Source organism: Chryseobacterium sp. JK1, assembly GCF_050632815.1.
GTDB lineage: Bacteria > Bacteroidota > Bacteroidia > Flavobacteriales > Weeksellaceae > Chryseobacterium.
In genome coordinates this window covers 287,851-334,431 of the sequence record NZ_JBODRU010000004.1, presented here as the reverse complement: position 1 = coordinate 334,431, position 46,581 = coordinate 287,851, and the positions used below count along the sequence as shown (strand labels likewise).

At 33.7% G+C, this 46,581-nt stretch carries 55 protein-coding genes and 1 pseudogene (1 of these 56 only partly in view); 53 read left to right on the top strand and 3 right to left on the bottom strand.

Going from position 1 to position 46,581, the window contains the following annotated elements; translation table 11 throughout:
• From ACQ76T_RS20540 to ACQ76T_RS20515, 6 genes are all read left to right on the top strand, one after another.
• A partial coding sequence (locus ACQ76T_RS20540) for an RHS repeat-associated core domain-containing protein (RefSeq protein ID WP_431345098.1) occupies positions 1-1,339 on the top strand: 1,339 nt, incomplete at its 5' end.
• Between the two features lies 1 nt (position 1,340).
• The gene (locus ACQ76T_RS20535; protein ID WP_431345097.1) at positions 1,341-1,688 is read left to right on the top strand and encodes a hypothetical protein; all 348 of its coding nucleotides are present in this window, start codon (positions 1,341-1,343) and stop codon (positions 1,686-1,688) included.
• 436 nt (positions 1,689-2,124) lie between these two features.
• Entirely contained in the window at positions 2,125-2,703 is a 579-nt protein-coding gene (locus ACQ76T_RS20530; RefSeq protein ID WP_431345096.1) for a HupE/UreJ family protein, read from the top strand.
• Positions 2,704-2,771: 68 nt separating this feature from the next.
• Positions 2,772-5,159, top strand: coding sequence for a M1 family metallopeptidase (locus tag ACQ76T_RS20525; RefSeq protein ID WP_431345095.1), 2,388 nt, complete (start codon positions 2,772-2,774; stop codon positions 5,157-5,159).
• Positions 5,160-5,214: 55 nt separating this feature from the next.
• The gene (locus tag ACQ76T_RS20520; protein ID WP_431345094.1) at positions 5,215-5,937 is read left to right on the top strand and encodes a hypothetical protein; all 723 of its coding nucleotides are present in this window, start codon (positions 5,215-5,217) and stop codon (positions 5,935-5,937) included.
• Between the two features lie 170 nt (positions 5,938-6,107).
• Positions 6,108-6,242 carry a hypothetical protein gene (locus ACQ76T_RS20515; RefSeq protein WP_431345093.1) on the top strand — a complete coding sequence of 45 codons (135 nt, stop codon included), beginning with the start codon at positions 6,108-6,110 and terminating at the stop codon, positions 6,240-6,242.
• Between the two features lie 72 nt (positions 6,243-6,314).
• Here ACQ76T_RS20515 and ACQ76T_RS20510 read toward each other — a convergent pair whose 3' ends face one another.
• Together ACQ76T_RS20510 and ACQ76T_RS20505 are read right to left on the bottom strand one after the other, a co-directional pair.
• Positions 6,315-7,013 carry a LytR/AlgR family response regulator transcription factor gene (locus tag ACQ76T_RS20510; RefSeq protein WP_431345092.1) on the bottom strand — a complete coding sequence of 233 codons (699 nt, stop codon included), beginning with the start codon at positions 7,011-7,013 and terminating at the stop codon, positions 6,315-6,317.
• Positions 7,006-7,974 (bottom strand): sensor histidine kinase, encoded by a 969-nt coding sequence (locus ACQ76T_RS20505; protein ID WP_431345091.1) that lies wholly within the window; start codon positions 7,972-7,974, stop codon positions 7,006-7,008. Before ACQ76T_RS20505 ends, ACQ76T_RS20510 begins: the two co-directional genes overlap by 8 nt.
• A 295-nt stretch (positions 7,975-8,269) precedes the next feature.
• Between ACQ76T_RS20505 and ACQ76T_RS20500 the strand changes: the two genes are divergently transcribed.
• The 13 genes and pseudogenes from ACQ76T_RS20500 (at position 8,270) to ACQ76T_RS20440 (ending at position 19,821) form a co-directional block, all read left to right on the top strand.
• The gene (locus ACQ76T_RS20500; RefSeq protein WP_431345090.1) at positions 8,270-8,962 is read left to right on the top strand and encodes a DUF2490 domain-containing protein; all 693 of its coding nucleotides are present in this window, start codon (positions 8,270-8,272) and stop codon (positions 8,960-8,962) included.
• A complete protein-coding gene (locus tag ACQ76T_RS20495) occupies positions 8,941-10,275 on the top strand; it encodes a CitMHS family transporter (protein WP_431345102.1) in 1,335 nt (444 codons plus the stop codon). Before ACQ76T_RS20500 ends, ACQ76T_RS20495 begins: the two co-directional genes overlap by 22 nt.
• Before the next feature lie 43 nt (positions 10,276-10,318).
• Entirely contained in the window at positions 10,319-11,530 is a 1,212-nt protein-coding gene (locus tag ACQ76T_RS20490) for a cation:dicarboxylate symporter family transporter (RefSeq protein WP_431345089.1), read from the top strand.
• Positions 11,517-12,308, top strand: coding sequence for a TerC family protein (locus ACQ76T_RS20485; RefSeq protein ID WP_431345088.1), 792 nt, complete (start codon positions 11,517-11,519; stop codon positions 12,306-12,308). The genes ACQ76T_RS20490 and ACQ76T_RS20485 overlap by 14 nt, the downstream gene beginning before the upstream one ends.
• Positions 12,309-12,423: 115 nt before the next feature.
• Positions 12,424-12,702: a co-chaperone GroES gene (locus ACQ76T_RS20480; protein ID WP_034696138.1), complete on the top strand. Its 279-nt coding sequence runs from the start codon at positions 12,424-12,426 to the stop codon at positions 12,700-12,702.
• Between the two features lie 42 nt (positions 12,703-12,744).
• Positions 12,745-13,101 (top strand): four helix bundle protein, encoded by a 357-nt coding sequence (locus ACQ76T_RS20475; RefSeq protein ID WP_431345087.1) that lies wholly within the window; start codon positions 12,745-12,747, stop codon positions 13,099-13,101.
• A gap of 66 nt (positions 13,102-13,167) precedes the next feature.
• Entirely contained in the window at positions 13,168-14,793 is a 1,626-nt protein-coding gene (gene groL, locus ACQ76T_RS20470; RefSeq protein ID WP_431345086.1) for a chaperonin GroEL, read from the top strand.
• A 133-nt stretch (positions 14,794-14,926) separates the two neighbouring features.
• A complete protein-coding gene (locus ACQ76T_RS20465) occupies positions 14,927-15,415 on the top strand; it encodes a hypothetical protein (RefSeq protein WP_431345085.1) in 489 nt (162 codons plus the stop codon).
• Complete coding sequence (locus tag ACQ76T_RS20460) at positions 15,412-15,768, top strand: hypothetical protein (protein ID WP_431345084.1); 357 nt, start codon at positions 15,412-15,414, stop codon at positions 15,766-15,768. The genes ACQ76T_RS20465 and ACQ76T_RS20460 overlap by 4 nt, the downstream gene beginning before the upstream one ends.
• 65 nt (positions 15,769-15,833) lie before the next feature.
• Positions 15,834-16,070 (top strand): annotated as a pseudogene (locus tag ACQ76T_RS20455) (TCP-1/cpn60 chaperonin family protein); the annotation flags it as partial.
• Between the two features lie 716 nt (positions 16,071-16,786).
• On the top strand, positions 16,787-17,776 hold the full coding sequence (locus ACQ76T_RS20450; RefSeq protein WP_431345083.1) for a phosphotransferase: 990 nt from the start codon (positions 16,787-16,789) through the stop codon (positions 17,774-17,776).
• A 561-nt stretch (positions 17,777-18,337) separates the two neighbouring features.
• Entirely contained in the window at positions 18,338-19,015 is a 678-nt protein-coding gene (locus tag ACQ76T_RS20445) for a hypothetical protein (RefSeq protein ID WP_431345082.1), read from the top strand.
• Between the two features lie 248 nt (positions 19,016-19,263).
• Entirely contained in the window at positions 19,264-19,821 is a 558-nt protein-coding gene (locus tag ACQ76T_RS20440) for a hypothetical protein (RefSeq protein ID WP_431345081.1), read from the top strand.
• Positions 19,822-19,908: 87 nt separating this feature from the next.
• Here the strand turns inward: ACQ76T_RS20440 and ACQ76T_RS20435 are convergent, their stop codons facing one another.
• Positions 19,909-20,166 (bottom strand): helix-turn-helix domain-containing protein, encoded by a 258-nt coding sequence (locus tag ACQ76T_RS20435; RefSeq protein WP_431345080.1) that lies wholly within the window; start codon positions 20,164-20,166, stop codon positions 19,909-19,911.
• 514 nt (positions 20,167-20,680) lie between these two features.
• Between ACQ76T_RS20435 and ACQ76T_RS20430 the strand changes: the two genes are divergently transcribed.
• The 34 genes from ACQ76T_RS20430 to ACQ76T_RS20265 form a co-directional block, all read left to right on the top strand.
• Entirely contained in the window at positions 20,681-21,205 is a 525-nt protein-coding gene (locus tag ACQ76T_RS20430; protein WP_431345079.1) for a hypothetical protein, read from the top strand.
• 292 nt (positions 21,206-21,497) lie between these two features.
• Positions 21,498-22,049: a hypothetical protein gene (locus tag ACQ76T_RS20425; RefSeq protein WP_431345078.1), complete on the top strand. Its 552-nt coding sequence runs from the start codon at positions 21,498-21,500 to the stop codon at positions 22,047-22,049.
• 172 nt (positions 22,050-22,221) lie between these two features.
• On the top strand, positions 22,222-22,758 hold the full coding sequence (locus tag ACQ76T_RS20420) for an STM3941 family protein (RefSeq protein ID WP_431345077.1): 537 nt from the start codon (positions 22,222-22,224) through the stop codon (positions 22,756-22,758).
• A 143-nt stretch (positions 22,759-22,901) separates the two neighbouring features.
• Positions 22,902-23,063: a hypothetical protein gene (locus ACQ76T_RS20415; protein WP_431345076.1), complete on the top strand. Its 162-nt coding sequence runs from the start codon at positions 22,902-22,904 to the stop codon at positions 23,061-23,063.
• A 77-nt stretch (positions 23,064-23,140) separates the two neighbouring features.
• Positions 23,141-23,563, top strand: coding sequence for a hypothetical protein (locus tag ACQ76T_RS20410; RefSeq protein ID WP_431345075.1), 423 nt, complete (start codon positions 23,141-23,143; stop codon positions 23,561-23,563).
• Positions 23,564-23,895: 332 nt separating this feature from the next.
• Complete coding sequence (locus tag ACQ76T_RS20405; RefSeq protein WP_431345074.1) at positions 23,896-24,387, top strand: hypothetical protein; 492 nt, start codon at positions 23,896-23,898, stop codon at positions 24,385-24,387.
• A 323-nt stretch (positions 24,388-24,710) separates the two neighbouring features.
• Positions 24,711-25,199, top strand: coding sequence for a hypothetical protein (locus ACQ76T_RS20400; protein ID WP_431345073.1), 489 nt, complete (start codon positions 24,711-24,713; stop codon positions 25,197-25,199).
• 110 nt (positions 25,200-25,309) lie between these two features.
• Positions 25,310-26,044: a hypothetical protein gene (locus tag ACQ76T_RS20395; protein ID WP_431345072.1), complete on the top strand. Its 735-nt coding sequence runs from the start codon at positions 25,310-25,312 to the stop codon at positions 26,042-26,044.
• 197 nt (positions 26,045-26,241) lie between these two features.
• Positions 26,242-27,039: a tetratricopeptide repeat protein gene (locus ACQ76T_RS20390; RefSeq protein WP_431345071.1), complete on the top strand. Its 798-nt coding sequence runs from the start codon at positions 26,242-26,244 to the stop codon at positions 27,037-27,039.
• Between the two features lie 107 nt (positions 27,040-27,146).
• Complete coding sequence (locus ACQ76T_RS20385) at positions 27,147-27,656, top strand: hypothetical protein (RefSeq protein ID WP_431345070.1); 510 nt, start codon at positions 27,147-27,149, stop codon at positions 27,654-27,656.
• A gap of 114 nt (positions 27,657-27,770) precedes the next feature.
• Positions 27,771-28,703: a Kelch repeat-containing protein gene (locus tag ACQ76T_RS20380; protein WP_431345069.1), complete on the top strand. Its 933-nt coding sequence runs from the start codon at positions 27,771-27,773 to the stop codon at positions 28,701-28,703.
• Between the two features lie 340 nt (positions 28,704-29,043).
• The gene (locus ACQ76T_RS20375) at positions 29,044-30,216 is read left to right on the top strand and encodes a Kelch repeat-containing protein (RefSeq protein ID WP_431345068.1); all 1,173 of its coding nucleotides are present in this window, start codon (positions 29,044-29,046) and stop codon (positions 30,214-30,216) included.
• Between the two features lie 208 nt (positions 30,217-30,424).
• Positions 30,425-30,952 carry a hypothetical protein gene (locus tag ACQ76T_RS20370; RefSeq protein WP_431345067.1) on the top strand — a complete coding sequence of 176 codons (528 nt, stop codon included), beginning with the start codon at positions 30,425-30,427 and terminating at the stop codon, positions 30,950-30,952.
• 24 nt (positions 30,953-30,976) lie between these two features.
• A complete protein-coding gene (locus ACQ76T_RS20365) occupies positions 30,977-32,413 on the top strand; it encodes an MBOAT family O-acyltransferase (protein ID WP_431345066.1) in 1,437 nt (478 codons plus the stop codon).
• A gap of 3 nt (positions 32,414-32,416) precedes the next feature.
• Positions 32,417-33,505 (top strand): alginate O-acetyltransferase AlgX-related protein, encoded by a 1,089-nt coding sequence (locus ACQ76T_RS20360; RefSeq protein WP_431345065.1) that lies wholly within the window; start codon positions 32,417-32,419, stop codon positions 33,503-33,505.
• A gap of 166 nt (positions 33,506-33,671) precedes the next feature.
• Positions 33,672-34,019, top strand: a complete 348-nt coding sequence (locus ACQ76T_RS20355; protein WP_431345064.1) for a hypothetical protein — start codon at positions 33,672-33,674, stop codon at positions 34,017-34,019.
• Between the two features lies 1 nt (position 34,020).
• Positions 34,021-34,341, top strand: a complete 321-nt coding sequence (locus ACQ76T_RS20350) for a hypothetical protein (protein WP_431345063.1) — start codon at positions 34,021-34,023, stop codon at positions 34,339-34,341.
• A gap of 7 nt (positions 34,342-34,348) precedes the next feature.
• Positions 34,349-34,507, top strand: a complete 159-nt coding sequence (locus ACQ76T_RS20345) for a hypothetical protein (RefSeq protein ID WP_431345062.1) — start codon at positions 34,349-34,351, stop codon at positions 34,505-34,507.
• A gap of 100 nt (positions 34,508-34,607) precedes the next feature.
• On the top strand, positions 34,608-35,300 hold the full coding sequence (locus tag ACQ76T_RS20340) for a hypothetical protein (protein ID WP_431345061.1): 693 nt from the start codon (positions 34,608-34,610) through the stop codon (positions 35,298-35,300).
• Between the two features lie 46 nt (positions 35,301-35,346).
• Entirely contained in the window at positions 35,347-36,030 is a 684-nt protein-coding gene (locus tag ACQ76T_RS20335; protein ID WP_431345060.1) for a hypothetical protein, read from the top strand.
• A 28-nt stretch (positions 36,031-36,058) separates the two neighbouring features.
• Positions 36,059-36,610 carry a bifunctional (p)ppGpp synthetase/guanosine-3',5'-bis(diphosphate) 3'-pyrophosphohydrolase gene (locus tag ACQ76T_RS20330; RefSeq protein WP_431345059.1) on the top strand — a complete coding sequence of 184 codons (552 nt, stop codon included), beginning with the start codon at positions 36,059-36,061 and terminating at the stop codon, positions 36,608-36,610.
• A gap of 10 nt (positions 36,611-36,620) precedes the next feature.
• A complete protein-coding gene (locus ACQ76T_RS20325) occupies positions 36,621-37,322 on the top strand; it encodes a hypothetical protein (RefSeq protein WP_431345058.1) in 702 nt (233 codons plus the stop codon).
• 48 nt (positions 37,323-37,370) lie between these two features.
• On the top strand, positions 37,371-38,033 hold the full coding sequence (locus ACQ76T_RS20320; protein WP_431345057.1) for an immunity protein Imm33 domain-containing protein: 663 nt from the start codon (positions 37,371-37,373) through the stop codon (positions 38,031-38,033).
• A gap of 47 nt (positions 38,034-38,080) precedes the next feature.
• Positions 38,081-38,641, top strand: coding sequence for a hypothetical protein (locus ACQ76T_RS20315; RefSeq protein WP_431345056.1), 561 nt, complete (start codon positions 38,081-38,083; stop codon positions 38,639-38,641).
• Positions 38,642-38,649: 8 nt separating this feature from the next.
• Positions 38,650-39,660 (top strand): hypothetical protein, encoded by a 1,011-nt coding sequence (locus tag ACQ76T_RS20310; protein WP_431345055.1) that lies wholly within the window; start codon positions 38,650-38,652, stop codon positions 39,658-39,660.
• A gap of 54 nt (positions 39,661-39,714) precedes the next feature.
• Positions 39,715-40,563, top strand: a complete 849-nt coding sequence (locus ACQ76T_RS20305) for a metallophosphoesterase family protein (RefSeq protein ID WP_431345054.1) — start codon at positions 39,715-39,717, stop codon at positions 40,561-40,563.
• Between the two features lie 51 nt (positions 40,564-40,614).
• Positions 40,615-41,160, top strand: a complete 546-nt coding sequence (locus tag ACQ76T_RS20300; RefSeq protein WP_431345053.1) for a hypothetical protein — start codon at positions 40,615-40,617, stop codon at positions 41,158-41,160.
• Between the two features lie 215 nt (positions 41,161-41,375).
• Positions 41,376-42,338: a DUF2157 domain-containing protein gene (locus ACQ76T_RS20295; protein WP_431345052.1), complete on the top strand. Its 963-nt coding sequence runs from the start codon at positions 41,376-41,378 to the stop codon at positions 42,336-42,338.
• Positions 42,328-43,398 (top strand): DUF4401 domain-containing protein, encoded by a 1,071-nt coding sequence (locus ACQ76T_RS20290; RefSeq protein WP_431345051.1) that lies wholly within the window; start codon positions 42,328-42,330, stop codon positions 43,396-43,398. Before ACQ76T_RS20295 ends, ACQ76T_RS20290 begins: the two co-directional genes overlap by 11 nt.
• Positions 43,385-43,873 (top strand): GDYXXLXY domain-containing protein, encoded by a 489-nt coding sequence (locus ACQ76T_RS20285; protein WP_431345050.1) that lies wholly within the window; start codon positions 43,385-43,387, stop codon positions 43,871-43,873. Before ACQ76T_RS20290 ends, ACQ76T_RS20285 begins: the two co-directional genes overlap by 14 nt.
• A gap of 54 nt (positions 43,874-43,927) precedes the next feature.
• On the top strand, positions 43,928-44,587 hold the full coding sequence (locus ACQ76T_RS20280; RefSeq protein ID WP_431345049.1) for a DUF2461 domain-containing protein: 660 nt from the start codon (positions 43,928-43,930) through the stop codon (positions 44,585-44,587).
• A gap of 30 nt (positions 44,588-44,617) precedes the next feature.
• On the top strand, positions 44,618-45,304 hold the full coding sequence (locus tag ACQ76T_RS20275; protein ID WP_431345048.1) for a hypothetical protein: 687 nt from the start codon (positions 44,618-44,620) through the stop codon (positions 45,302-45,304).
• Positions 45,305-45,371: 67 nt separating this feature from the next.
• Entirely contained in the window at positions 45,372-45,791 is a 420-nt protein-coding gene (locus ACQ76T_RS20270) for a hypothetical protein (RefSeq protein WP_431345047.1), read from the top strand.
• A gap of 169 nt (positions 45,792-45,960) precedes the next feature.
• Positions 45,961-46,581 carry the 5' portion of a hypothetical protein gene (locus ACQ76T_RS20265; protein WP_431345046.1) on the top strand. Its footprint extends 21 nt past the window's final position, so only the first 621 of its 642 coding nucleotides appear in the window; it begins with the start codon at positions 45,961-45,963; its stop codon lies off the right edge, out of view.

The following is a 46,581-nucleotide window of genomic DNA, read 5'->3' as shown; positions in this document are numbered from 1 at the left end:
TTACCTTGATGGATTTCAATATTATCATAATGAATCCAGCAATAATGGCGGAGGTGGCGGTCTTGAAGAACTTCGTATGATCACAGAAAAGTTGAAATATGCTTATGAGCAACAGGCTTTCTCACTTGAAAATACTGCCAATCCTCCTTTAGAAACATTAAAAACTACTGCAAAAACACCTCAATTAATGTTCTTTCCCACAGCAGAAGGATTTTATGATTACGGAAAAGATCAGTATATTTACCAGTATAAGGATCATCTGGGAAATACAAGAATAAGTTTTGGAAGAAACAGCGTAGGCGCTCTTGAAATCACAGATTCCAATGATTATTATCCATTTGGAATGAACCATCTGAAGACAGGAAATGCTTTCTTTGGACAGGGTACTTATAAAAACTACAAGTACAATGGTAAGGAGTTACAGGAGACGGGAATGTATGATTACGGTGCTAGGTTTTATATGCCGGATTTAGGTAGATGGGGAGTGGTGGATCCGCTGGCGGAAACTTCAAGAAGATGGAGTCCTTACAATTATGCTGTCAATAATCCGATAAGGTTTATAGATCCCGATGGAAGATCAGAATCAGATTGGTTTAAAAACTCTTTAGGCCAAATGGAGTTTAGAGATGATATAAAAAGCCAGCAAGATTTAACAGATAAAGGAGTAAAAGGAACTTATGTAGGAGAAACAGCAAAAGAAGGCGATTTAAGCTATGCAGCAGACGGATATATTTATGACGAATCTTCTGGAGGAAAACCAATTGCTGACGGAAGAGTTTATGATGTTGGAGAAGTTGTACTTAATAAAACCAAATGGTGGAACAGTCCATTTGCTAGATTTTTAGTTCCAGATAGATTTGGGATTACCCAAGGCGGCTCAGTTGGCGGTGGTGCAGAAATTGGAACTAGTATGGGACTTGAAGTAATAACCAGAGGTAAAGATGCCGGGGTTTACTTTGATCCAGGAAACACTTTAAGTTTAGGTGTTGCTTTTGGGGCAGGAGGTGAAGGTAATCTTTCATTTTTTAGTAGTACCTTTACCGGAAAAGTGTCAGATATGAGTTTAAATTCTGTTGTAGGAACTGAAGCATATGTAAATGGATCACTTGTTTCTGTAGTAGGAGTCACTGGTAGTGTTGCTGTTTCTTTTGATCCCAATCCTAATAATGGTCCGGTAGCGGGAAGATGGGTTACACGTTCAGTTGGAATTGCAGCAGGAGCAAAAGGTTCTGCAGGAGTAGGTGTAACAATCTCTAATACGAGAGTGGGTGTTGGTTTTGATGGTAAAATTAGAGTTGCTGATTACACAGGAGCAGTAACAGGTAAAGGATCATATTAATATGGAATTAAATAAAAAAAATATTGCTATACTTATAATAATTATTGTCATAGGTATACTATTTGCATTTTTTTGGAATATAAATAAACAAAACAAATTTTATAATTCTGAATTAAAAGGAATCATTGAAGAAATAAAATCTAACAGGAAATTTGAGAACTCAAAAATAGCTAAATTTGTTGGAGATAAGGATTTTAATTACACTTTTTGGATTTATGCCCCCGGTAAGGATGATCTAAAAATGGGAGATTCAATTTATAAGGCAAAAGGCTCTGAGGATTATCTTATATATAGAAAAGATCGCTTTGGAGAGTATGCTTTTTATAAGACGTTAAAAAATAAACCATAATTTCTTGTTACAGTATCATTTTTTTATGTGCTGAAGTTATAATAGCAAAACCACTACTATTGAGTAGTGGTTTTTTGTTGTAAAAGGTTTCTATTTTGTATATGAAAAGCTATATATTTATTTAGAAAACAATAAGTATATTTACCCATATAAAAATCAGTTTTGGGAGAAATAATGCAGATGCTCTTGAAATCATAGATGCTAATGATTATTATCCATTGGGGAGACTTACAGAATCATCTAAGAATCGGATGAAGACTACCTCTTTTAATAGAAAAAGCCACGAGAATATAACTTCTATCTCTAATCCAAAAGTGTAAAAACATAATCCTAAAAAATTGTTATAGCATTTCAAAAAACTTTCCTCACATATGAAATGTTTACTTTTGTGACAAATTTTAACAAAATATTCAAAACCTAACAATCTACTATCAAAATGCAGGATTTTCTACTTTATTTAAACCTTGGATGGGAACACATTATCTCGCTAGATGCTTTAGACCATCAGCTGTTTGTTCTTGCCTTGATTGCAGTTTATTCTTATAATGACTGGAAAAAAATTCTGATCCTTGTTACTGCTTTTACAATTGGACATTCTATCACATTGGCTTTAAGCATTCTGGATGTATTCAGAGTGCCATCAGACTGGGTGGAGTTCCTGATTCCACTGACTATTGTGCTGACCTCTTTGGATAATATTATCATGAAAAACCAAAAACAGACTCTCATGCGGGCCAATTATTATCTTGCCCTAATTTTTGGTCTTGTACATGGGATGGGATTCGCCAATACGGCGAGAGTAATGATTGCCAAAAGCCAGAGTATTGCATTTCCACTTTTGGGATTTAATATTGGGTTGGAATTGGGACAAATAGCTATTGTTTTTGCAATTTTAGTCGTTTTATTTATTCTTCTTAACCTTTTTAAGGTCAACAGAAAAGACTGGATTCTCTTTGTATCTTCTGGTGTATTTGCTTTATCTCTAAAAATGACTTTGGAAAGAATTCCTTTTTAAGTGTGAAATATTTTCATGATTTCAACAGCTTATTATTATCTTTGATCATTAATAAATCATTTTCGGTTATGAAACTAAAAGTTGTTATACTTTCACTTTCTGTATTTGCATATACAGGTTTCACCGCACAAAATATTCAGAATAACCCAGGCAGCAACCATGGAAATAAGTTTGAGCAACTGGGAACTATTCTACCAACACCCAACATCTATAGAACAGCTTCGGGAGCACCCGGACACGGCTACTGGCAAAATAGGGCCGATTACAACATTACCGCTTATCTGGATGAAGACAAAAGAAATCTCAAAGGTTCGGAAACAGTTACTTATTACAACAATTCTCCTGATGATCTGGATTATATCTGGCTTCAGCTTGATGAAAACGAACATTCAAGTATTAGAAATGCAGGATATGACAAGTCATCTGTCCTTCAACCTTCAACCACGGATCAGCAGCTAAAAGTTACAGAGCTTCCTGCTAAAGACAATGGTTATGGAGTAAGCCTTGAAAAAGTAACGGATGCTTCAGGTAATACTCTGAAGTATACTGTTAATAAAACCATGATGCGTATTGATCTTCCAAAAGTTTTGAAGAAGGGAGAAAAGTTTGTTTTCAAAGTAGACTGGAATTATAATATTTCCAACAGGATAAAAATGGGCGGCCGCGGAGGTTATGAAAACTTCCCTGAGGATGGGAATGATCTCTACACAATGACCCAATGGTATCCGAGAATGTGCGTTTACAGCGACTTTCAGGGATGGCAGAATCATCAGTTCACCGGAAGAGGTGAATTTGCTTTAGTTTTCGGAGATTTTAAAGTTTCCATGAATGTTCCTGCCGATCATATTGTAGGGGGAACCGGAGAATGTAAAAACTATGATCAGGTATTAACTTCTGATCAGCTTTCAAGGTATAAAAAAGCAGAAAGTGCTTCTGAGCCTATTGAAATTGTAACATTGGACGAAGCTAAAAAAGCAGAGAAAAATCATTCAAAGCAAAGAAAAACATGGGTTTTTGAAGCGAAAGACGTACGTGATTTTGCATGGACTTCTTCCAGAAAATTTGTCTGGGACGGAATGCGTGTAACAATCCCTGAAAACAATAATAAAGTAATGGCAATGAGCTTCTATCCAAAAGAATCTTATGGTCTTTACAGAAAGTTTTCCACAAAAGCGGTGGCTCATACTATCAAAACCTATTCAGAATTCACAATTCCGTATCCTTATCCTGTTGCTCAGTCTGTAGAAGCGGCTAACGGAATGGAATATCCAATGATCTGTTTCAACTTCGGAAGAACTGAAAAAGACGGGACTTATTCTGAAGGAACTAAAAATGGAATGATTGGTGTGATCATTCACGAGGTTGGGCACAACTTCTTTCCAATGATCATTAATTCTGATGAAAGACAATGGGCATGGATGGATGAAGGACTCAATACCTTCACAGAATATCTTACAGAAGAAAAATGGGATAATAAATTTCCTTCCAAAAGAGGGCCGGCATGGACGATTGTAGATTATATGAAGCTTCCGAAAGATCAGCTGGAGCCTATCATGAGCAATTCTGAAAATATTGTTCAATATGGTCCGAACGCGTATTCAAAACCTGCTACAGGATTGAATATTCTTCGTGAAACAATCATGGGAAGAGAACTTTTCGATAAAGCATTTAAAACATATGCTAAAAGATGGGCCTTTAAACATCCTGAACCCGCAGATTTATTCCGTACTATGGAGGATGCAAGTGGTGAAGACCTGGACTGGTTCTGGAGAGGATGGTTCTACGGAACAGATCCCGTGGATATTGCCATTGATAAAGTAACGGTAGCCGTTCCAGACCTGAATACAAACCCTAAAGCTGCTGCTGAAGTAAAATATCAGGTAGAGAAACCTTTGGTGAACAGCTTTGAAGATCTTTCAAAAATCAGAAACAGAGAAGATAAGAATATTAAATTCTATGTAGACGGAGATAAAGAGCTTCAAGATTTCTATTATAAATATGACAGAGGACAGGAAAAGGTTGACAATTCAAAAGAGTATGTTACCAAAACTGAAGCTGGTCTTCCTTTAGATGCTAAGGAGAAAGAGAAATTTAAAAATATAACCGCTTATCAGATCGATTTTGCCAACAAAGGAGGTTTGGTAATGCCAATTATTCTTGAGTTCACTTTTGAAGATGGCTCAAAATTATATGATAAATCTTCTGCACAGATCTGGAGACTGAATGAGCAAAAAGTTTCCAAAACCTATTATTTTGATAAAAAACTGAAATCTATTCAGCTGGATCCGATGAGAGAAACTGCTGATATTGATACTAACAATAATTTCTGGAGCAGTACAGGATCAACAAGCGAGACTTCGAAATTCCAGCTCTTTAAGCAAAAACAGGAAGCTGGTTCTGTAAGAGGAGGTTCTAATGGAAAAGTAAATCCGATGCAGGCAGCAGGAAAAAGTTAATAATCAAAAGGTTGTAACTTTAACCAACAAGGCACTACTTATTAGTAAAAAGATCATGAGAACATTTTTTCTACTTTTACTACTAAGCAGTGCCCATTTTTTTTCACAGAATCTGCTGACTCCTAAAAATTCAGGGATGGATTCAAAATTCATTAAAGACGAAATTTCTGAGGCTGTATGGTATGCTGAAAATGCCGGAGCAAAAATAGAAATCGGAAGCATCATTACAGAATTCAAAAAACTGAACAAAACGGATCTTCTCATTAAGACTACTGTAAAAATGAAACAGGCTCCGGATGCCAAATGGACGGATTCTACACTTGTAAAAATCAAAAATTTTGATCCTATCTATCATTCTTCTTACAATACGATGAGAGATATGGCACTCCAATCTGAGAAAAACAAAGTCACCGGATATTATCTTGACAAGAAGTCTCAGAAAAAAGATATTATTGATATTCCTGCCACTCAATATTTCGACAGTAGCAGCTATGCAATGCTGATACGATTGCTTCCTTTAAAAGAAAACTATACAGGCGAGATTTCCATCTTTGATTATAACCCTAAATCTGAAAAAAAAGGAATGATGAAGGCTTATATTCTGGATACTCAAAAGTCAGAGTATAAAGGAAAACCAGTCTGGATAGTAAAAACAACTGATGACATCAGCAACAAAACCACCACCACAACCTACTATATTGATACTGCGACCCGAAAGATCGTTAAGCAGGACATGGACCTGAACGGTAGAAAAATGCTGTTAGAAATGATCAAATAAGAACAAAAATTAGCAATTGATAATCATAGGTTTATATCAAATAAAATAATTTAAAATATATCACAAACAAAGGAAAAATTATTATATTTGAAGTACAAATCAACACCAAATGTCAAAAACCCTGATTGACTTTAAATACTCAGGAATTGTACAAACAAAAATGATTAACTATGAAAAATGCTAAACTGCTAAGCAGAGATGCTCAGAAATCAATTAAAGGCGGAGCCCCAGGACGTTTCTGCTGTGAATACAATTACAAAGGCCAGTGCAGTCTTTGGATTGGACCGGGAGAATCTTGTCCATAATAGAACTCACTGAATAAAAATCTAAAAAGGCTGTCTTACAGGTCATATTGTTTGACTTTTGAGGCAGCTTTTTTAATTTAAATGGGCTTTTAAATTCTTTTTATATGTTCTCCCCAAAGGAAGCTCTTCTCCGTTTTTTAAGAAAACATGACCTGAATTATAGGAATTGATATGTTCTGATAATACAATATAAGACTTATGAATTCTGATAAACCCGAAATGCTGAAATTTCTCCTCAAAATTGGACATTCTTTCCAGGATCATATATTTTTTCAAAGGTGTCATCAGCACAATATATTCCCCGAATCCCTGTATCCAGAGGATATCTTTAAGAAAAACTTTGTTCATCACATAATTGGATTTAAACATAATATAGTCTTCCTGCTGCTGGCTGGCCGCAGAGTTTTTAAACTGAACAAAATCTCTTGCTTTATTGACTGCCTTTTTGAAAGTATCAAAATCTACAGGCTTTATAAGATAATGAACAACATCCAATTCAAATGCTTTCACCGCATATTTTGTTTCCAGCGTAAGAAAAATACACAGCGGCGGATCAGGAAGTTGCTGCAAAAGCTCTACTCCATTTATCCCAGGCATATTGATGTCGAAAACAACAAGATCTACTTTATTGGCTCTCAAAAATGCCAGCGCTTCTTCCGGCTTCTGAAATGAAGCCAGAAGTTCAACTTCTTCAAGCTGATCACAATATTGTTTTACAAGCTGTAATGCAGGATATTCATCATCTACATTTACGATAGTCAGATTAGCCATGGATAATAATTGTTAAAGCAATTTTATATTGATCATTTTCTTTCGGTCCGGAATAAAATTCATACTGATCAGGATAAAATTTTTCCAATATATGAATAATTGCTTCATTACCCAATCCGTGATAATTGGATTCTATCTGACCCATTTTACTTTTTCCTACAGAATTTATAATTTCAAAATACAATTCAGAACGCTCAATGTTACAGAATAATTTGATAAAACCGTGAGCATCTTCACCTATTGCAGAATGTTTTAAAGCATTTTCAAATAACGTAAGAAGTATTGCAGACGGGATTTCAGCAATGTCAAATTCTTCCTGATCCTCGATATCCATCACAATATCAAGCTGATTATTATATTTAAGCTGATACAAAGCTGCAAGGGCTTTCAGTGAAGAAAACTCCTGGGAAACCGTTACTTTTTCTTTTCCACTGTCATAAATAATATATTTCAGAAGCTTACTTAACTGTAGAATAGAATCAGAAGTTTTTTCAGAATGGGTAAAACTGTTGGCATATATATTATTAAGTGTATTCAGCAAAAAATGGGGATTCAGTTTAGATTTAAGCAAATCCAGATAAAGCTGATCTTTCTCCTCTCCAAGGCTGATTACATCTTGTTCTATTAAAAATTTGTCTTTTGTAATTCCCAAAAAAGAAGCCACCAGAATAATGACACCCTGCGAGATATATACATTATATAGGAAGCCAATATGATATCCTTTTTCACTGAAATCTATCTGAAAAACCGCCGGCTCCCATAAAATCCTGAAAAGGCTAGATACTAAAAAACAGATTAAAGCATAGAGAATAAACTCCGGATACTTGTTGGATAAATAGAAACGGGGAACCAAATAATAGTACACCAAATAATAAATTCCCACATTGAAAATTGTGTTCAAAATAATGCTCATTACCAACTGAGTGGAATCCAGGAAGTAGTTTTCGGTGAAATAAGTCATCAAAATGAAGATAAAAAGGAAAAATATATGTTGAAACCTCAACAGAAATTTCCAACGGTACTTCATAAGACTTCCCAGAATCCTACCATTAAATAAAACTCTGATAATCAATAATATAATTATAAAATTAATGATTAAAAACATACTCCACACCTAATTTTGACACACGTCAAATATAATATCTTTTTGTCGCAAAATGCAGTTCGTTGAGAAAAACTGTCATTGATTGAAAAAATCCGCCCCCCCTCTTTTGAATAAATATATTTGAGAAATCACAATATTAATCAAATATTACATGAAACTTAATATACAATTAACCCTTATTTTATCATTTTGCCTGCTAAGTAGTTTTTTTCACAGTCAGAGTAAAGACAATTACAATATGTGGTTTCAGTATCTCATGTCGGCAAAACTTACGGATAAAAGTACCTTAACAGCGCTTACCCAATACCGTTCTTTTGATCTGGCTTACGACACCAGGCTTTTCCTTGTGAATGCTTATGTAGACTATGAGGTGGCGGAAAATATAAGACCTGCAGCAGGAGCCATGTTTTTGATTCTCGAATCTTATAATACCGATGGTTCTAAAAAGATAAGATATGAAAAAAGGCCTTTCCAACAGGTAACCGCTGAATATTTTATTGGAAGAACTTCCATTTCCAACTGTCTTAGAGTGGAAGAACGCTTCCTCAGCAACCCTGATGAACTGGAGGTAAGAATCCGATATCTGATCTCTGTCAGAATTCCTTTCAGCAAAAAAGGAGAGAAAGAAAAACTCTATGGTATTCTTAAAAACGAAATAAGAATGAATATAGACAAAGAAGAACCTTTCGACAGCAACCGTATCACAGCGGGCCTTGGAATAAAAGTCGGGAAAAACTCCGCCCTGGAACTTGCCTTTATCAACCAGATGGAAACCAAAAAAACAAGTAATTACGGGTTTATAGGTTTCAGAAACAGTTTCGACTGGAGAAAAAAGAAACAATAATAACCTCATTAACATTATACTATACTATGCTTACATTTCTTGGTTTTTTAATGATTTTCATCTTCATGATCCTTATCATGAACAAAAAGATGACTCCTCTCACTGCTTTGGTTCTTGTCCCAGTTCTTATTGCTGTTGCAGCAGGATTTGGGCCCGATCTTGGAAAAATGATGAAAGATGGAGTAAAAGAAATAGCGCTTACGGGGGTTATGCTAATTTTTGCCATCCTGTATTTCAGTCTGATGATCGACACCGGGCTTTTTGAGCCACTTGTGAATGCCATATTAAAGGCTGTAGGAGATAATCCTGTAAAAACAACCATCGGAACCGCCCTTCTTACCACTTTGGTTTCCTTGGACGGTGATGGATCTTCCACTTATATTATTGTAGTAGCTGCATTACTCCCGCTTTATAAAAAACAAGGTATGAATCCTTTAGTTTTAACCTGTATCATTATGCTGGCGGGCGGTATTATGAATATTCTACCTTGGGGAGGGCCTACTGCAAGAGTGATGAGTTCTCTCAAATTGGGACATACAGAAATATTTGTTCCTATGATTCCGGTTATGCTGATCGGGTTGGTATGGGTATTTTTTGTTGCCTATATTTTGGGAGTACGAGAGAAAAAAAGAATTGCTAAACATGGGAAATACAGTAAATACAGCGGACAGGATATCGCAGGCGAAAACGACCCGGCATTAAGACGACCAAAACTTATTATTGTCAATCTGATCCTGACCATCGTTCTGCTTGTCGTTATGATTCTGGATATTATCCCTTTGGGAATTGCTTTTATGATTGCGTTCTGTATTGCTTCCCTAATCAATTATCCTAAATTGAAAGACCAGCAGAAAATTATTTCAAAACATGCAGGAAATGCTTTATCGGTAGCAGGAATGATCTTCGGAGCCGGAATTTTCACAGGAATACTGAATGGAACCGGAATTATGAATGCTATGGGAAACAGTATTATCAGTATTATTCCTAAAACATGGGGCGGCTATCTGAATGTAATCACGGCTATATTCAGTGTACCATTGACTTTTTTCCTGACCAATGATGCTTATTATTTCGGGATATTACCTGTCATCACAGCAACAGGCAGCCAGCTGAATATTCCTCCTGATATTTTGGGACGTGCCAGTCTTGTAGGACAGGCTTCTCACTTATTAAGTCCGTTGGTACCATCTACTTATTTATTGGTTTCACTGGCAGGAGTTGAATTCTCTGACCATTTGAAATTCACTTTAAAATGGGCTATCGGATCATCAATTGTAATGTTGCTGAGTGCCTTAGCTCTTGGTATTATATAAGATTATATCTTTGAATTTTGTAATCTTACCTTATAAAAAATGAATGATGAAACCTTCTAAGCAAAAAACGTTTACAGACTCTTATTTAAGAAACCTTACTCTGTATGTATTCACAGCGATTATCTGTGGAGCATTAACCGGTTATTATTTTCCGGAAGTCAGTAAACATCTGGAGACAGTAAGCAGTTACTTTTTCACGCTTCTTGAAGTTTTGATCATTCCTGTTATTTTTATTGCAGTAACTTATGGGGTAAGCTACATTTTCAGCACCAAAAATGCTTTTAAAATTGTAAGCCAGATGGTTGTTTATTTTTTAATCATCACTTCTGTAAGTATTTTTCTGGGAATCGGTTCCGGATTACTTTTAAAGCCAGGTGCCAATACGGGAATTATTATTTCTTCACATAAGGCGCTTCCTGAAAGATTTTTAGCCCAAACGTCTAATCCTTTACATATCAGCAATTATGTACTTTTTCTTTTAATATCAATAACTGCAGGTATCCTGATTGGTCTTTCAAAGAAAAAGAATAACATTCTTAAGGCTATAGACATGGGAAGAAATCTGTTTTTCAAACTGATCAAGTATGTTTACATCTTTCTTCCCATCGTCATTTTCTCTAATATCGCTTATGGAATTTCTGTATACGGAATTAATACTTTGCTGCCATTAAGTAAGATTGTTGCCACAGTATATCTCACCTGTGTATTTTTTATTTTCGGGATATTAGGTGTTATAACAGCTTACTTTAAGATTAACCTTTGGGATTTTCTGATCAGTATCAAAGAAGAAATCATTCTTGTGGTAGCAACTTCGTCGTCAAAGACGGCCTTTCCTATGATTTTCGACAAAATGGAATCACAGGGCTACGACCGGAAGATTCTTCGCCTTATCATTCCTCTTGGGTACAATTTTAATCTGGCCGGGGCTTGTATTTATCTTTCTATTTCATGTATTTTCCTGATCCAGTTTTATAATATTCCGCTTACGATAACAGATTATTTCTGGCTTTTCATCACCATTTCTATTGCTTCAAAAACTGCTTCGGGAGTTCCCGGATCGGGTTTCCTTGCATTGATGTTTACTTTAAGCAGGTTTGGAAAAATCCCGACTACAGATCTTGCCCTTTTATACAGCATAGACCGCTTTATGAATGAAGCCCGATCGGTCACCAATTTCATTGGCATTTCAGTTTCTGCCGCCATTATTTCAAAACTTAACCAAAATACTATTTCTTTAAAAAATGATGTTTCCTGATTTTACTCATCTCTTCAATGACCTATTAGAAAACCCGGCAAAATCTATCGCCATTATCGGTAATCTGATCCTAATCGAAAGCCTTCTCTCCGTAGACAATGCAGCCGTATTGGCAACCATCGTGATGGATCTGCCCGAACACCAAAGAAAAAAAGCCTTGAAATACGGAATTATCGGTGCGTATGTATTTCGTGGATTGGCTCTTATTTTTGCTTCCGTACTGATTTCCGTGTGGTGGCTAAAACCACTGGGAGGATTGTATCTGATCTATATCTCCTTCGATTGGTTCATCAAAAAAATAAAAAATACAAATGATGAAGAAAATCAGGAGGAAAATCCGGACAAAGAATCCAGTTGGCTGTATAAAAATTCAATTGGCTTGTTGGGACAGTTCTGGGCAACGGTTGCTATTGTAGAAGTCATGGATCTTGCTTTTTCCATAGATAATGTTTTTGCAGCAGTAGCTTTTTCGGATAATTTACTTTTGATTACCATTGGCGTTTTTATAGGAATTTTGGCGATGAGATTTATTGCGCAGTGGTTTGTTCGTCTGATGCAGGTATTTCCTTTCCTGGAAACTGCCGCTTTTATTGTAATTGCCATTTTAGGAATTAAACTAAGTTTATCATTATATGAACACTTCTACCCTGCTACAATATTTGCTCAATTTTTAGCCAGCCATACTATGGAAATTTTAGTTTCCGCCATTACCGTTCTTTTGTTTGTTGTTCCTGTAGCAACAAGCTATCTCTTTGGATTTCCAGCGCGCAAAAAATAATTTTTCTGCCAAAATTTCACATTCCTCAATAAAAGTCTGCCATTTCAGCCGTCCCCGTCTCATGGCATACATTTAGAGAATTATAACACAGAAATAATTAAAAAATAAATATATTATGTCAGTAAACTTTAAACCATTGGCAGACAGAGTTCTGGTAGAGCCAATCGCAGCAGAAACTAAAACAGCTTCAGGAATCATCATCCCGGACACTGCAAAGGAAAAGCCGCAAGAAGGTACTGTAGTAGCAGTAGGTCCTGGTAAAAAAGATGAGCCTACAACAGTTCAGGTAGGTGACAAAGTTCTTTATGGAAAATATTCAGGTGCTGAATTGAAGTTGGAAGGTAAAGATTATTTGATCGTAAGAGAAGCTGATTTATTAGGAATTATTGGATAAGCTTCTGGCTATTGGCTTCTGGCAAATGGCCTTTTTGCAATTATGAGAGACTTTAAGAAATTCGAAGTTTGGCAATTAAGCCACCAAATAACTTTAAAGATTTATACTTTAACCAAAAGCTTTCCGAAAGAAGAAATTTTTGGATTGTCCTCTCAAATCAGACGATCATTTGCATCCATCGGATATAATATTTCTGAAGGCAGCGGTAGAAATTCAGATAAAGAATTTGCCCACTTCATCAATATTGCTCTTGGGTCCTCCAATGAAGCCGAAAACCAATTAATTCTAGCCAAAGATCTGGGATATATCAATGAAAGTGATTATCAGAATACTCTGGAAGAATTAACTATACTAAAAAAGAAGCTTGTCACACTGTGGAATAAGCTAAAAGTAAACTAAAATTAAAATCAAACCGCGATCTAGTAAAGCCAAAAGCTAACCGCTAGTCGCCAAAAGCTAAACAACATGGCAAAAGAAATAAAATTCGATATTGAATCAAGAGACGCTCTAAAGAGAGGAGTTGATGCATTGGCTAATGCAGTAAAAGTAACTTTAGGTCCTAAAGGAAGAAATGTAGTAATCGAAAAATCTTTCGGTGCTCCACACGTAACTAAGGATGGTGTTTCTGTTGCAAAAGAAATCGAACTTGAAGATAGAGTAGAAAATATGGGAGCGCAAATGGTAAAAGAAGTTGCGTCCAAAACTAATGATATCGCAGGAGACGGTACTACTACCGCTACTGTATTGGCACAGGCTATCGTAAGAGAAGGTCTTAAGAACGTAGCTGCCGGTGCTAACCCAATGGATCTTAAAAGAGGTATTGACAAAGCGGTAACTGCTGTTGTTGAAAACCTTAAAACTCAGTCTCAGGCTGTTGGAGATTCTACAGATAAAGTAAAGCAAGTTGCTTCTGTATCTGCTAACAATGACGAAACTATCGGTGCTTTAATAGCTGAAGCTTTCGGAAAAGTTGGAAAAGAAGGTGTAATTACTGTAGAAGAAGCTAAAGGTATCGATACAACGGTAGATGTTGTAGAAGGTATGCAGTTTGACAGAGGGTACCAGTCACCTTACTTCGTGACTAACCCTGAGAAAATGTTAGCTGAACTAGAAAACCCATATATCCTTTTAGTAGAGAAGAAAATTTCTTCAATGAAAGAATTACTTCCAGTTCTTGAGCCAATTGCACAAGGTGGTAAGTCTCTATTAATTATCTCTGAAGAAGTTGAAGGTGAAGCTTTAGCTACTTTGGTTGTAAACAAATTAAGAGGTTCTCTTAAAATTGCTGCTGTAAAAGCTCCAGGATTCGGAGACAGAAGAAAAGCAATGTTAGAAGATATCGCGATCCTTACAGGTGGACAGGTGATCTCTGAAGAGCAAGGTTTCACTATGGAAAACATCTCTTTAGATATGCTTGGAACTGCTGAGAAAGTAACGATCGACAAAGACAACACAACGGTTGTAAACGGTGGTGGTGACGAAGCGAAAATCAAAGGAAGAGTAGCTCAGATCAAAGCTCAGATGGAAACTACAACTTCTGACTACGACAGAGAGAAACTTCAGGAAAGATTAGCTAAGTTAGCTGGTGGTGTTGCTGTACTGTATGTAGGTGCTGCTTCTGAAGTAGAAATGAAAGAGAAAAAAGACAGAGTTGATGATGCACTTCACGCTACAAGAGCAGCTGTTGAAGAAGGTATTGTTGCAGGTGGTGGTGTTGCTTTAGTAAGAGCAATCAAATCATTAGACAGCATCTCAGGAATCAACGCTGATGAAAATACTGGTATCAAAATCGTTAAGAGAGCGATCGAGGAGCCATTAAGACAAATCGTTGCTAACGCAGGTGGTGAAGGTTCTGTAATCGTTGCTAAAGTAGCAGAAGGAACAGGTGACTTCGGATACAACGCGAAAACTGACGAGTATGTTCAAATGCTTGAAGCAGGAATCATTGACCCAACTAAAGTAACAAGAGTTGCCCTTGAAAATGCAGCTTCTGTTTCTGGAATGCTTCTTACTACTGAATGTGTTATCACTGAAGTGAAGAGCGCTGAACCAGCTATGCCAATGGGTGGTGGAATGCCAGGAATGATGTAACAACGTGTCGTTGAGACAAATTTAATATATAAACCGTTCTACTTTTGTGGGGCGGTTTTTTTGTTCGCACTCAACAAACATAATTATGTAAATTTGTATGGTATAATTATTAAATTAGTTTAAATTTTAACGAATGGCTGAATTGGCAGATATTTTAACTATTATTGGTTTTTTAATAACTATATTAACCTTCCTTAAGGTCATAAATAATAGTAAAGAAATTAAAGAATTGAATAAAAAAAATTTCTTTATTAATCGATTACCTGAAAATTTACATGACCTAAAAAAGTCAAGCTCCAAATTATCTGTTTTAATATCTCAAACAGATAATAATAAAAAAGAAATATTAATTGAAATTTCAGGGCTTTCACCGATTCTTAAATCAATAAAACGATCACTTAAAAAGGAAGATTTAGAACATTATAATTTATTAAAAGAAGAAGTAGATAAACATAAAAAAACTTACATTTCAATTGATGATGTAGCTTGGATAAGAAAACTTACTAAGAATTTTAATTTATTAGAAGAAGCTTATATTGATAAGACATACAGATATTTATCAACATTAATTACTGATATTGAAAATATGAATAAAGATTATAAAAAAGATTTGCTAAAATGAGAAATAAAAATTTAGAATTTATACTTGCTTTAATAAAAAAAACGAACAATAAAGAAATTATTTGGCAAATAGTGAATCACCAAATTTCTTTACCATACGAAGAAAAAATAACTAGTAAAATTTATAAAACTACAATTCAAGGTAAACATTTCCGATTGTTTGAATACCAATATAAGCATTACACTGATGAAGATGAATGGCTTTGGGTTCAAAGAAAAAAGATAGAATTAATTGATAATGAAAACGAAAAACTATATGAATTTAATTATGAGTATTCTATAAATGATTTATTTGATGCTGTTACAAGACAAACATCTGGAATAGAAGATTTTTTAAATGACTTTTTAGAATAGTCTTTTTTATATAACATCTATAAAACTACAATCTGTAAAGTATCCGAACTTTATCAGTAAATAAAGTAATCCCTTTAAAACATACTCAAAAGCCTTTTAACTTCGGATACAACGCTAAAACTGACGAGTATGTTCACATGCTTGAAGCAGGTATCATTGACCCAACTAAAGTAACAAGAGCTACCCTTGAAAACGCAGCTTCTGTATCTGGAATGCTTTTAACAACTGAATGTGTAATCACTGAAGTGAAGAGCGCTGAACCAGCTATGCCAATGGGTGGTGGAATGCCGGGAATGATGTAGTAGCGTGTCGCTAAGACAATTTAATATATAAACCGTTCTGCTTTTGTAGGGCGGTTTTTTCATTTGTAAGTTTTAAGCAAAGATGCCTGGATTGGTACCCTTGTCAAGGTTTAAAACCTTGACAAGGGTTTGTTGAAACATATTTGAAAAAGTAACCTCTGTATCTGGAATGCTTTTAACAACTGAATGTGTTATCACTGAAGTAAAGAGCGCTGAACCAGCTATGCCAATGGATGGTGGAATGCCAGAACGGTCAGCAACCGAGGCAAATTAACATACTAGTCGTTCTACTTTTGTAGGGCGTTTTTTTATATTCGTAAAAAATAATATTAATAATATAGATAAATTGCAAAATATCTAAATTTGTTTATTGTCAAGTAGATATATGTATAACACTAGAGAATTTAAGTTTCGCAACATTTTTAAGTGTTGAATCAGGCTTTTTCCAATCACCACAAATTTATTTTGTATTCACAAATGATAATGAGACACAAAACCAATACGAAGAACAAATAAAAATAAAACCTGAACATAATTGGAAACTAGAGAAAAATTGGTATCGGATAATGGAACGAGAGTAAACAGACTGCCGATAACAAAGCTTTTGCAACAATAGGATGAAACCGAAAAATTAATGTTTCCCTTTTCAATTTCCCGCCCGTCACAAAACCAAAAAATACTAAAAACAACTGTAACCATAGACAAACGAAGAATTAATGACAACGAAATTCCCTACCATAAACAGCACACTTTCACCCAACGCACTTGCCCAACTTATTCAACAGCAATATAACCTAAGTGGCAAAACCAAATGCAGTATATTTCGGCTTGCCATGAACCATTTATACATCGTTAATGATAACGACAACCAATATGTTTTTAGAGTGTATACCCACGATTGGCGGACAAAATCAGAAATAAAAGAAGAGCTAAGGCTTTTGCTTCACTTAAAAGAAAACGACAAACAGGCTGCCTATCCAATTGCTGACAAATCGGGCGAATATGTACAGGAAATTGAAGCATCGGAAGGAAAAAGATTTGGAGTTTTGTTCTCCTATGCCAAAGGAACAAAGACTGCAAAGTTTTCATCTCAAACAAGTTTTCTCATCGGAAAGGCACTAGCCAAAGTTCATCAATCGACGGAAGGTTTTGAACTCAACAGAATATCTTACAATAGCGAGAACCTGCTTACAAAACCTGTTTTAAGAATAAAAGAATTCTTTCCTAAAAATATAAATGAAGTTGAATTTCTAGAAAAACTATCTGCTTTTCTAACGCTGAAAATCCAAAATACTGGCTCGAAAATGAGATATGGAAGTGTTCATCTTGACGTTTGGTTTGATAATCTGCACATTGATGATGAAAAGGAAATCACATTTTTTGACTTTGACTTTTGTGGCAACGGTTATTTATGTTTTGACATTTCTTATTTCCTGTTTCAGTTACTCGCTACCAATTTAAACGAAGAAGATTACCAGATAAAAGCAGAAAGCTTTTTGAAAGGTTATGAAACGATAACTGAAATCAGTAACGAAGAAAAACAGTTTTTACCTTTTGCCTGCTTAGCTATTATGACCTATTATATCAGTGTACAGTGTGACAGATTTGAATACTGGACCAATATCTTCCTGAATGAAGACCATCTAAAAAGAATGGTTGGAAATTTGAAACGTTGGATAGCATACAACAAAATTGAAATAGAATAACAACCGGCGACCGTGGCAAATTAATATACTAACCGCTCTGCTTTTGTAGGGCGGTTTTTTATATAATTTGCAAAAATTAATTTTAAATGTACATAGCCCTTTTTCAAGTAGATCCATGCGAACAACTTAAAGTAGAGATTACAATACTGGCTTAGTAAATGTTAAATTTAAGTTAAAATCAGTAATAAATTTGGTACAACCAAAAAAAAACCTTTAATTTGTATTAATATGTATTTCACCACTTCATTGAATTTTAATCAATGAAGTAATAAATATTTTAAATATATGAAGAAGCTAATTTGCTTCTGGTCCTTCAAACATTGGAGGTCTGGAAAAATTGTGAAGCTAAGTAAGCCTTTTTGCATCCAATGTAAAGGGTAATTAAAATTACTAAGCAAAGTGCTAAACTGCATATCCGAAGGTGCTGACAAAGTTTAGTATTCCATTTGCAGAAGTGATATCATTGCCCCGATTCACTTTTGCAAATGTACAAAATAAAACGTTAAAAAAAAGTTAAATTATGTTAAAATTTAATTTGAAATTTAATTTAAAATGTATAAAATGCAAAAAATAACAATTAAAGAAATCATTGACTTCAGAAGAAAGTCACAAAAAAGTAGACAAACTTTTATCAAAAATTTAAGTAAAGAAAAGGAAAAGGTAACAACTGAACCAGGAGGAGATTACTGGATTTCAGCAATAAGTTCAATCAGTAGAGCCTTCAAAAATAAAAACAGAATGGAAATCACTGATAAAATAGATGGTTTGTTACAAGATATAGAAAATACAGAGTATAAAAGAACAAAATTGATGTATCAAAGAAATGCAGATATACTTTACAATTTTGAAGATTATGATTTTAGTAGTCTAAGAACAGGACATGAAATTTCTTTCTTAAAGAAACCAGAAATGTTATCAATTATAGATATTTTAAAACTTCCAGTTAAAATAAATCCTCATCATGTTTACACATTTGAGCAAGAAGGAGTAAAATACATTGGAGGTTTATGGATTACCTGTAAGCTTGGTGGGTATACCTATCAGGAGTTAGCTTCATTTACAGAAGGGCTTTACAAATATTTAAGCAAACATTATTCTCAAGAATACAAAATAAGCACTGAATATTGTATAGCTTTGGATGCATCAAGTGGTAACAAAGTAAGTTATTCTGAAATTGAGCAAGGTGCTTATGTTCCGATTTTAGCAAGCACAATTGAATTAATAAAAGAAGTAATTTAAAATTTATTGAAAACCGCTCTTCCCCGGAGCGGTTTTATTTTTCAACACATTCAAATAAAATACCACCACTCTCCTATCTTTATCTCTAAACTTTGATTCATTAAATAAAGTCTCTCTAGACTTTGAGTCAATAAAAAACATAGTTTTAAAGTATAGACTTTTGAAAAGAGCTTTGGATATCTTGCAATTACAACTTTAGAATTATCTAAAGTAGAAATATATTATAATAAATGATAATTCAATTAAAAATGAAAATAGGAACAATTAAAAAAGGGCTTGAACTACTTTTAGAAGATGGTGCTGAAAGCGAAAAAATATTATCAGAAAATAGAGATTCACAATTTTTTAGAAGAATTTATATAAGAAGTGTTTTTACTACCATTGAGGGAAGTATTTGGGTTTTAAAGCAAGTTTGCTTGAAAGCAAAATCCATTGATGGAACTAAAAGAAAAATAAATATCTCAGAGTATATGATTCTGGCAGAAGAATCATATGATTTAAAAGGTAATGGTGATATAAAAATAACTTCAAAAACTATTAACCTATTAGACAATATTAAATTTACTTTTAGAACAATAAATAGACTTTTTAAGGGAGAAATAAATATAGGTGTGGGAACTAAATCTTGGGAAAGCTTAATTATAGCGAAGAATATAAGAAATCGAATTACACATCCTAAAAGCGAAACAGATATGATTATTTCCGATAACGAAATAACTGTTTGTGAAGAAGTTAGCAGTTGGTTTATAAATTTAGTTTTTGAATGCTTTAAACTTTTTTTAAATTCTGGAAAAGCTAGCAGTTAAATTTATATCTGCAAATTATCATAACTTTGGATAATAAAAGTGACCTTTTAAACCAAGCTTCGAAGTCTTCAGACTTCGGAGCTTGGTTTATTTATCTAATTCAGAATAATATTCTTCAAAATCAAAAACAATATCAAATAATTCTTTGGGATGTATTCTTAGCCCGGTTGCAATTTCAATAAAAGTGCTGAGTTGACAGTCAATTTTGTTATTCGCTACATCACTAATTCTTGCAGCGGTAACATTACATCTTTCAGAAACCTTAGAATAAGGAGTTTCTCCTTTTATTTCTTTTATTTTTTCTGAGACCATTCTTTTGATTTTATCAGTCTTAAACTCGTTCATAATCGCACTGTTTAGTGCAAATTGTAATTATTAGTATAAATTATCATTACCGAATTCGGTAATATGTAAATAATTTTATTATATTTGGAAAAGATTACTCATTAGAGTAATTTTGCGATACTTCAAAGAAATATAGAAGCTATTGCTTAGAATCTTGTAATAGAAAACTGGTAATTTTTAAAGCAACAAGATGATAAGTATGAAGCTCACGACCTAGGCGTGGGCTCTCTTATCTGTTGCAAGGTATACCAGTGCCCCTATTACAGATATTGTAGAGTCTCATGCCGTTTTTATTTTCATGCTGTTCTGCTTTTCTACAATTATCTTTTTCTAAGCCTGCTTTACAATATAAGTATCATGATACGGTACAATGGGGTGTACAATCCATTGCGGCTTTCGGGCTTTTAGAAAAACACAAATTCTATCATATTCATTAGGCTTGTATAGGCAGGAAGTTCAGGCGGGCTTCCTCCTTTACGGCCAGTAAAATCGTACAGTAAAAAAATACACACTCATGAAAAAAATCAGAACAGATCTTCATCTCCGGCTTGGTAAAGACCGGAAGAAATATTGCGGCTTACAGCTAATGGAAACCTACTTTAAGCTCAATGACCTTGCAGCATCCAAAGAACTGCTAAACGATATTATAAGTTATGCGGTAAAAAGAAAAAGCTGGATAAAAGAGCATCCGTCCGTTATCCTTCATTTTCAGCAGGCAATGCGGTCATTCATCCGTGCAGGTTATTTCATAACGTTGCAGGAAAAGAAAACAGCTACAGCTCACAAGTTGGAAGATGTCTCTCCATTGGTTCTTGGCTTGCTTTCGGAGAAAGAATACCACAATCCCCTCTTGGTCTTTAAAAAAGCATTCAAAGAATACAGCATCAAGGAATTTGATTATTTTATTTCCGGAATGGTCTATTTCTCATTGGGAATCCATGACAATCTACCGGAAAGGAATATAATAAGCCCATACATTCACCTTACCAAAATGCTGGATGCAGCGTATCTTCTTCTGCAAAGGAGAGTGAAGGAATAAAAACTCTCTGCTACCGCACGATTATAGCATTAGAATGTTTAATTTATAATATTAATCACACAAAAGGATTCGTGTGGCAACGGAAGGGAATGAGGTAGTCTTAGCTGCTATATATAAATTAAAACCGTTCTACTTTTGTGGGGCGATTTTTATTTGCATTATGTTTTCTCGTAAGGAAATAATATTTATATTTTATATTTAATGGCTAAAAATAGATGGCTAAGACCAGAACAATATTAGCGGAATGCGTAAATTTGGGTGTTAGCTGAAATTTTATAAAAACTAAAAATAAATGAAAACCCGAGTAATAATTTTTTCCATTTTTATCACGTCTGTTTTAAATGCTCAAAGTCTAAAAATTAAAAATCTAAAAATTGTTGATTATGAAATTCAAAAAAATGGGAATGTTGAAATTTCAACTCATACAATAGTTGATCAAAAAGGAAACTTAATTGTTTATTCAGATAGTTGGGACGGAAAAAATTTCTTCCAATATAAATTAACTCAAGAAGAGGTTGAAAAATTAAATTTATTTGCGGAAAAGGATTTAGAATCTTTTGTGAAACAAAAAAAATTAAACAAAAATCAAGCTTTTGCAGGCAAAAGAAAGTTTATAACCTTTAATTACAAGGGGAAAAAGAAAAGTCTTTGCTTCATCGAACCTTTTATGAATAATGAATTTATGAATGTTTTAGAACCATTGAGTAATAAAATTTATCAACATGATCCTAGTGCAAAAATCGCATTGCTTTCAACTGATTTCGGAAAAACTGAGAAAGAAATAATTGAAAGGGAAAAAATCGACAATTATTTACCCGAAACAGCATCAATAATAGTATATTAAAACAACTTCGACGACCTCGCTACCGCACGATTAAATCGTGTGGCTTGGCTTTTACATTATATTATTAGAATATTTAATTTATAATACCAAAAACAACGTTAGCGTAACTTTATATATTATACGCAATGCACAAATTTGGACTTTATGTATCATTTTAAAAAGACAGATAAAAATGGATAGAATTGAGATATATTCAAGTAAAAAGAAATCATTGAGGTTATTAATTGGGTCAATTGTATTTGTTGTTTTAGGTTTTTGGTTACTTTTAGATGCAGAAAGCTTTATAAGTTGGAGGGCCAGAAATCCAATTTTTATCCAAGGAGTTGGAATTGTTTCCATTCTTTTTTTCGGACTTGGTCTCTTTATAGGAATAAAAAGACTGATTAAATCAGAACTTATTTTAATTATTGATCCTAAAGGACTCAATATAAATCCAAGGAAATCAGCAACCGAATTCGTAAAATGGAGTGAGATCAATGGTTTTGAAGAAATCAAAATACAGCGCACAAGAATTGTCATTGTAGGAGTGAAAAATCCCAAGTATTGGCTCAACAAAGAGACAAACGGATTTAAACGAAAACTAATGCAGTTTAATATTAATAGTTACAATTCACCTTTCAATATTGCGGCTTCTGGACTTGACATTACTTCAGACAAACTAATTGAAACGTTGAATAACTATTATGACAGATATAAAAACGAAGCATAATACGTTTCTTTTTGTTAAAGACTAACTTATTTTTCTTACCCACACCGCTCAAAGTCTGCCGACTTTCCAGCTCACTACAGCACGAACCCGTAACTCTTATAAAAGAATTTTATTTGCATTAAACTACAATTAAAAAACAAACCATGAAGATAGAACTCATCCTCGTCATTGAAATTACATACTATGATGAGGATTTAAATGTACCAGAAAATGGTCCTATTGGGAATATCAGGATGACTGGGAACTTTATAGGCAGCTTTCGATTAAAAAGGCAGGCTTTAAAGAAGATCTTACTCCCTACCTGAAAGGTTCCTCATTATACAAAATCTCTGACATTTCTCATGAAGACTTACTCAAACTTGTACTGGATAAAACACAGGAAATGAGAGAGCATAATGATAGAGAGTTTTGTTCTGCATTTTCCGGTGGCTATGTATTAAGAATAGATAACGAAGACAAAATATTTCCTCAATGTTGCAGCGATCTGGGCTGTATAGAAAGCTGGCAGGACCTGGTAACAGACCAAGTACAGAATTATTATCAGGGACATCCTACGCCAGTGGTCTCATTGATGGATAATTTTATAATTTTCGACTTAACAATAAAGGAAACAGATGATGAAAAGTTCGTCCCTACTCCTCTTCAAACAATAGTAAAAGTAAACAGAGAAGAGTTAGCAACCGCCGTTGAAGAAGTACAGAAAGAACTGCAAAATTTTTCAGTTAAACTCAACAAAATAAATACAGACAACCAACTTGGTATTGACCATATTGAAAAGTTATTAATATTTGGACAGTATGACTAAGTTGCCCTTGAAAACGCAGCTCCGGTATCTGGAATGCTTTTAACAACTGAATGTATAATCACTGAAATGAAGAGCCTTGAACCAGCTATGCTAATGGGGAATGGAATATCAGGAACGGTCAGCGGCCGAGGCAATTTAATATCCTAACCGTTCTACTTTTTGTAGAGCATTTTTACTTAAATTATGATTTTATAACATTCAATATTAATTTAAAAATTTGTGTATTTTGTAAAACACAAGAAAAAAATATGTTATTCCCAATCTACAAAGCTCCCTATATTTGAGAATTGTACAACATTTCATCCAAACCCTTATATCAATAAATCATTATAATGAAACTAAAAATAAAAAATTATTTCATCATTTTTTTTAGACTCGCACTTACTTTTGCTGTAGTCCCCCTACCATTTATTTTCGCTAAAGGAGCATATCAAAATATGATTTCAAAAGGTCATTATTTATTGTTTATTTATCTTATTTTACTATTTCTATTTACAATCTATTTAACACTGAAAAGGAATTATTATGAATTGATACTTGCCAATATTCAAAACGAAAATCTAGTTTATAATAACTTCTTATTAATTAAAAAGATTATCCCCCTAAAAGACATTCTTGGATATAAGAATGGAATTGATGAGCATGGAAATGAACTTGTAAGTCTGTTCAATAATAAAAACAAAAAAATAGCAACGCTAAAAGTTAATATATATTCCAATTTACCTACATTCATAGAAGCTCTACATTGTAAGCACATTGGGTATGAATTAACTCCTTTCCAAAAAGCTATTGAAAAGATTAGAGAGCTTTTTACTAATACATAAAAACATAATATACTATTATTCTGTATCAGGAATGCTTCTTACAACTGAATGTGTAATCACTGAAGTAAAGGGCAGCTATGCCAATAGGTGGTGGAATGCCAGGACGCTCAGCGACCGAGGCAATTTAATATATTAACCATTCGGCTCTTTTTAGAAAGGTTTTTTCGTTTAGAATATCTTCTCAAATTTATCACTCTTATACGTTTACCCAAAAATGATTTACTAAGTAATGTTCAATATTAAGACACTACTGGTTTAAGAAAATATAATTTCTATTAGTCTAATGTGTAAATTTGAACATTAGGAAACTTTGTAATAAGCATATGGGATTTCAATCAATTGTACACGGAAGAATAGTTATAGAAAGTAATCTTGACAAAGTAAGAGAAATTATTCAAAATCTAGGAAATGATGAATGGATGTTTAGAACTGAAATGTTTGGAACTGGTATATCAGATCAGACTTATTACGAAAATCCTGTAATTTCATTTGGAGCAACATACAAGCAAATTGAATATTATTGGGTAGAGTTCATTCAAGAATTTGAAAACATCTTACGGCAAATTGACTTCGATACGGCAAAAATTCAATTGGAAACTGAAATATTGGGGACTTATAATTTTTTTTGGAAGTCAAAAAAACAAGATAAAACAAGTTACGAAAAAGAGGCTAGAATGATTGAGACTGAAAAATGGTTTTTTGGATTTGGAAACCGGGATAGATGGGGACTTCTGGAAACAGATTTACTTGAGGAAGAAATTTTCGCAATAGATGGTTTTAAATACCCAATCATAGATGCTCGTTCCCAATAAGTATCCCTTACAATAAATCAACAGTGAAAGTATTCGGAGATAAAAGATGATAAATATATTTATTGAACATTTTACCGCTGCACAACATACCATTTTAAAACCTACCGCAAGTGAACAAAATATATAAAGATAAACTTGAAATATTACAAAAACGAATTCCAATTGGACTTCGCCACGGGTTGACATTGCTTGAAAAAACAAATGGCAATGTTGAGAAAGCAGAAGAATATTTTCGTAACGAAATGGTTACCCTTACAGCTAATAAAACAAATGTCACAAATGATATAGCTTTAAAGCATCTTGTAAAAAACAACTTCGACATTGGCTTGACTATTAAAAGCATTGACGAAGAACGCTATACCTTGACAGAATTAATCCTTAGAAAATATGGAAACAGAAAAGAAGAAGCCCTAGATAAAATAATGTACGCCATTGAGGAAACACATTCGATTGAGCGTCAATTCTGGTTGAAATTCCATGATTTAAAAGAACTGTCAAGTGAAACATTTTGCTTATTAACTCTCATGGAATGGATAAATTATGAGGATTACGAAAGTTTTGAAATCGCTTTATCATTTGAACTGGAAACAGTAACGCAGCAACTGGAAAATAAATTGGCACTTGCAGAATTAGCTAATTCCTTACGACGAGCAAACGAGATTCAGAAATTACTCTATGAAAAAAATAACACTGATAAGGGTATAGAAAATTATATACTAGCAACAAATCAATTGCGTGAAAACAAGGAATACCAAAAATATGAGACGAACTATAAGGAACAACGATCGTTACTAATAGAACGTCTTTATGAATTTGTATCTGCAAATATTGATAAGTTTCCGTAAGAATAAACAGCATACAGCATTGTATTGAAGTTATTCTTTTCACCTGCATTATTTTAAAATTATTTCCCCTTTTTTTTCTTAGTTTCGTACTCGAGAAATAGCGTCATAGTTTGGTAAAAAACCGAAGTAAAGTGTATTCTTTGCAATCATTTGATCCAATACTTTTCGTTATATGATAGCGTATAAAAACTTAATCCATGAAACAATTTCTATTGCTGTTATCGGTGCTGTTATGCCTGATCAATATTTCAGCACAACAAAATCAGACAGACTATTTTTTAGGAAACAGAACGTATTGTCAAAAGCCGGATAATGAAAGAGTGAACAAAATATATCCTCTGGGAATAAGGGCTGTTCAGCAGAATAAATATCTCGGAGCCGCTTTTAAAATCTTTGCTGAGGTAATAGAAGCAGACAATTCTTTTTGTGATGCCTATTTCTGGGCCGCATATACTTTAAGACTAAGCAATACTAATTTGGAGGACGCTGTAATTTTCTATCACGCCGCCGACAGTCTTGCCCAAAACAGATCCATAGAATTTAAGCAAAACCTTGCCACTCTAGCCATGAAAACAGGAAGAATAAGTTTCTCACGAAATAAATTCAAAGAAATGACTCAATATTTTCCTGCAAGTCCTGAAGGATATTATGGAATAGCGCTTACCTCTTTATTTTTAGAAGACTATAAAAACGGACTTGAAAACATAGATATTGCAGAAAAAAAATATAATACTCCAAGCAAAGACTGCCAATCCATTAAAGCGATATTATTAACGCTCAATGAAAAATATGAAGAAGCTATTCCATATTTTGAAAAGGCAGAATCAAACTTTAAAAAGGATGATATTTTTAATGGATGCTATGCATTAAGTCTGAAGCAGGTCGGTATTAAAAACTCTGATGAAAAGCTGATGAAAAAGTATAAAAAATATTACGAAAAGGTACAAAACAAGACAGCATTACCCGAGGCAATAAAAAATTCTTTCAAAGAATAATAAAAAGATATTTATTCCTTAGCTTTACAAAGTCTTCAGGCTTTAGCCAGTAAAATAATCTCACTTTAATATTTTAACTTAGTAGAATTCAAATAAGTAAAAATAACATGATAAAATCGAGAATAAATTTTGAATCATTTTTAATTATCTATTTCTTAACTTTTATATTATCTCTGGTTTTTCCACTAATTATTTACTCCAATTTGCAAGAACTAGCAAGTAAATTTAGCATAATAACCATATTAAAAGTTGCTTTTCGATTAGGTATTTTATTTTTTATATGGACTTTCTTTTATAAAATTCATACGAAGATTATAATCACAAAAGAACATATTACATTTCAAAAAATATTTAACTCTAAAAAATACAATTTCAACGATCTAGAATATTTCTTTGAAAGGCAAGAACTTGCAAAGCATAAAAAATATACCGCATTGTTTCTTGTGAAAGAAAATAAAATTATTGAAAGAATTTCAAGCTTTGACTATTCAAATTATGAAGAATTAAAAAGCAAAATTAAAATATCTGAATCCAAAAATACAGAAGTATATTTTTATGATTTAATAAAAGTATTGATAGGATTGAGTCCCAAAATTAAAGTAAGAGATCATAATTAGTAGATCAGCAGACTTCAGTAGCCCATCAGTTTTCTGAAAACAATATAATTCTCCTACTACAAATAACGGACTTTGTTTCAATAATAAAGAAAATAAACACTAATCATAATATCATTGAAAACAAAATTATTATTTCTTTCATTTTTAGGAGCGATACTAGCTCATGCACAAACCCTTCAATTTAAAAGTCTCACCAATATGTCTGCGGGCAGAGGGGGCACAAGCAGTGTGATTGTGAATGATAAAATCTATGTGAGCAATGGCTACCAGGAAAACGGAGGTAACGCCAATTATATTGAAAAATATAGTATTACGGATAATAAATGGAGTGTTCTCAATTCTACCTTAAGTCCTAAAAAATTTGCCAATTCAGAGACTTATGATAATAAGATTTACATTTTTAATGGCTGGGGAAATAGTCATCTTGAAATTGTAGACCTCGAAACCCTTAAAGTAACAAAAGGTGTTGTTAATCGTTCCTACACAGGAAATGCAGGTTCTGCCATCTATAATGGCAAAATATATGTCTTCGGTGGCAGCGGTCTCAATGGAGCGGCAACCACTGTATTTTCCAATAGATTCCAATATTATGATATTGCTTCCAATACATGGAATCCATTACCCAATATGCCAACAGCTAGAGAAGCAAAGGGCAAAATTGTGAATGATAAACTGTATGTCATTGGTGGTTTTAACGGTACTCCATCCCGTCTAATCAATGTTTACGACCTCAACACGAATCTTTGGATCAAGCAATATACAATGCCTGCCGGAATAGCCGGGCACTCGTTAGCTGTATCCGATAATAAGATTTTTATTGTGGGTGGTGTTAATAATCAATCTTTTCTGGCCTATTTTGATACAACAACCAATACATTTCATCAGTTATCCTCCAATATGATTCCCAGAAGGCATGCTACAGCGGAAGTATATCACAATAAACTATACATCATAGGTGGAAGTACCACTTCCTCAACAAAATCATCGATTAAAAGCATACAGGTGGCTGATATCAGCTATAATGTAATTGGTGCACAAGTAAAATAAACCATACAAAACCTCATCATCTTCAGCTTTTTACTTAATTTTATCCGCAAACTAATACCTTACCTGAAAACTCCAATAAAAAATCTGCGTCAATACTTTTTCCCATTATCCATAAGCAAATATATAAACGATAACCCCATTGAAAATATCAGAATTAAAAGTTCATAGAATAATTCACAGACCATCAAAAAATTTTGATCATGATGGCAATAGAATTTTTGAAGAATATGAATATGGTTTATAATTTCTTAGATTTGTAGTTTCTAGTGAAGTTCCTTATGAAAAACGGGTGCTCCTCATTAGAAAATCAATTACCAACCAACATAAAAACTTAATACCATTGAAAACAAAATTATTATTCCTCTCAGTTATAGGCTCCTTCTTAGCCCATGCACAAGCACTCGATTTTCAAAAGCTTAAAGATATGCCAACAGGCAGAGGAGGAATCACGAGTGTATTGGTGAATAACAATATTTACGTAACCAACGGCTATACAGCAAATGGAGTCACCAATTATATTGAAAAATATAATATTAATGACAACAAGTGGAGTGTTCTTAATTCTACTCTGGTTCCCAAAAAATTTGCTAATTCGGTAGCTTTCAATAATAAAATTTACATTTTTAATGGGTTGAACAATAAGCACCTTGAAATTTTAGATCTTGCCAGCAATACGGTCACCCGTGGTGCAGATAATCCTTTTTATGCAGGAAGTTCAGGATCGGACATTTATGATGCTAAAATATATGTGTTTGGTGGCAGCGGATTAAAAGGAGCAGCAAACACGGTGTATTCTAATAAATTTCAGTATTATGACATTGCTTCAGATACCTGGCATTCTTTACCGGATATGCCTACAGCCAAAGAAACAAAAGGAAAGATTGTTAATGATAAATTGTATGTAATTGGCGGTTTTAATGGTTCTTCGTCTAATCTGATAGATGTGTACGACCTTACCTCTAATCGTTGGACCAATCAATATACCATGCCTGATGGAGTATCCGGACATTCCTTAACGGTAGAGGGTAATAAGATCTTCATTATAGGCAGCTATAATAATCAGACTTTCTTAGCTTATTTTGATACGACCACCAATGAATTGCATGAATTATCATCTAATATGATCCCCAGAAGACACTCCGCAGCAGAGATCTATGACCATAAATTATACATTATCGGTGGAAGCAGCACTTCTGTGATCACTTCAGCTATAGGAAGTACTCAGGTTGCAGATATTAACGACAGCATACTCGCTGCCAATGTCCCTCCTGAAAACAAAGTACAGAAAGCAAAGGTTTATACCAATGCAAACAAAGATGGTTTTGTAATCAGTAACAAAAATAGCAGTAATCAGTTTGAATATACCGTTCTTTCATTAGATGGAACGGTACTCAAAAAAGGGGTTGCCTATTATAATAATAATATAGATTTATCAAGAGTGCAAAAGGGAACTTATATTTTTACTTATAAAGATGAGAAAGGAATTTTACAAAAGGTTAAAGTAATGAGATAATAAATTCCCTTCAAAAATTAGGAACAGAAGCATAAAATATAACGCTAAAGCTCTCAAATATTCTCAAATAAATAGTTAGCCTATTATTTGAGAATATTTTGGTTTAAAACATCAACCCTACAAAGCCATACTTCAACCGAATCTGAAAAGAATAGATAACATTTATGTAAATTAGCACACCCTAAATAAAAACTAATTTCTTTAATTTATGAAATACTTATTTTTCACATTTTTCTATTTCTCAATGAGCTTCGGCCAGGCTTCTGAAGATCCTTTGGATAAACTTGGAAAAAATCCTGTAACTTTTATTGATAGTGTTAAAGCCAGCAGAACTGAAGTACTAGCCCTGGATTCAAAATTCGTCACTTTAATGACCATTTACGATCCGAGCGAAGCGAAGGATTTAATTGGAGAAGATGGGAAAGATGGAGTTATCTACGCAGAAACAAGAAACTTTGCTAGAAAAAGATTTTTAAGATATTTCAAATCTAAATCAAAAGAATTTTCAGAACTGTTAGACTCTAAAGGAGATGATAGTACTTTTCAGTACATCCATAACGGGAAAGTTCTCACCAATAATTTTCAAGGAGGATTGGCACTTGTTGATGATGAAGCTTTTAAAGCAATCCATATTATAGGGAAAAAAGAATTATCAGAACACTATAATATTCCGGATAAAGAGTATGGGATTATCATTACATCCACTCCCCGGGAAGATTCGTCTAAGAAAGAGTAAAGCTAAACAATACACCCTAATCAGATGCTTTTTAACTCCATAGAGTTTGTCTTTTTCTTACCAATAGTATTTCTGCTTTATTGGTTTATAACAAACAAAAGTATCAAACTTCAAAACATCCTGCTCCTCATCGCCAGCTACTTTTTTTATGCTTGCTGGGATTGGCGTTTTTTGTTCTTGCTTATGTTTTCTACGCTTTTAGACTATTACACAGGATTGAAAATGCAGCATGCAGAGAATAAGAAAGGAAAATATTTTTGGTTTTGGCTAAGCATCACAATAAATCTTGGATTTCTTGGGGTATTCAAATATTACAACTTCTTTGCAGAATCTTTTGCTGAAGCCATTTCATATATGGGTTTTCAGATCAGCCCCTGGACCCTCCAGATAATTCTTCCTGTAGGCATTTCATTTTATACATTTCACGGACTTTCCTATGTGATTGATATTTACAAAGACAGAATTAAAGCCGAAAAGAACTTTGTAGATTATGCCGTTTTTGTAAGTTTCTTTCCTTTACTTGTGGCCGGCCCTATTGAAAGAGCAACCCATCTATTACCCCAAATAAAAAAAAGACGAACTTTCGATTATACAAAAGCTGTTGATGGCTTACGGCAAATACTTTGGGGACTATTCAAAAAAATAGTTATTGCTGATAATTGTGCCGAATTTGTTAATCAGATTTTTAATAATTCCGGAGATCAATCCGGCAGTACTTTAGCTTTGGGAGCTGTATTTTTTGCGTTTCAGATTTATGGAGATTTTTCGGGATATTCTGATATTGCGATAGGAACGGCAAGACTTTTCGGGATCGATTTATTAAGAAATTTTGCATTTCCTTATTTTTCAAGAGACATTGCGGAATTTTGGAGACGTTGGCACATTTCGCTTTCTTCCTGGTTCAAAGATTATTTATACATTCCTTTAGGAGGCAGCAAAGGAGGAAACCTGATGCGTATCCGCAATACTTTTATTATTTTTATCGTAAGTGGTTTCTGGCATGGAGCCAACTGGACTTTTATTGTTTGGGGAGCGTTACATGCTTTGTTCATAATGCCATCTATCATCATGAAAACCAATCGTAATAATTTGGAAACAGTGGCAAAGGACCGTTTATTGCCTAGTGTGAAAGAATTTTTCCAAATGGCACTCACTTTTACTTTAGCCGTGTTTGCGTGGATATTCTTCAGAGCAGAAAATATAACGCACGCATTTTCATACATTTCAGGTATATTTTCCAGGTCTCTTTTTTCCATCCCAACCATTAAACCGCTTTTTCTGGTTCTCCTGATTATTATTTTTATGATCGTTGAATGGCTGGGAAGAGAAGAGCAATACGCTATTGCAAAGTTGGGAATGAGGTGGAAAAGTCCAATAAGGTATGCCCTATATTATGCAATCATTATTGCCCTATTTTGGTTCGCAGGTCAAGATCAGCAGTTTATTTATTTTCAGTTTTAACTTATGAAAAGATTTATTTTAAAAACCGCATTCTTTGTTGCTCCGTTTCTGATTTTATACGTCATTACGTATTCGTTTTCCACATCGGATGCAGGCGATTTAATGCGTTTAGGATATCTTCCTTCTACAGATAAGAACTACCGACAGAAATTCACTTCGTTCAATCATGCCATCAGGTTTACTGAATTATCAAAATTGAAAGAAAAAGGGAAAGTGAAGAACTATAAAATACTAACCATAGGAGATTCATTCTCAGAGCAAGGACAAGCTGGCTATCAGAATATTTTAGCTAACGATTTCAGTGTTTTGCATGTAGACCGTTTTATTTCAAATAATCAAATCCAGAAACTGATTGAATTGTGCAACGGTAATTTTTTTGATACGTATAAAGTTCAATATGTGATTTTACAATGTGTAGAACGCAACTTACCGAATAACCTACAAAATATAGACAACAAGACCAGAATAACCACTCAGCAAATTGACTCGATTATTATCAATCACAAACCTCAAAAAGAGCAGAACGAATATGATTTCTTTTCGCGTACAACGCTGAGATTTCCTTATTCAGCTTTGAAATACTTCGCAGACAAAAATTATCTGGCCAACGGGCAGGTTTACAATTATAATTTGAATACAACCACATTATTCAGCAATCACTCCAATAAGTTGCTTTTTTATTATGACGATTTGATGTATACTCCGAAAAATAATTTACCTGAAAGCACCGTAAAGCTTAACAAGATTTTAAACAATCTTTCAGAGAAACTTAAAGAAAAGAATATTACCCTGATATTTTTGCCTTCTCCAGACAAATATGATTTGTACTATAATGATATCGTTGACAAGCAAAACCTGACGCAACCTAAATTTTTTGATCACTTTAAAAAGCTTCATAAAGAATTTATCTACATCAACTCCAAAGAAATACTTACCCAAGCATTGAGCCGTAAAAAAGATATTTACTATTTTGATGACACTCACTGGTCACCAATAGCAGCATCACTCATCGCACAGCATATAAAGGAAGCGATAGCATCCCATGAACTAAGTATGAATGTTCAACAGCATCCACATCTCTCTACAAAATAAATCAATACTCTACTCCAGAGCCTTTCATTTTTACACGTATTTTTCTTCTCCATAAAGCAATATGCATGATGTAACCGTTTTCTGGTTGAAATCTCAGTTCAATTATAGGTACCGTATTATTCTAATTTGTAGATTTGGTTTCTATAAAAACTAACAACCTCTTACCATGAAATATTCAGTATTCCTCATCGCTCTACTGTTCTCAGTATTTTTGAGTGCACAAAATCAATCTGATAAAGCCGACAAAATAATTGATGAAATGTGTGCAGATTTTAAACAAAACGAGAAATTGGGCGATTCTTTAAGAATTGAAAGACTAAACGAAAAATTTATTCTTCCCTATGTCAATCAGTTTTCCGGTTCAGAGCGTCAAAGTAAAATTGATTATTTAAATGTCAGATTTCAAAATCGATGTGAGTATTTTAGAGAATTCCTGCAAAAAACAGATCCTCCACAGAGTGATAATTGGGTAAGGTTAAATACCCGTCCCAACATTACCGTTTCTGAAAAATGAAGTGAGCCAGTTTAAAAAAATCACTGAATTCCATTATTTTGAATATTTTGGAGAAAAAACAACCGTAAAAACAGATAAAAGCTTTTGGGTGGAAACGTTTGCCAACAAAACCCATTCAAAATTATATTATAAATGGCTGGATAAAAATAAATTTGAGTTAGAATTTATTGAAAGTGATAATGTTGGAAGAAAGAATTTCAGTAAAAAAGGTGACCGGTATCTATATGAAATCATAAGTAAAGAAAATAACTTTTATTGGATTCTTGTTCAAATTCCCAACCAGTCGGAGCTTCTTAAATTTAAATTATTTATAGGAAAATAATCTCGGATTGACAAAAGCTATTGTTCTGGATTCCTCTAAATGGAAATTCGGCTTCAGTCTGGCCAATAAAAATGTTGATTATACATGGGTTGCCTCCACAAATGATATTGATCTCTTTATTCCCATCATTGAACTGATAAGAAAACAGTATCTGGATAAAATTTGAATGGAAGACAAAATCCATTTACAGAAGATAAAAAGCAATGATACAAAATTAAAAACAGGTTGGAACAGCCATTCTATAGATAAACTTTACTATTCAAAAAATGGGGAATATATATCATGTATATCAGCTTAAACCTAAAGTCGTTTATACAGGGACCTTCTTACGTGTTCGCAAAGACAAGGAAAGTATTTTTTCAGAAAAATATCCTCTTATCAATCAGGTTCATCAGAAGACCAGTGTTTTAGGTATTTTTGAAAACACTTTTATCATGAACTCTCATGACGGAAAAGTCAGAAAAGATGAATATGTTGGCAAAGACACGATAATAGATTTTGAAAAACCCGGCATTTATGTTTCTATTCACAGTGGTAGTAAATATGGCTTTGGCAAGGATTTCAATGAATTTCTCAGTGTAATGTCTCTTTATTTAGAAAACGCTTTATTTTATGTAACTCAAGATGCCACTATTAGTCGGTATGAAATTATTAATGGAGAATTACATTATAACAGCAATAATGATTTTGGGCGCTGGAACTATTTTATTGAAGAATATGTAGCAGATACCTACTCTTCCTCCAAACAGCTCATTGCGGAGTTGTATGTTGAAGAAACATATGAAATGATAAGGAGATATAACAGACACATTGAAGATGGAGAAGATCCCGAAAACTTCTTTTACGAAGCAGAAGACTATGAAGAACTACTCAGCAAGATTACTAATTATAAAAGCCACATTGAAACTGAGGAATTTAAAAAATTGGAAGACTGGTTGAAAATTCAGATTAATAAATAATTAGCTCTCAATAAAAATATAATAACTATTAATTCACAATTAAAGAATGGGAACACTCCATGAAGTATATCAGCTTACCCCAAAAGTCACTAGACATGGAGCCATTTTGAGGGTTCGTACAGACAGAGAAAATCTCTTTTCAGAAAAATATAGTCCCCATCAAAAAACTTATAATAAAGGTCAGGAAATTTTCTGTAATATATTTGTAACACATACTAATAATGGGAAAGTTAGAAGATATGCACTGTATGCCGCGGAAAGAGTAATTGATTTTAAGAAGCCGGGGACGTATCTATCTATACAGGGAGGCACCAAGTATGGATTTGAAAGTGATTTTGATGAAATTCTTAATGAAATGTCGTTCTATCTTGAAGACGCTTTATTTTATGTTACCGGAGAGCTCAGAATCAGTAGGTATGAAATTAAAAATGGAACATTAGATTTCAGCACTACATGGGATTTTGATTGCTGGAATTATAATTTTGAAGAATATCTGCTCGCAAATGACTTATCCTCTCCACAGCTCATTGCTGATTTATATACTGAAGAAACCAATGAATTGTTTTTATTCCATAATGAATTAATTGAAGTTGGAGACAGTTCAAAATATTATTACGAAGCAGAAGACTATGAAGAACTACTCAGCAAGATTTCTAATTATAAAAGCCACATTGAAACTGAGAAATTTAAAAAGTTGGAAGACTGGCTGAAAACTCAAATTAATGAGTAACACCCAACAAACAAAAAATAAAACAAATATGAACGATACTTTCACGATCGATGATCTGCAGAATATATGGCAGAAAGTCAGCATCCTCCATAGCGGACAAACATATGGAGGACAACATAAAGACGAAAAAATTGAATACATTAACCATATTGGAAGTGTTGTATTTGAAATCATGAACGCTTCCAGAAATACTCCTGATTTTAACACAGAACTTGCGGTAAAATGTGCATTTCTACATGATACTATAGAAGACACCAACTTGAGTATAGAAGATCTGGAAAAGGAATATGGCACACAGGTAAAAGAAGGTGTTCTTGCATTGACGAAAAATACAACGCTTGAAAAAGAACATCAGATGACCGACAGTTTAAACCGCATAAAAGCACAGCCAAAAGAAGTTTGGGCCGTTAAAATGGCCGACAGAATCTGTAATTTATATACCCCACCCTATTACTGGAAACAGATGAAGAAAGAAAAATATCTTGAAGAAGCTAAAATAATTTATGAACATTTAAAAGATGGCAACGGCTATTTGGCTAAAAGATTAGCAGAAAAAATTGAGCTGTATCAATACAAATAATTCAAAAAATATGACAGAAATAGAAAACGGCCTTTTTGAAAATTCGGAAGAAATAATAAACTGGACGTATCCCGGAGCGACATTATACTATAAAGATTGTGATATACATCCTTCTGTAGTAGAAAAATTCACAAAAGACAGACTCATTAGAAACGGCTTTTTTCTTGATGTAAGCTCTAGAGGCGGAGGAATGAAATTTGATACAAGATTTCTGATTGCATCTGCAAAAGCAGCAAAATTATATAAAGTAAATCCCGACAATGAAAGATTTGCTCATTGCTGCTTAAACCTTGACAGTTATTTCAAAGTTCTTGACATTTATAAGCTTGAAGGTAAAACTCAGATCTTTTTACTGCATATCCCGGCAAAAAGCTTGAGATATTTTGAAAGAGTCACCTCAAATTGGGATGATGATTTCATAAAAAAAGCAAGAAAAAGTTTGGATGATAAAATACACATGGAACCCATAAGTGATTTGCTGGAACCCTTTTGGCTGAAAAGAACTAACTTTCCGGTCGGAATGAATGCCCGCAACAATTTCTTTCCTCTGAGCTCTGTATCCACCATTACAAAAGAAGAACAACCTTTGTATAACGCCATCAAAAACCTGTCTAATGACAAAAGTCAAATTAATATTCCAACACCGTTTTTCAGTGAGCAGGATAATCAGTCTAAAGGAGGTGGTTTTTGGAGCAAAATATTTGGAAGATAAAGCTATATCTGCCTATTCATTATCTTAAAAAACAAAAACATAATATCCATGGGATTCTTCAGTAGAAACAAAACATTTAAAATCAGAGATATAGAATTCTATTCAGAAGGAAATTATCACTATTCAAAAGGATTACAATCATCCATTACAAAAGAAATAAAAATTGCAAAAAATAACCTTTCATTAGAGCAATTACAACCCATTCTACAATACCTCGTCGAGTTTATTCAGGATGAGAAACCGGACATTAAAAGCGGAGAAAAAACGACCTGTTTTTCCTGGTGTATTTTATTCCATGAAGAACCTGACGCTTTCGAAATTCTTGAAGTCATACCGGAACAAGGAGGCTTTGGAGAAGGCCTTAGCCGTACCCTTCATCTATTACATCAGCAGCTTTCCGTTTGTAACCAGCTAAAAGTAGAACCGGATTTTCCTGATTTTGATCATATTGTTGCTATAGATCCTCTGATACAAAAAGGATTACAACCCAATTTGTTCCGTTGGAAAGCAGAAGATCCGGATTCAGGATGGGTAGTTATGAGCAATAGCTTTAATGAAGAAACCATGTCCTTTGAAGAAATGACTGTCGGGCAGCTGATGACGATGAGACCGGAAATCGCTCAATTTATGGCTCTTCCCGCTGGATTTAAAGTAATTTCGCAAGGCAATAATGTGCATATAGCATTTGACAAACATCTGACGGAAAATTAAACAGCAGATATTAAGAACGCTATTCCAACAATAGACAACAGCCAGAAATGACGCAACAAATTCGAGATTCGTTATTATATGAAGGGAAAGAGTATCATTTGAATAATGAAATTTTAGAATATTATTTTAAAGAATTCCCAGAGCATAAACCCAAAGATATAGGAGCATTAAGTGCTTGTTGGAGAGGATATGTCGCGCTTTTCGAAATAAAAAATAAAGAATTGCTCATCAAAAACATAAACTGTTTATCGAGTGCAGAAAATGAAAAATATCATGATATACTGACCCATTTTTTTCCTCATAAAAAATATGCATGGTTTTCAGGATTAATTCGAATTGATGATTTTCGCGGCGAATATGATGACGAAAATAATGAACATGCCATTTATGAACTGCTTGAAATAAGAGAGGGAAATTTTATCAATCATTGGAAGCTCAATTTTGAAGAGTTTAATGAGTTCAAAAAAATGCTATTCATCGATTTTAAAACGACAACCGAGTATGAAAAACTATTTCTCACATGGAAAAATAATAATCCGGGAATTACAGAAATAGAAATTAATGAGTATATTTTCCAATACCTCATCAATAAGGTTCGTACAATATAACACAAGAAATGCTAAAAACAACTTATGAACTCATTGAATATTTAAAATCGGATACTCTGGAAAGAGAATCTGCCATTATATGTTCATTGGTCAATTCTATTATAAAATGTGGTGACAAAAGTGACGCTGATGAAATTCTAAATCAGTATTTAGTTCATCCGTTTGATTTTGATAACAGGTATTTATTCCCCATTTTTAAAGCATTTGGAGACCGCTCCATTGCTGAACAGATCTTCAATATATCGATCCACAACAATAAACTGGTTGAAGATGCAGACCCGGAAATTCTGGAAGTTGTAAGCTATTTACAATATGGACCGATGAAACCCATCTTAGCTGACTATATTTTTGGAAACAGTGAAAATTCTGATTATTATTTATCAAAGTGTGCAGCTCTTGGACTTTTGCATTTCGACTGTAGCGAATACCAAAAAGATATTGAAACGGAAATTGAAAAATGTTATGGGAAAAATATATTTCCCGAATTTGTACCTGCACTGGTTGCCAAACTGAAGAATCCCCGCACAATTCTTGAAAAGCTCTTTGAACTAGGAAATCAATTGGCATCAACTGACTGTAATGCAGGCATTGTACTTGGCTTTTCTCTTTGCGGAGAACAGGGAGAAACTTATTTCCGGAAAGTTCTTTTTGACAGGAGTTGGGATGTGAATTCCACGGCTACAGGAACCATTTATTTCGCTTATGAAGGGTTAAAAAATCTGGGAATCACTTTTAGAGAACTTTACAACGAAATCAAAAAGATTTCTGATAAAGAAAATCTTGAATACTGCTTAGACGTTTTTTTTGCTTTATTGGAAAGAAAATTTGACGATATTAAAACAGATCCGGAAGAATCGTTTACAGAGATTTACAAAGTCTTATTTCAATGGAAAAACGAAAGTGACAATATAATTCATTTGGCGCAGGCTGTCAACAAAGAGCAGGAAGTATATCACTTAAAAAAACTCATTGAGATAAAAATGAATGAGGAATACCTTCTCAAAAATTACGTCTGTTAATTAAAAAAATAAATCAAGAAACTTAAGAACAATTCAGAACAACAAATTTACATCATGAATATAGCCATTTTTTCAGACATCCATGGTAAAATACTATTGCCGTTCAAATTGGTTGATCTCTACCAGAAAGAGACCGGTAATACCATTGACTTTATTTTGCAATGTGGAGATATGGGTGCTTACCCAACCATTGAAAATCTGGATAAAGCCACCATAAAACATGCCCAATACGATAGAGATGAATTGGGATTTCATGACAATTTCACGAAAAAAGATCCAAGTATACAGTCATTTTTAGATCAGCTCAATATCAATATGATTTGCGTTCGTGGAAATCATGAAGATCACGACTTTCTGGATCAGCTGGAAAATGAAAATCCACAAAGCAGTATGTTTCCCATTGATGTTTATGGAAAAGTATTCGTCTGCAAATCCGGATTCAAACAAAAATTAGAAACAGAAAATGAAACGTTAACGTTTGTGGGCATTGGCAGAATTGGAGACAGAAAAGGAAGATCGGAAAAAAGATTCATTCAGGACTATGAAAGAAAGACGGTCAAAAAACTGCTTACAACAAAGGATATTTTTGATGTTTTAATCACTCACGATAAAGATGACAGCAGCCAAAGAGGATATGGAATGTCTGAAATAAGGGATGTTCTGGACAATATTATCTTTCATTATCACTTTTATGGCCATACAGGAGAACCTTTCAAGCAGGAAACAGATGTTAATGGTATAACGCAATCCATAAAAGTAAAGGAACTGGAATTCAATGATACCGGAATTCTGGAAAAAGGCTGTATGATTATATTAACAAAAGAAAACGGAGAAATAGGTATTGAAATTGTTGATCAGAAACTGACCAATAGAATGACAAAATACAATTGGAAAATTCAATAAAAACAGTCACGAACAACGATACATGTTGATGACATAAAACCAAAACAAAATATGGCAACACAAGAAGAATTCTGGGAAAGGAAAAAGCAGTTAAATGACGATTTTTTCGTGATGGGTTCCGTAGCAAATCCGGCTGCCGAAAAACAAATTACGGACTATGAAGAGAGTAAAGGGTTTACTTTTAGTGAAGATATGAAAGATTTTTTGACCACATTTGGATCTTTAGTTTTTGAGGTGAAAGAAGAAGTATGGAAAAGACCGAATGAATTTGATGTTCTTCCGAGCTGGAAATTTGGATACGGCTTTTTTGTGTACGGTCTATCCCAGGACGAAGAAATGCCTTCATGGATGAATTTTGAAGAAAAATATCATGAATCTCTGGAATATAAAGAAACTCCTTTGGGACAAATGTTTTTCAAACGCAGCGGAAATCTCTATAGAGCCTATACCGACAACGGCGTTATAAAAATTGAGTATGATAAATATGATGATGAAGATTACGAAATTTTTGAGGGGAATTTGTACGACTTTTTAATTCAGGAGATTAATAATTTAGAGGAAGATTATAAAGAATATATCAATGAAGGTAAATCGTGATGTAAAAATACACGGACTTCAATAATGAATCTTTCATCAAACTTTTACCTATATTTGTTTTATACCCAACACCTATATGAAAAAAAATGAGTAGAATTCTACAGCCTTCTTGTGAGACAGCAAGTGCATAAAATACATTTTAGACTTCCACAAGATTACCGATAAAAATCAAACCATTAGGTTTCCAGATAAAATATAAAAACAAAACACGATCCATGAAAAACCTCCAGCGGGAAGATCTCCACATCGTCAGCCGCCATTCTAACCTCACAGAACAGAGCATAGAAAGAATCCTTGAAGAAAATATTTACCCTGATAAAGAAATGTGGAAGAAGTTTCTCCGCCTGTTTCTTCTTACTTTGGGTATCGGTTTTACCACCGCAGGAATTATTTTCTTTTTCGCTTATAACTGGGCTGATCTTAATAAATTTGTAAAGCTTGGGCTAACCGAAGTTCTTGTTATTGCCACCACTATTATTGCTTTGCTGCCCAAAATAAACAATACGACCAGAAATATCATTCTTACTGGTTGCTCTTTTTTGGTTGGAGTTTTATTTTCTGTCTTTGGGCAGATTTATCAGACAGGGGCCAATGCCTATGATTTTTTCCTGGCCTGGACACTATTTATCACCTTATGGGTAGCCGTTTCCAACTTTGCACCATTATGGTTACTGTATATTGTCTTACTCAATACTACGTTCTTTTTATATACCGAACAGGTTGCAAAAGACTGGCCATGGTTATTGATTGTTAGCTTACTTTTTCTGTTCAACACGATCATACTTCTTACTTTTATCTTCCTGGAAAAGGATAAGAAAATTGAAAAGATCCCGCAATGGTTTATTTATATTTTAGCTTTAGGTTCTGCAGCATTTGCAACTTTAGGAATGGTTTCAGGAATTTTTGAGAGATACGATCCCAATCCTGTATTCCCTGTTTTAATACCAATCGTTATTGTGGTTTTTGCCTTTGGAATCTGGCATGGTATTCAGTCGAAAAGTGGTTTTTATCTTTCGGTGATTCCGTTAAGTATCATTATCATCATTTCAGCATTACTTCTCAAAATATCAGAAGACATGGGTATGCTGCTATTAGTAAGCATGTTTATCGTTGTAAGTGTTACACTGGTAATCATGAATCTGATCAACCTTCAAAAAAAATGGAATCATGAGAAGTAAAGAAGAAGTACAAGAATTACTGGAGCATTTCAGAACTTCAGAAAATAAAAATTTCACATGTAATGAAGAAGCCATCTTTTCTGCTTATGACAATAACCATGGGCATCAATCTTTAGCCATTAAAATCCTTTCTATTTTTGGAGGTGTTTTAGCAAGTTTTTCCTTTTTAGGCTTCCTTCTTCTTGCGGGGCTATACAATTCTCCGGTAGGTATTTTGGTATTGGGAATAATAGGTATTGCAGCAGGAATATTCATCAATAAAGCCTATGATAAAATAATTATTGACACAATAAGTGTTTCATCATTCCTCATTGGTTTTGCCCTTTTAACTTTTGGATTATCTACCATGGAAGTGGATGAGAACATCAATTATCTCATCTGTATTTTGGCAGCCGCCGCTTCCCTAATAATTACCCGTAGTTATATCCTCGTATTTATTTCGGTACTCATTATCAGTGGAGGAATCTTGATGATCATTCCATCCAATAAAGAGTTTGACTTTATTCATCTTTATACTTCTCTTCTCGCCATTATTGTTACCGCTTTTTATCTGAAAGAGGCCAAAATAATTGCTCAGCATACCGCTCTTTCGAGATTGTACAACCCGATCCGTATTGCCCTTCTTCTTTCATTTCTTGCCGGATTAGCCAGTATAGGAGATGATTTCATTACAGTTTCTGATGATTATATTTGGGTTTCATCTGTGGTTATTATACCCGCCATCCTGTATGTCCTTTCAAGAATTTTTGAAGTACTGAATATTTCTCAGACGCCACAAAAGGCAGGAATTTATATTATAACCGTAGCATTACTTCTACCAACAGTATTGTCTCCGGCAATCTCTGGAGCTATTCTTATTATTCTTTTAAGCTTTTTGGTGAACTACAAAACCAGTCTGGCGATTGGTATCCTTGCCTTTGTCTATTTTGTTTCACGATATTATTACGATCTTCATTTTACTTTGCTTACAAAGTCGATACTTTTATTTTCGTCGGGTATTTTATTCCTGGGACTTTATCTATTAACTCATAAAAAACTGACCTCCCATGAAGAAATATAAATGGTTCATTATTCTGGCAAACCTTGTTATTTTACTGGTTTATTTCAATTACTCCATTTCTCAGAAAGAAGAGCTTCTACAAGACGGAAAACTGGTTCTTCTGCCACTGGCTCCTGTTGATCCCCGCTCACTAATGCAGGGTGATTATATGAGTTTAAGATACAGCATTTCTCAGGACGTCGATTATGAAAAACTTGCTAAAAGAGGATATTGTGTAGTACGTTTGGACAGTGGCGATATTGCAGAAAAAGTAAGGTTCCAGCAGAATACAACTCCGTTAAACAAAGGTGAATATCTGATCAAATACTCTTCTTCCGACCCATGGAATATCAATATTGGAGCAGAATCTTTCTTTTTTCAGGAGGGACATTCCAAAAAATATGAAGCAGCAAAATATGGCGGCATAAAAATCGACAAAAACGGAAATAGCTTGTTGGTTGGACTTTATGACGAAAATCTGAAGAATATAAAATAAACACATTATTTTTGATATACGCAGAAAAATTATTTCTAACATTCATGCAGAACTATGAAAAAGACATTTGAATTCCTTACTCATTTACAACACAATAACAACCGGGAATGGTTTGCCCAGCACAAAACCGAATATGATCTGGTCGTAAAGCAAAATAAAATTTTGTTCAATCAAATCTATGCAGAACTTCAGGAACATGACAATCTAAAAGGCAATCATATTTTCAGAATTTACAGAGATGTACGCTTTTCGAAGGATCAAACACCGTACAAAACCAATTTTGGAGTTGGGTATTCACGTTCCAAACCAATGTTAAGAGGCGGGTATTATATTCAGTTGGAACCTGGCAACAGCTTTGTGGGTGGTGGATTTTGGGCTCCCGATGCCAAAGATTTACTCCGCATCCGTAAAGAATTTGAGATCAGTACCACAGAAATTGAAAAGATTACTTCTGACAAAAATTTTATCCACTACTTTGGCGAACTTCAGGGCGACTCAGTAAAAACAGCTCCCCGTGGCTTTGATAAAAATCATCCGGCTATAGATTTGATCAGAAAAAAGCAGTTTCTAGTGATGAGAAAATTTACAGACAAAGAGGTTCTTTCAGATAATTTTCAAAAAGAAGCCGTTCTTACACTATTGGCAATGCGCCCTTTCTTTGATTATATGAGTGAGGTGCTGACAACGGATATGAATGGAGAACCTTTATTTTAACATGAAACAGCTCTCAAAACATTAATATTAATGAAATTACGCTCCGTTTTATTTTTCCTTCTTTTTATTCATTTTTTTTCTGCACAAAAGACAGAAATGAAAAGGTTTAATTTACAGGAGTACAATAAGCTTATAAAGAAATCGTGCCCTTTGGACTGTGAAGTAAAAACCCACTATAATAAGAATATGATTCAGTTTAAAAGAAATGACTCTATCATAACAATGTCATATAATGAAAATGATATTTCTTATATAATGAAAGCGAAAGGTAATTATTATGTGAACTACGAGTTTCATCCTAATTTAAATATTAAATCCAAAACAGAAAATATTTCAGGAATCAGCCAAACCTTACAAACGCCTATTAGCATTGGAATTTTTTTTGATCAAAATGGTAATATTATTAATAGGATAGACTATGAAAATGCTCCTTATGATGAAAATACTCCAGGACCTAGAAAAACATATCAAGACATCATTTTAGCAATAAAAAAAGATTTTAATTTTGATGTTTTTCAAGACAAATCCTTCTTTGGTATTCAAAGCTTTTATGATGAGAAAATAGGAAAAGTGAATTATAGAGTCGTCGTATTTATAGAAGAGAAAAATGATATTCTAAAGTTGCTTAATTATGAATATGATGGAGACACAGGAAAATTTATCAAACAAGAAAAAAGAGAAATACAACTTCCAGAAGGAGGATTGATACATTATTAATTTAAATAAAACTATTCCAATTGAGTATCATTGTTATTTTGCTAAAAATAATAGAACCTCCAAAACCATGAAATTAGCGTTTAAAATTCTAATTATATCAATTATTGATGTATTTATTATTTGGCTATGGTTCTATTATGTAGATCCTGATCCCAGTATTTCTATTGTTCTAATGATCATATTACCTACAGTATTTTTCATAAATCTTATTGTTGCAGGTATTTTATGGATAAATCAAAAAAGAAAGTTATCCCAACTTTTTATAATCAACTCAGTCCTTACCGTTGTTATTGCGAACTATCTTTGGCCAAAAGCTATAAAAAGGCATCAAAATAAGATCTATGATACTTACAGTTTTAATTATAATGATAAAAGTTATCAGATTAGTATTTACAAAAAAGAAAGTACTTTTATGATTACAAAATCTGAAAATCCGGGAAGCTTCTGGGGATTTCAGGATGGAACTGCACAATATAAAAAAGATTGATGAATTTTTCAAAAAATAAAATCAAATTGAAAAAGGAGTAATCGCAATATCATATAAACAGCCACACTACTCTCAGCTTTAAATAAACGTTAATCTTTACACACTTCTACTCCTTTACAACTCCTTTTTTGTATTTTAGGTGTTTTAAAAAACTAATGAAACCAAGATCATGAAATCGTATGTTGTACCCATATTCTTCTTCATTTTCAGTATTACTTTCGGGCAGAAAAAAGAATATCCTTCCATAAAAAAGGGAGATTTCCCGGAAGGAATTTATATGACCTTAGAGGATGTTCTGAATAAAAAACCATCTTCCACGGAAGAAGTTTACTTCAAATCTTCTCAAAAAACAGATTCTCTCACTCTGCCGGAAAAAGCATTGTTTTATGAAAAACAAAAAGATAAAAGGGTAAGGCTTCCCTTAGCGGTCTCTTATAAAGGAGAAATGTATTTCCAAACCTACCGGAAATATACCAATCGAGATGACAAAGGTTATGATCCTGACCAATATTCTAGATTTTGCAAGGTTTTGAACTACGGACGTTTTTTATACTTTGAAGAAAATATGAAAGGATTGTGGTCAAAAGCATTTTTGGGAGCCTTAACTCCTGTAGCATCTTCTATCAATGGAAGAACTAAAGGTATCGTTCTGGATCTGGAAAATAAAGAATTCAATATTTTACAAGACTGTGACGACCTAAACGACTTTTTATTCTCCCATGAATTTCCCTCTATCGCTTGTGACTCCGATAAATTTACGATTAAAGACCTGAGAGCAAAAATCAACGAA

Coding starts and splice junctions, on each gene's coding strand:
- ACQ76T_RS20535 (WP_431345097.1), top strand. CDS start 1,341: ATGGAATTAAATAAAAAAAATATTGCTATACTTATAATAATTATTGTC.
- ACQ76T_RS20530 (WP_431345096.1), top strand. CDS start 2,125: ATGCAGGATTTTCTACTTTATTTAAACCTTGGATGGGAACACATTATC.
- ACQ76T_RS20525 (WP_431345095.1), top strand. CDS start 2,772: ATGAAACTAAAAGTTGTTATACTTTCACTTTCTGTATTTGCATATACA.
- ACQ76T_RS20520 (WP_431345094.1), top strand. CDS start 5,215: ATGAGAACATTTTTTCTACTTTTACTACTAAGCAGTGCCCATTTTTTT.
- ACQ76T_RS20515 (WP_431345093.1), top strand. CDS start 6,108: ATGAAAAATGCTAAACTGCTAAGCAGAGATGCTCAGAAATCAATTAAA.
- ACQ76T_RS20510 (WP_431345092.1), bottom strand. CDS start 7,013: ATGGCTAATCTGACTATCGTAAATGTAGATGATGAATATCCTGCATTA.
- ACQ76T_RS20505 (WP_431345091.1), bottom strand. CDS start 7,974: ATGACTTATTTCACCGAAAACTACTTCCTGGATTCCACTCAGTTGGTA.
- ACQ76T_RS20500 (WP_431345090.1), top strand. CDS start 8,270: ATGAAACTTAATATACAATTAACCCTTATTTTATCATTTTGCCTGCTA.
- ACQ76T_RS20490 (WP_431345089.1), top strand. CDS start 10,319: ATGATGAAACCTTCTAAGCAAAAAACGTTTACAGACTCTTATTTAAGA.
- ACQ76T_RS20485 (WP_431345088.1), top strand. CDS start 11,517: ATGATGTTTCCTGATTTTACTCATCTCTTCAATGACCTATTAGAAAAC.
- ACQ76T_RS20480 (WP_034696138.1), top strand. CDS start 12,424: ATGTCAGTAAACTTTAAACCATTGGCAGACAGAGTTCTGGTAGAGCCA.
- ACQ76T_RS20475 (WP_431345087.1), top strand. CDS start 12,745: ATGAGAGACTTTAAGAAATTCGAAGTTTGGCAATTAAGCCACCAAATA.
- groL (WP_431345086.1), top strand. CDS start 13,168: ATGGCAAAAGAAATAAAATTCGATATTGAATCAAGAGACGCTCTAAAG.
- ACQ76T_RS20465 (WP_431345085.1), top strand. CDS start 14,927: ATGGCTGAATTGGCAGATATTTTAACTATTATTGGTTTTTTAATAACT.
- ACQ76T_RS20460 (WP_431345084.1), top strand. CDS start 15,412: ATGAGAAATAAAAATTTAGAATTTATACTTGCTTTAATAAAAAAAACG.
- ACQ76T_RS20450 (WP_431345083.1), top strand. CDS start 16,787: ATGACAACGAAATTCCCTACCATAAACAGCACACTTTCACCCAACGCA.
- ACQ76T_RS20445 (WP_431345082.1), top strand. CDS start 18,338: ATGCAAAAAATAACAATTAAAGAAATCATTGACTTCAGAAGAAAGTCA.
- ACQ76T_RS20440 (WP_431345081.1), top strand. CDS start 19,264: ATGAAAATAGGAACAATTAAAAAAGGGCTTGAACTACTTTTAGAAGAT.
- ACQ76T_RS20435 (WP_431345080.1), bottom strand. CDS start 20,166: ATGAACGAGTTTAAGACTGATAAAATCAAAAGAATGGTCTCAGAAAAA.
- ACQ76T_RS20430 (WP_431345079.1), top strand. CDS start 20,681: ATGAAAAAAATCAGAACAGATCTTCATCTCCGGCTTGGTAAAGACCGG.
- ACQ76T_RS20425 (WP_431345078.1), top strand. CDS start 21,498: ATGAAAACCCGAGTAATAATTTTTTCCATTTTTATCACGTCTGTTTTA.
- ACQ76T_RS20420 (WP_431345077.1), top strand. CDS start 22,222: ATGGATAGAATTGAGATATATTCAAGTAAAAAGAAATCATTGAGGTTA.
- ACQ76T_RS20415 (WP_431345076.1), top strand. CDS start 22,902: ATGAAGATAGAACTCATCCTCGTCATTGAAATTACATACTATGATGAG.
- ACQ76T_RS20410 (WP_431345075.1), top strand. CDS start 23,141: ATGAGAGAGCATAATGATAGAGAGTTTTGTTCTGCATTTTCCGGTGGC.
- ACQ76T_RS20405 (WP_431345074.1), top strand. CDS start 23,896: ATGAAACTAAAAATAAAAAATTATTTCATCATTTTTTTTAGACTCGCA.
- ACQ76T_RS20400 (WP_431345073.1), top strand. CDS start 24,711: ATGGGATTTCAATCAATTGTACACGGAAGAATAGTTATAGAAAGTAAT.
- ACQ76T_RS20390 (WP_431345071.1), top strand. CDS start 26,242: ATGAAACAATTTCTATTGCTGTTATCGGTGCTGTTATGCCTGATCAAT.
- ACQ76T_RS20385 (WP_431345070.1), top strand. CDS start 27,147: ATGATAAAATCGAGAATAAATTTTGAATCATTTTTAATTATCTATTTC.
- ACQ76T_RS20370 (WP_431345067.1), top strand. CDS start 30,425: ATGAAATACTTATTTTTCACATTTTTCTATTTCTCAATGAGCTTCGGC.
- ACQ76T_RS20365 (WP_431345066.1), top strand. CDS start 30,977: ATGCTTTTTAACTCCATAGAGTTTGTCTTTTTCTTACCAATAGTATTT.
- ACQ76T_RS20360 (WP_431345065.1), top strand. CDS start 32,417: ATGAAAAGATTTATTTTAAAAACCGCATTCTTTGTTGCTCCGTTTCTG.
- ACQ76T_RS20355 (WP_431345064.1), top strand. CDS start 33,672: ATGAAATATTCAGTATTCCTCATCGCTCTACTGTTCTCAGTATTTTTG.
- ACQ76T_RS20340 (WP_431345061.1), top strand. CDS start 34,608: ATGGGGAATATATATCATGTATATCAGCTTAAACCTAAAGTCGTTTAT.
- ACQ76T_RS20335 (WP_431345060.1), top strand. CDS start 35,347: ATGGGAACACTCCATGAAGTATATCAGCTTACCCCAAAAGTCACTAGA.
- ACQ76T_RS20330 (WP_431345059.1), top strand. CDS start 36,059: ATGAACGATACTTTCACGATCGATGATCTGCAGAATATATGGCAGAAA.
- ACQ76T_RS20325 (WP_431345058.1), top strand. CDS start 36,621: ATGACAGAAATAGAAAACGGCCTTTTTGAAAATTCGGAAGAAATAATA.
- ACQ76T_RS20320 (WP_431345057.1), top strand. CDS start 37,371: ATGGGATTCTTCAGTAGAAACAAAACATTTAAAATCAGAGATATAGAA.
- ACQ76T_RS20315 (WP_431345056.1), top strand. CDS start 38,081: ATGACGCAACAAATTCGAGATTCGTTATTATATGAAGGGAAAGAGTAT.
- ACQ76T_RS20310 (WP_431345055.1), top strand. CDS start 38,650: ATGCTAAAAACAACTTATGAACTCATTGAATATTTAAAATCGGATACT.
- ACQ76T_RS20305 (WP_431345054.1), top strand. CDS start 39,715: ATGAATATAGCCATTTTTTCAGACATCCATGGTAAAATACTATTGCCG.
- ACQ76T_RS20300 (WP_431345053.1), top strand. CDS start 40,615: ATGGCAACACAAGAAGAATTCTGGGAAAGGAAAAAGCAGTTAAATGAC.
- ACQ76T_RS20295 (WP_431345052.1), top strand. CDS start 41,376: ATGAAAAACCTCCAGCGGGAAGATCTCCACATCGTCAGCCGCCATTCT.
- ACQ76T_RS20290 (WP_431345051.1), top strand. CDS start 42,328: ATGAGAAGTAAAGAAGAAGTACAAGAATTACTGGAGCATTTCAGAACT.
- ACQ76T_RS20285 (WP_431345050.1), top strand. CDS start 43,385: ATGAAGAAATATAAATGGTTCATTATTCTGGCAAACCTTGTTATTTTA.
- ACQ76T_RS20280 (WP_431345049.1), top strand. CDS start 43,928: ATGAAAAAGACATTTGAATTCCTTACTCATTTACAACACAATAACAAC.
- ACQ76T_RS20275 (WP_431345048.1), top strand. CDS start 44,618: ATGAAATTACGCTCCGTTTTATTTTTCCTTCTTTTTATTCATTTTTTT.
- ACQ76T_RS20270 (WP_431345047.1), top strand. CDS start 45,372: ATGAAATTAGCGTTTAAAATTCTAATTATATCAATTATTGATGTATTT.